The organism is Pseudoglutamicibacter albus, assembly GCF_022346425.1.
Taxonomy (GTDB): Bacteria; Actinomycetota; Actinomycetes; order Actinomycetales; family Micrococcaceae; genus Pseudoglutamicibacter; species Pseudoglutamicibacter albus.
Genome location: NZ_JAKRCW010000005.1, coordinates 1 through 56,715, shown reverse-complemented (window position 1 = coordinate 56,715; position 56,715 = coordinate 1). Strand labels below are relative to the sequence as shown.

Sequence of the window (56,715 nt, the reverse complement as noted above, 5' to 3'; positions counted from 1 at the left end):
CGACCTCGGCGCATAGAGGCAGGTATAGCGCAACACTATGAAAGCGAAAATCTTCACCGGCATCATCCTGGCCGTCTACATCATCTATCTCATCGCGTTCTTCGGGTCCGTGGTGAGGTTGTGGCAGACCGGCGAGCCGATCGGGATCGCGCTGGGCGCCGCGATCCTCGTGGTCCCGCTCATCGGCGTGTGGATCCTTGTACGCGAGGTCGCGTTCGGCGCCACGACTGAGGCCATGGCCAAAGAACTAGAAGAGCAAGGCCTACTGCCACGCGATGACTTGCCGCGCATGCCGTCGGGGCGCATCGTTAAAGAAGCCGCAGACGAAGACTTCAAGAAATACGCGGCAGAAGCCAAAGAACATCCTGAGAGGTGGCAGTCCTGGCATCGGCTCGCGCTCGCATACGATGCGGCGGGGGATCGCCGGCGTGCCCGCGAATCCATGCGCACCGCCATATCGCTTCGCAAACAAGCCCGAAACAGCACAGACAGGTAACCTGGGAACCATGGCACTTCACACTGATCGTCCACGCTTCGGAACACTGCTGACCGCAATGGTGACGCCCTTCAAGGCCACCGGTGAGCTCGACCTTGACGCCGCGCGCGCCCTGGCCCGAAAGCTTGTTGACGACGGCTGTGACGGGCTGGTCGTGACCGGAACCACGGGCGAAACCTCGACATTGACTGACGAAGAGAACGTCGAAATGTTCAAGGCAGTCGTCGAGGAAGTCGGGGACCGCGCCGCTGTCGTGGCGGGCACCGGAACCAACGACACCCGCCACTCGATCAACCTCTCCCGCATGGCGAAAGAGGTCGGCGTTGACGGGCTGCTGCTGGTGACCCCGTACTACAACAAGCCATCCCAGGCAGGCATCCAAGCCCACTTCGAAGCCATCGCCGATGCGGTAGACCTACCCGTGATGCTCTATGACATCCCAGGCCGCTCCGTGAAACCCATCGAGACCGAAACGATCGTAGCGCTGGCCAAGCACCCCAACATCGTGGCCCTCAAAGACGCCAAGGGCGACCTCATGGAGACCACCAAGGTCATCGCCCGCACCGACCTTGACATCTACTCGGGTGAAGACGGGCTGACACTGCCTCTGCTGGCGATCGGCGCGATCGGGCTTGTATCCGTGACCGCGCACATCGCGGCTGCGCAATACCGCACCATGATCGACGCGGTCGCCAACGGTGATCTTGCGACCGCACGCAAAGCTCACGCGGACATCGACCCGCTCCAGCGTGGCATCATGAGCCACCTCCAAGGAGCCGTGGCATCGAAAACAGTTCTTCAGCGGCAGGGTGTCCTGCCGAGCGCTCACGTCCGCCTCCCACTCGTGGAGCCTACGGATGCTGAGCTCGCCCCCGTACTCGCAGACCTCGCGGAGGGCGGTCTACATCTATAGAAAGGCTTATCAACAGGATGACTGACACACCGACCATCGCGTTCGACGTCGACCGGAAGGTCTCAGCACCACCTCAACTACCTAACGGAACACTTCGCGTCTACCCACTCGGTGGGGTTGGCGAAGTGGGTCGCAACATGACCGTCTATGAAATGGACGGCAAGCTACTCATCGTTGACTGTGGGGTGCTCTTCCCGGAAGAAGAACAGCCAGGTGTGGATCTGATCCTGCCTGACATGTCCCATATCGAGGACCGTCTCGACGACGTGGTCGCCGTGGTCATCACTCACGGCCACGAAGACCACATCGGTGCTGTCCCGTACCTGTTGCGCCTCAAGCAAGACATCCCGTTGGTGGCTTCGCAGCTCACGCTCGCACTCGTTGAAGCGAAGCTGCAGGAACACCGCATCAAACCGTTCACGTTGCAGATCCGTGAGGGCGATGTCGAGCAGTTCGGGCCTTTCGAGGTCGAGTTCGCGGCCGTGAACCACTCGATTCCGGATTCGATGGCGGTGCTGGTGCGTACCAAGGCCGGTAACGTGTTCCAGACCGGTGACTTCAAGATGGACCCGTTGCCGCTCGATGGGCGTGTGACTGACCTGCGGGCCTTCGGACGTTGGGGTGAAGAGGGTGTGGACCTCATGGTCCCTGATTCAACCAACGCGGAAGTCCCGGGCCACACGCCGACTGAACGCAACATCCAGCCCGTCCTGGACGACGCGATCGCCAAAGCCGATCAGCGCGTGATCGTCGCCTCTTTCGCATCGCACGTGCACCGCGTCCAGCAGGTTATCAACGCCGCCGCGAAGGCCGGCCGCAAGCTGTGCCTGGTGGGGCGTTCGATGGTGCGGAACATGACGATCGCATCCAAGCTGGGATACCTCGATATCCCCGAAGGGATGCTAGTCGATTTCAAGAACGTGGATAAGATCCCGGACCACCAGATCGTGCTGATGTGCACCGGTTCCCAGGGCGAACCGATGGCGGCGCTGTCCCGCATGGCCAGCGGGGATCACAAGATCTCACTGGACTCCGGGGACACCGTGATCCTCGCGTCCTCTTTGATCCCAGGTAACGAGACTTCGGTCTTCCGCCTCATGAACGCCTTGCAGTATCGCGGGATCAACGTGATCCACAAAGGCAACGCGAATGTGCACGTATCCGGCCACGCCTACGCCGGTGAACTCCTGACGGTCTACAACGTGGTTCAGCCGCGCCACGTGATGCCAGTCCACGGCGAGCCGAAGCATCAGCTCGCTAACGCGAAACTCGCTCACGCCACGGGTGTCCCGGTAGAGAACCTGTTGCTGGCGAACAACGGAACGGTCGTTGACATTACCGATGGCGTTCCAAGCATCACGGGTCAGCTTGATGTCAGCTACGTATATGTGGACGGGACGCACGTGGGCATGGTCACCGAAGACGACCTCAAGGACCGCATGGTCTTGTCCAAGGAAGGCTTCGTCTCCGTCATCAGCGTTGTGGACCGTAAGACCCAGAAGATCATCCAGGGCCCAGACATCGTGGTCCGCGGTGTTGCTGAGACCGCGAAAACGTTCGAGGTCATCAAACCGAAGATTGCATCCGCGCTGGAAGAAGCGATGCGGGATAAGCCGGATCACACCCAGCATCAGCTGCAGCAGGTCGTGCGGCGTGTGATCGGTTCCTGGGTTGGGCGTAAGCTACGCCGCCGTCCGATGATCGTGCCCGTGGTCGTCGAAGTATAGGCGCTGCTTAGGCCGGTAACGGTGTCGGTTGCCTCTCTTGTAGCGCCTGCGGCGTATCCTGGAATCTATGGCGACCCGTACTTCCCCCGGATCGCAGCGTTCTTCCTCGTCTTCAAAGAGCAGAAGCAAGCGCTCCGGTAGCAAAGAAACCACGGAATTGAACGCGGAATCCAGTGAGATCCCCGCGCCGCTCCGTGCCATCCAACGTGCCTGGTCCAGCCTCGGCGGGATCATCGGCGCTGGTGTCCGTCAGCTCGGTGAACCCGTGCAACTGGAGCCGGGGACGCGGCGCGACGGCAAAGCCCTCACGTGGCTGGTTCTCGCGCTGATTGTTGCGCTCGTTGAATGGTGGGGGCTGCGTTCCGTACCTGTTTTCGGTACCTACACCCACGCCGCTGTTGGTGGGCTGTTCGGCGTCATGGCTGTCGCCCTGCCGGTGGTTTTGTTCATCTCCGCGATCCGGTTGTTCCGCCGCCCAACTGACCACTCGGTTAACGGCCGCATCAGCATCGGCTTCTTGCTTGCGCTGATCACTGGCGCTGGTATCGCTCACGTTACGACGGGCCGCCCGGAGCTTGATGGCCCGTTCGAGATGTTGTGGGCTGGCGGGGGATGGGTCGGCTGGTTCGTTGGTGAACCGCTCGCGGCGCTACTCACCGAGGGCGGCGCGGTCGTCGTTTTGTGCCTCGTGGGCATCTTATCGCTGCTGATCATCACGGGAACCCCGGTGAAGAAGGTCCCTGAACGGATTGTGGGCCTCTACCGGCTGCTCATGATCGGTCATGAAGACCCTGAACATGATGTGAGTGGGGACCGCGACGGCCACGATCAGTCCTATCTCTACGATGCTGAACGCCGCGAAAAAGAGAAGAATAAGCAGGCTGGAAAGAGTAAGAAGTCCCGCAGGTCTTTGTTTGGGCGTAAGAAAGACGCCGAGGCCGATGCGGAGGCACTTGAGCCTGGAAACTCGAGCGAGGCCTACGAAAGCCCCGTGATCCACGACGGCGCTGAAACCGATGGCGCTGGAGCCGATGCGGCAAATGGCGGCTCGGCGGATGCGACCGAGGCGATCACCCCGCCTCCCGGCGTGCGTCGCCCTACCCGGGATGAAAAGCGCCGCGCCAAGCTCATGCGTGATGCCGGTGTCTATAACGTTGAGGAGCACGGTGGGGCAGGAACCCCTTCCGAGGAGAACAACACCGCGAACCACGATGCGGCGAACGCTGATCCTGACGCAACCACGGTGATCAACCGCGGCGATGCAGACGTGCGCACGCAAGCCATCGACATGACCGGTGCCCCAGCGGCAGGTGCGGGTGTTGCACCGACTGCGCAGCCTGAGAGGCCCATGCCTGAGCCGTTGCCGCAGCGCACCGAACAGCTCGAGCTCTCCGGGGACGTCGCGTACACGCTGCCACCGAGCGAATACCTGCCGGCTGGCCCGCCGGCCAAGGAACGGTCTGAGGCCAACGACAAGGTTGTGCATGCGCTGCAGGAAACCTTGCGCGAATTCAAGGTTGACGCTGAAGTCACGGGCTTCTCGCGTGGCCCGACTGTGACCCGCTACGAGATTGAACTCGCCCCGGGCACCAAGGTTGAGCGCGTCACGAACCTGTCGAAGAACATCTCCTATGCCGTGGCTTCCTCGGATGTGCGCATCCTCTCGCCGATCCCGGGTAAGTCCGCGATCGGTATTGAGATCCCGAACACGGATAAGGAAGTCGTATCCCTCGGCGATGTTTTGCGTTCCAACGCGGCCCGCCGCACTGATCACCCGATGGTCATGGGCGTGGGTAAGGATGTTGAGGGCGGGTTCGTTGTAGCGAACATGGCGAAGATGCCTCACATGCTCGTGGCAGGTGCCACCGGTGCTGGTAAGTCCTCGTTCATCAACTCGCTCATCGTGTCCTTGCTCATGCGGGCAACCCCGGATGATGTCCGGCTTGTGCTGGTTGACCCTAAGCGTGTTGAGCTCACCGCGTATGAGGGTGTTCCGCACCTGATCACCCCGATCATCACGAACCCTAAGAAGGCTGCTGAGGCGTTGCAGTGGGTTGTGAAGGAGATGGACACCCGTTACGACGATCTAGCGAACTTCGGTTTCAAACACGTCGATGACTTCAATAAGGCGGTGCGTGCAGGCAAGGTGACTCCGCCTGCCGGTTCTAAGCGGGTCATTAAGCCGTATCCGTACCTGTTGGTGATTGTCGATGAGCTCGCTGACCTCATGATGGTGGCCCCGCGCGATGTTGAAGATTCGATTGTGCGTATCACCCAGCTCGCTCGTGCCGCGGGTATCCACCTCGTGTTGGCGACTCAGCGTCCGTCGGTGGATGTTGTCACGGGCCTCATTAAGGCGAACGTGCCTTCGCGTATGGCGTTCGCTACCTCCTCGGTCACCGACTCCCGTGTGGTGCTGGATCAGCCGGGTGCAGAGAAGCTGCTGGGCCAGGGTGACGCTCTGTTCTTGCCGATGGGTAAGTCCAAGCCGATTCGTGTCCAGGGCGCGTGGGTTACAGAGTCCGAGATCCACAGGGTCGTTGAGCATGTCAAGGGCCAGCTGAGCGCGCACTACCGCGAGGATGTGGTCCCGGAGACCCAGAAGCGTGAGATCGACGCGGATATCGGTGATGACCTCGAAGACTTGCTGCGCGCTGTCGAGCTCGTGGTGACCTCGCAGTTCGGTTCGACCTCGATGCTGCAGCGTAAGTTGCGCATCGGGTTCGCGAAGGCCGGTAGGCTCATGGACCTCATGGAGTCCCGCGGCGTGGTCGGCCCATCCGAAGGCTCCAAGGCCCGCGATGTGCTGGTCAAACCTGAGGACCTTCCGCAGGTTGTTGCCGCGATCAACGGAACACCGGCGCCGGAGACCCCGGATGCCCAGCAACAGGCGCTAGCCGATGAAGCCGCCTATAACCATGCACCAACTCAAGCGGCGGAAGCGGGGGAGAACACCGCATCGAGCGTAGGGGCGGGCGCAGGTGCAGGCGGTGCTGGCGGCGGATACGCTGGGGACACGTGGCACGACGATGACGACGAGGAGTCCGAAGACGCATGGTCGCTGACAGGCCGGTAACCGGGGCAGGCCCACACGCGGGGCAGGCTTCGAGCTGGAACATCGCGAACATCCTGACCGGGATGCGGATTCTGCTGATCCCTGTATTCGTGGTGTTCATCATCCTGGATGCCGCGAACTATGGCGCGTGGCGTTGGTGGGCGGTCGCGGTGTTCGTGGTCGCGACCCTCACCGACTGGCTTGACGGTGCGCTTGCGCGCCGGCTGAACCTCGTGACGGATTTCGGTAAGATCGCCGACCCGATCGCGGACAAGCTGCTCATGGCGGTTTCGCTCATCAGCTTGAGTGTGCTGGGGGACCTCACATGGTGGATCACCGCGATCATCCTGGTGCGCGAGATCGGTGTGACCGTGATGCGGTTCTGGGTTATCAAATACGGTGTGATCGCGGCGAGCCCGGGCGGGAAGATCAAGACGGTCGCGCAAATGCTGGGCACGTTCATCCTGCTGTTGCCGACCGCCCATTTTGTGCACGGTGTGTGGTGGGCCGGTTTCCTGATCATGCTGATTGCCGCCGCATTGACGCTGTGGTCCGCGATCGACTACGTCCGCCAGGCCGCCGCGCTGTATAAGAACCGTGAACGGTAGTGGTCACAGCGTGCGCGTGGATCAGCGAGGAAGGTGACTACGATGCGGGACGCAACAACGCTGGTGCGCGGGCTTGAGCGCGCCGGGCTGAGCATCGCTACGGGGGAGTCGCTGACGGCTGGTTTGGTTGCCAGCCGCATCGCCGATGTCCCGGGTGCCTCCGCCGTGTTGCAGGGCGGGGTGGTCGCTTATCAGGTGAGTGTCAAACGCGACGTTTTGGGTGTGGATGCGGGCCTTTTGGAGCGTCATGGCCCGGTGCACCCGGAGGTCGCTGAGCAGATGGCGGTCGGTGCCGCACGAGCCTGCGGGGCGCGCATCGGGGTATCCACCACGGGTGTGGCAGGGCCTGAACCCCACGGAGGACATGCGGCCGGGACGGTGTATATCGGTTGGGCGGTTCTCAACGAGGCCGGGTCCGAGATTCAAGCTCAGGGGCATGAGCTGTTGCAGCTGGAGGGGGACCGCGCAGCGGTACGGAACGCGACCGTGGATGCCGTGCTGGCGCAAGGTGAACGTATCCTCGCTGCTTCCTGACAACTTCCTGATGATTAGGCCGTTTGGGAACAAACAGGGTCTGAACCTGGTTACGCTTAATGTCCGATCTTCTTTCGAGCAGTTCACACGAGTAGTTCACGCAAGCACACCACGCAAGCGGTTCAAGAACAGTTCAGATGGCTGAAGATATGCAAACCGCAAGGAGAAGCGAGATTTCAATGAACCGACAGCCCACCCACGTAAACGGAATTACCCGCTGGGCGGGCGTGGAAGACAACCCTTCCAAAAAGGCTGAGGCAGTTCGCCGCCCCGTTGTCCTGCGACAAGAGATTGGCGAGGTTCTTCGCCAGATCCGCCAGCAGCAGGGCCGTACCCTCCGCGAAGTATCCCACTTGGCTCGTGTATCGCTCGGTTACCTCTCCGAGGTAGAACGCGGCCAGAAGGAAGCCTCGAGTGAGCTTCTAGCATCGATCGCGGCCGCACTTGAAGTTCCGCTCGCCGTTGTATTGCGTGAAGTCACGCAGCGCATCGCGCTCATGGAGGGCCTGATCGACGGCAGCTCGGTGCCAGACACTATCCCTGCAGAGTTCTACGAACACGGCGGCGTGTCCGTTCCAGACGCCCTGCCAGAAGACTTCGGCACCGTTACTTCTGCCTAAAGGTTACTTCTGCCTAAAGGTGCCTCGGCCTAAGCACTACTTACATTCACGGGTGAGGGCAGATCCATTGCGGATCCGCCCTCACCTGTTTGTTGGTTGTTCGGAACTGACCACTCCAGTGTTAGCTTTTCTGGCTTGTTAGCCGTTCCGACTTTTAGCCGTCCCAGGGCGTGTCGCGTAAGGGGAGATCGCGCCCCAACCAGCGGGACTCGGGAACATCCTTGGCGCGGCACAGAGCAAGCCATACGGTCTTCGGTTCGAAGCCGGTCTCGAGGGCGTCAGCGGCGGTGAGACCGTCGCATTCGGTCAGGGCCATCGTGAGCATGAGGTGCTCACCGGCGGCCTCGCCGAACTCTTCTGTAACCATCCGGTGGAAATCGCTCAAACGCATACCAGGATCCTCTCACGCGAAAGCCATGAGTCAGTGACACGCTTCGATGTATTCGAATGTGTGTTCGAAATCCGTTATCCTTATTCACGGTATCCACAGCCGGAACATGGGCGGAAGTTGTGCACATTGCGGGCCTGTCAGGAACAAACTGTCAGACCCCCGTCCTAGGCTAAAAACAGTTACACAACGAATAACTAGCTTCCTAACCACAAGTATTGAGCTTCCCAAGCACACAGTTGCTACCCGGGCCGCCCCGGGCAGTGACACACAGATCCGAGAGGACTTCAGATGGCAGCACAGGACCGCGAGAAAGCACTGAATCAGGCTCTCGCCCAAATTGACCGGCAGTTCGGTAAGGGCGCGGTGATGCGCCTGGGTGATGAGACCAAGGCACCGATTGAGACGATCTCGACCAGCTCGATCGCCCTCGACGCCGCACTTGGCATTGGTGGTTTGCCGCGCGGCCGCGTCGTGGAGATCTACGGCCCGGAATCCTCCGGTAAAACCACTGTCGCGCTTCACGCGGTTGCTAACGCGCAGCGCAACGGCGGGATCGCCGCGTTCATTGACGCGGAGCACGCACTTGACCCGGTGTACGCCGCCAAGATCGGTGTGGACACGGACGCTCTCCTGGTTGCACAACCGGACACGGGTGAGCAGGCCCTGGAGATCATGGACATGCTCGTCTCCTCAGGCACGATCGACATCGTGGTGATCGACTCGGTTGCGGCACTTGTTCCGCGTGCGGAAATCGAAGGCGAGATGGGTGACTCCCACGTTGGTTTGCAGGCACGCTTGATGTCCCAGGCGCTGCGTAAGATCACCGGCCGCCTCGCTCAGACCAAGACGACCGCGATCTTCATTAACCAGCTGCGTGAAAAGATCGGTGTCTTCTTCGGTTCCCCAGAAACCACCACGGGTGGTAAAGCGCTGAAGTTCTATGCTTCGGTCCGTGTTGATGTCCGCCGCATCGAAACCCTCAAGGACGGCGCTAACCCGGTGGGTAACCGCACACGTGCCAAGATCGTGAAGAACAAGATGGCTCCGCCGTTCAAGCAGGCGGAGTTTGACATCCTCTATGGTGAAGGTATTTCCCGTGAGGGTGGCCTGCTGGACATGGGTGTCGAGAACAGCCTGGTCAAGAAGTCCGGTGCCTGGTACACCTATGACGGCGATCAGCTGGGTCAGGGTAAAGAGAACGCTCGCCGCTTCTTGAAGGACAACCCGGATCTAGCTGATGAGCTGGAACGTCAGATCCGCATCAAGCTGGGCATTGATGAGGATCCGGAAGCTGAGAACGAAGCCAACCTGAAGGCCGTTCCTAAGGCATGAGCCGTACCCCGGATACGTCCGGGAGCTCAGGAGAGAATCCTGCCGGACTGAGTGACGAAAAGCTTGCCGAGCGCCAGCGCCTCCAAAACCTTTTGGGCCTGGTGCCGGCAAGCTCACTCAGCCAACCCGCAGAGAATGGAGCGGAGGCCAAGCCCACTCGCTCGGACAACCGCTCGACGTTGGGGAAATCCGCCCGCTCAAAGAAGTGCAAAGCTAAGCCGGCGTCGATCCAGCAGCTGCAACGGCAACTCAAAGCGTTGCGTGAACAGCGCCGCGAACGCGAACACCAGCCACTGACCGGCGGCTCGGCACCCGCATTCGGCCGAACACAGACCGACGAAGACGAGCCAAGCGCCAAATACGCCAACGGGGCAGCTGCGAACATCAACGCGGGAGCGGCCGAGGCTCCGGTGCCGGAATGGCTCAACACGGACGCCGAGGTTCCAGAGTGGATGCTCGGTGACCTGCCGGATGACGTGCTCGAGCTCATCGAAGCAGGGGAGACTCTCAACGCACCCGGTGGCGAGGCCCCTAGCAACGAGGAAACCTCTGAACCAGCCGAAGAATTGACCAGCGAGCAGGCTGAACGCCTGTGCCGGGAGACGGCGTTGCGCTTGCTTTCAACACGGGCTCGTTCACGGTATGAAATCGAAGAGAACCTCCGGCGCAAGGAGCTTCCAGATGACGCCATCGCACACGTCATGGACCGTTTCGAGGAAGTCGGCCTGATCGATGATGAAGCGTTCGCGCACGCGTGGGTTGAATCCCGCAACAGGTCGAAAGGTTACGCATCAGCACGCCTATCCCAAGAGCTGCGGCGCAAGGGGATCGGCGAAGAACACATCGCCGCGGCCCTTGAACAGCTCGACGGTGACGACCTTCGAGCCCAAGCAGAACAGCTTGCACTCAAACGCCTGGGACACAGCGACCTCCCGCCAGACCGCTACGGGCCAGACCGTAAGGAACGCGAGAAAGTCATGCGCCGCATCGTGAGCCACCTCCAGCGGAAAGGCTACGCGCCCGGCATGTGCATGGCTGCGACCCGTGCCGCGATGCAACGCCACGACAGCGGCGAACGCGGCTAGAAGGGCCCATTCGCAGCAACCACCGAACCAGCCGCAGCGCGCCAATCTGCACCAGGGTGTTAGCCGATGATTCGGCGCATGAAACCAATGCACCGTTGCTGTAGGGCCTCAACTCGCTGGGGCCTGAACAGTTCAGGGTCGAGTGCGCCCACCATCGGGGTCGGTAGCCGCCGCGCGTACTCGTTACAATGGAAGTCCTCGTGGATCAGGGTCGCAACCGAGTTACCGGAACGGCCAGCATCCCCGGCGCGTCGCATTCACAAAACAACCAGCCAACGCTTCCGCACTCACAGCCTGCACAGACGTTCCTCCTTTTCAACAGCCACAGGTACCGAAACAGCCCACGGTTACCGACTCACCATGTTACGTGCCCCGCTCGTTAGACTAGACGGGTGACTTCAACCCCAATGACTGCTTCAAACTCAGCAACCGAACACCACACTGACGGTGCGCAACACACGGCGCGGACCTACCAGGTCAACACGTTCGGGTGCCAGATGAACGTCCACGATTCCGAACGGATCGCGGGCCTGCTTGAAACCGCAGGCATGGTTCCGGTTGAGCCCGGCACAGATGAGGGTGATGCCGACGTCGTTGTGTTTAACACGTGCGCGGTACGTGAAAACGCGGATAATAAGCTCTATGGCCACCTCGGTATGCTCAAGGCCGCGAAAGATGAGAACCCTGATCTGCAGATCGCGGTGGGCGGGTGTCTTGCACAGAAGGACCGTGACACCATCGTCAAGCGTGCCCCGTGGGTCGATGTGGTGTTCGGAACCCACAACGTCGGCTCCTTGCCGGTGCTGCTCGAGCGGGCACGCCATAACAAAGAAGCCCAGGTTGAGATCCTTGAAGCGCTCGAGGTTTTCCCATCCACTCTGCCGGCTAAGCGGGAGTCTCATTCCGCGGGCTGGGTTTCGATCTCGGTGGGATGTAACAACACGTGCACGTTCTGCATCGTGCCGTCCTTGCGCGGTAAAGAGAAGGACCGCCGCCCGGGGGAGATCCTCGCTGAAGTCCAGGCGCTGGTTGATGACGGCGCGATCGAGGTGACCCTGCTGGGTCAGAACGTGAACTCTTACGGCGTTGAATTCGGTGACCGCCAGGCGTTCTCCAAACTGTTGCGGGCATGCGGTGAGATCGAAGGCCTCGAACGGGTCCGTTTCACCTCGCCACACCCTGCGATGTTCACTGACGATGTGATTGAGGCGATGGCTGAAACCCCGAACGTCATGCCGCAGCTTCACATGCCGTTGCAGTCCGGTTCGGACAAGGTCCTGAAGGATATGCGGCGCTCGTATCGTTCCAAGAAGTTCCTCGGGATCCTGGAGAAGGTGCGTGAGCGTATGCCGCACGCGGCGATCACCACCGACATCATCGTAGGCTTCCCGGGTGAAACCGACGATGACTTCGAAGAGACCATGCGGGTTGTCGAGCAGTCCCGTTTCCATCAGGCGTTCACGTTCCAGTATTCGCCGCGGCCGGGAACCCCGGCGGCCGAATACGAAAACCAGGTCCCTAAAGACGTGGTGCAGGAACGCTTCGAGCGCCTCGTTGCACTCCAGGACCGTATTTCTGCCGAAGAAAATCAGAAGCTGCTCGGCACCACGGTTGAGCTGATTGTCGCTGACGAAAAGGGCCGCAAAGCCGAAGAGACGGGCAGGCTCGCGGGCCGCGCCCAAGACCAGCGGCTCGTGCACTTCTCTGTTCCGGAAGGCGGTCAAACCCCTCGCCCAGGCGATGCCGTGACCGTGCCGATCACTCACGCTGGATCCTTCCACTTGCTCGCTGACCCAACCCTGGAGCAGTACAGTGTCCGCCGCACCCGCTCCGGGGACGCGTGGGAGCGCGCACAAGCAGATTCGTGCTCGCCAGGCGGTAGCGCGAGAGGCAAGGGTGTTTCGCTCGGCATGCCGAGCCTGCGCCCGCAAGCGTAGACAACCGCACTACAGTGAACCCGAACCCTGTGATCGCGGTGGTCGGACCGACCGGCACCGGTAAATCCGAGCTCGCCCTCGAGCTGTGCCACATGCTCGATGGAGAAGTGGTCAACACGGATGCGCTGCAGTTCTATCGCGGCATGGACATCGGTACAGCCAAGCTTCCTGTTGCGCAGCGGCAGGGGATCGAACACCATCTGCTCGACATCATGGACGTGACTGAGGAAGCCTCGGTTGCGGTGTTCCAACAGCAAGCCCGCGATGCGATCGCTGAGATCCAGGCGCGCGGGAGGACCGCTGTGCTGGTAGGTGGTTCTGGGCTGTATGTGCGCGCGGTTTTAGATGAGATCGAGTTCCCGCCCACCGATCCGGAGGTCCGCGCCGAAATCGAGGAGTGGGCTGATGCGCGTAGCGCCGAGGAGGTCCGCGAGGCTCTGCGTGCAGTCGATCCGGCGAGCGCTGAGAAAATCACTGACGTGCGCCGCATGATCCGCGCGCTTGAGGTCCACCGCATCAGCGGCCGCACATTCACCTCGTTCATGCCGCAACGCATCTATCACCAGCCCGCCGTCCAGGTGGGGCTTGACCTTGACCCGGCTGTCCTCAACGAGGCCCTCTTGCAGCGGGTCCACCGGATGTATCAAGCAGGCTTGCTGGATGAGGTCCGCGAGCTCATCACGCACGGCCTGCGGGAAGGCCGGACCGCATCGGCGGCTATTGGGTATAAACAAGCGCTCGCCGTGCTCGATGGTCAGATGAGCCAGGACGAAGCGATCGAGAGCACCCACATCGCCACGCGGCAGTTCGCCAAGCGGCAGAGAACATGGTTCCGTGCTGATCCGCGTGTCAAGCATTACGATGCCGGCGCCGGCGCGCGCGAGATCGCCCGGGCATTCGTTGCCGAAGCCATCCCGGAGGCTCTCTAGGTTCCCGCGGACGCGGGACGACTCTCGGTAGGCTGGGGTCATGGTCGATCCGCTCTCGAATGACGTCCCGGTGAGCCTTGCCGGTGCGAGTTTTGCCCGCGTCACCGCGGGCGCTGTCCCGTTTCTGATCAGCACGGCAGCGACCGTGAGCGAAGCCGAAGCCCAGTGGCTGTGCGACGGCTCCGCTGGGCTCGGTGCGGCAGGCGTGATCACGGTGTCTCAACAAGGGGACAGCGTAGGAGCTAATACTGGCGCATGGCACTGCGTTCTGACGGGGGCATCAGGGGCCCCGGTTCCTGAGCTAGAGCCCGATGCGGCACTAGCGGTGGCCGCCTACCTCGATGAGGCTGGTCAGTTGGGCGCGGGCACGCGGCTCGAATTCGGTTCGGGTGAGGCATACGTGGTCTCGCGTTCGCGGGGTAACTATAAGGTCGCTGGGGTGCGGTGGTCGTTCGCGTTCCCGCAGCAGGCCCAAGCAAAAGCCAGTGACGGCACGGTCCAGGCTGAGGGTGTACCGGTGGCCCGTCCGTGCCTCACGATGACCGTTGGCGCGCCGGTTTCTGTGGTTGCGCTCGCGGATGTGTCCGAGCTTGACCGGCTACGTTTGGATGAGCGCGGCCCGCAGCTGGATTCCGAGGTGCTTGAGCGTTCGTCGACGAGCTTTGTGGTTCCGCATGATCCGCTGGTCGATCGCGGTATCGCGGCCGTATCGATGCGTTTCTATCATGCGCACGATGCGTTGGCAGGCAACAGCGGCGACACTGACAACATCAGTACGGCAGGGCGGCGGCTTTCGCGCGAATTCGGTTCGAGTGTGGCTGCTGCGGTCGCGGGATCGGTTGCGTTCCAGTACTGGGCAGGCTCCGGTAGGGACATCGCGGAAGGCTGGGCGGTGAACCAGCCATCAGCGCTCGTGGGGGTCCGGCTTGAGCCGGGGTCCGCATCGAACGCTTCTGGAACAGCGCAGGCAACGGGGCCTGCGCGCGTCATCGCGACGATTCAGCTGCGCTAGCCCCATTCAGCTGCGTTAGCCTCATTCATCTGAGCTGGAACTATACAGCTGAGCTCGCGGTTCAAGCCGGGCGGGCCACGCGCAGAATCCGGAACTCTTTCTTTCTCGCGTAGCGTTCAACGCTCCACTCTTCAGGCAGGTTTTCGGCAAGCCACTTCTGTAGGGAATCTGAGCCTAGGTTTTTCTGGACCACAAGATACGCCTCGCCGCCCGGGTTGAGGCGCGGAAGCCACGTCATGAGGATCTCGTGGAGGACCTGCTTACCCACGCGGATCGGTGGGTTGGACCAGATGAGGTCGAAACTTACATCGGCCGGCACAGCCTCCGGTGTGCACACCGTGACGTTACGAGCGCCGGCATCGGCCGCGTTGAGGCGAGCCAGATCCATCGCGCGTTCGTTGACATCGACACCCCACACCTCCGCCTGTGGAGAAGTCAGCGCGAGCGTGAGCAAGATGGGTCCCCAACCGCACCCGATGTCGAGCATCGTTCCGTGGGCCCGCGGGCTAGGAGCTTCATCCAATAAAATCTGGGTTCCCTTATCCACACCGGCGGGGCTGAAAATGCCCGAAGCGGTATGAACGTCAAGCTCGCGGTCAGCCAGAGAAACCGTGATGGGCTTGCGTGTCTCGGGAGTCACCGGTTCCGCTGTGAAGTAATGCTCGGCCATGGAACACAAGCCTAACCGAGGCACAGGGCCGCAGCTGGGTCGCTGCGGCACGGTCGCTATGGTACTGGCGCTACGGCAGGGTCGCGACGATACCGGCGCTACGGTCTAGCTGAGCCCGCTACAGCTTAGAATGGTGGGGAGCCCGCAGGCCGCGGGACCACGCAATGTCAGGAGACCATGACCGAGCACCGCAACACCGACCCCCACCCGCCTTCACAGCAGCGGCCTTCAAAGGCTCAACTTTCACAGGATCAACCTTCACGCGAGGGAACTCCGCACAAGAGCACACTGGAGCACGAACGCGAGATCCAAGCGACGATCCAGCGGATCCTCGCCGCTGACCGTGAACGTGAGATTCTTGCGGGGCGTCGCGATGCCGAGAAAAGCAACGCTGCACCAGCAGGGACTGAAGCGCTCCACACTGAGGAAGGCGCAGGGAACCACGCGGCGGATGAACACGCGGAGGATGAAGCAGGGGAGCCGGGTGGACCTCGGCAACGTGGCTCTTTCTTGCAGTTCGGTCAGGCTCAAGCACTCGATACAGGCCAGGCTGAACATTCGCGTTTCGATGGTCTGCAGCAAGACCTTGAGGAACGCCGCGCTACTCGCCGCGTCCAGGGCCTCTCGACAGAACTTGAAGACATTTCCGAGGTCGAATACCGTCAGCTTCGCCTCGAGCGCGTCGTGTTGGCCGGTCTGTGGTCAGACGGCACCGCGGAACAAGCTGAAAACTCGCTCCGTGAGCTCGCGGCGCTCGCCGAAACCGCTGGCTCGGAGGTCCTAGACGGCGTGATCCAGCGCCGCGTGAAGCCAGACCCGGGAACGTATTTCGGTTCGGGTAAGGCAACCGAGTTGCGTGACATTGTGACGGAGGTCGGCGCGGACACCGTGATCGTGGACAGCGAGCTCGCGCCCTCTCAACGCCGTGGCCTCGAAGACGTCATCAAGGTCAAGGTCATCGACCGTACCGCTCTGATCCTGGATATTTTCGCCCAGCACGCTAAGTCCCGCGAAGGTAAAGCCCAAGTCGAGTTGGCTCAGCTCGAATACCTCTTGCCGCGGCTTCGCGGCTGGGGTGAATCGATGTCGCGGCAGGCCGGCGGCCAGGTCGCCGGTGGTGCCGGGATTGGTTCGCGTGGCCCGGGTGAAACGAAGATCGAGCTGGATCGCCGCCGCATTCGCAACCGCATGGCCAAGCTGCGCCGCGAGATCAAAGCGATGAAGCCGGCACGCGAAGCCAAGCGCGCCAACCGTAAGCGTCACTCGGTGCCGTCTGTGGCCATCGTCGGGTACACCAACGCCGGCAAGTCCTCGCTACTCAACCGGCTCACCGACGCCGGGGTCCTGGTGGAGAACGCTCTGTTCGCTACCCTGGACCCGACTGTGCGTTCAGCGCAGACCCCTGACGGCATCGGCTACACCCTCACAGACACGGTCGGTTTCGTGCGCAACCTGCCAACCCACCTTGTGGAGGCGTTCCGTTCAACCTTGGAAGAAGCCGCGGATGCCGACGTGCTGCTTCACGTGGTCGATGCCTCCCACCCGGACCCGATATCGCAGATCCAAGCGGTGCACGAGGTGCTCGCGGACATTGAGGCGGACTGCCCTGAGCTCATCGTGCTGAACAAGGCGGACCTCGCTGACGCGCATACGCTGGCTCAGTTGCGCCGCAACCATCCTGACCACGTTGTGGTCTCTGCCCGCACGGGCCAGGGCATCGACGAGCTCAAAGAAAAGATCTCGCGCACTATCCCGCGCCCGCACACCGAAGTGCGCGCCTTGATCCCATACACCGAAGGCGACCTGGTGGCGCGCCTGCACGGTCAGGACGCCGAGCTGCTCGAGCTTGAACACGTCGAAGACGGGACACGGATCCACGCGCTAGTCCGCCCCGATCTCGCTGATGCGCTTGCACCGTACGCGCGGACTAACGATGCGCAAGCCCACACGGCCGATGAAGCCCAGGCCGAGGCAACCGAAGAGGCGAACGAATGAGCCAGGACGTTTCGGCTGGGTCCGAGCGAGAAAGCACCGCTGCATCTGAAACGGATGTCGCATCGGAGGCTTCAACTGAGTCGGGTGAGCCCGCCGTTGAAGAGGTTGAGCGTCTGCTGACCACGGCGGTGGACAAGATGGGTGGGCAGCGCCGCGATGGTCAGCATGAGATGGCGCATGCGGTTGCGCACGCTCTGTCCACGGGTACGCACCTGCTGGTGCAGGCCGGGACCGGCACGGGTAAGTCGATGGCGTACTTGATTCCTGCGATCCGGCACGCGATCGAGGCGGATAAACCTGTGGTGGTGGCTACGGCGACGTTGGCGTTGCAGTCCCAGGTTGTGGGGCGCGATGTTCCGCGGCTTCTGAAGGCTCTGGAAGATGAACTTCCGCGGCCGGTGGACGTCACCCTGCTCAAGGGGCGGAACAACTATGCCTGCAAATATAAGCTCTCTGGCGGGTATCCGGAGGATGAGGACGCGGGCTCGCTTTTCGATGCGTCCCTGGCAGACCCGAATGCGGCCGAGGACGGCCCGACTTCGCCTTTGGGCCAGGAAATCATGCGCATCCGGAAGTGGGCTGAAGAGAGCGAGACAGGGGACCGGGATGAGCTGATCCCTTCGGTTTCGGATAGGGCGTGGCGGCAGGCTTCGGTGTCCTCGCTTGAATGTCTGGGTACCCAGCATTGTCCTATGGCGGAGGAATGTTTCACGGAGCGTGCCCGTGCGCTGGCCGCTGAGTCCGATGTGGTGGTCACTAACCACGCGATGCTCGCTTTTTCTGCGTTTGAGCAGCTACCGGTTTTACCGGATTTTGACGTTGTGATTGTGGATGAGGCCCACGAGCTGCAGGACCGGGTCACGAACACGTACACGCGCCCGCTCACCCACACCGCGATCACGCACGCGGCGCAGGGAGCTAAGAAGCACCTCAAGGTTGCGTCGAAGGCGTTATCTGATGCCGCTAAGGCTTTTGAGAAGTCTGTCACGAACATCCCGACAGGTCTTCAGCCGCGCGGATTGACCGAGGCTCAACGTGCCGCTGTGATGCAGGTTTTCGAATCAGCGAAGGTCGTGATGGCGGATTCCAAACGCGAGGCTGGCGATGCGGCTCCGGATGGCGCCTGGCAGTCCGCGCGTTCCGCGGTGGCTCAGGTTGTTGAGCTGGCTGAACGTTTGTTGAACGCTGGTCAGGGCGACGAGGTTGTGTGGGCGGCCCGGCCCGGCAGCTTCGAGCCGGGGCGCGGCTATGTGGTTCCGGATGATTCTGAACCGGCGTCTTTGATGGTTGCCCCGTTGTCTGTTGCGATGCAGATGCGGGATGGCTTGTTCGCGGACCGGACCGTGGTTTTGACCTCGGCCACGCTTGCTGTGGGTGAAGCCTTCGAGCCGGTTGCTGGCGGTTTAGGGTTGATGGGGCCGGAGGCTCCTAAGTGGGATTCGGTTGATGTTGGTTCGCCGTTCGAATACGAGAAGCAGGGCGTGCTGTATGTGGCTCAGCATCTCCCGCCGCCAGGCCGCGGAGTCTCTGAAGCAGCTATCGATGAGCTTGGGGACTTGATCAAGGCCTCTGGCGGTGCGGCGTTGGCGCTGTTTTCTTCACGCCGAGCCGCTGAGGACGCCGCCGCTGCGTGCCGTGAACGTCTGGATGTGCCGATTTTGGTGCAGGGCGAGGCGTCAATGACGGAGCTGGTGCGGGAGTTCTCAGCTGATGAGCAGACCTGTCTGTTTGGGACGATGACGCTGTGGCAGGGCGTGGATGTACCGGGGCGGCATTGCCGTTTGGTGGTGATTGATCGGATTCCGTTCCCGCGCCCGGATGATCCTTTGATGACCGCGAGGACCCGTGACGTGAATGAGCACGGCGGGAATGGGTTCATGTCTGTTTCGGCGCATCACGCGGCGATCCGTTTGGCGCAGGGTGTGGGCCGTCTGATCCGTTCCACAGAGGACAGGGGAGTGGCCGCGATTCTGGATTCTCGGATGGCTACCCGCCGCTATGGTGCATATCTTCGCAGCGCGCTACCACCGTTGTGGACCACAACTGACCGGAATACAGTTCTCGGCGCTTTGGGACGCCTGCGCGAAGCCAATAAGTAACGCGGCAGTAACGAAGATGGCGCGGCGATACGGGCCCTGCGTTTAGAGGGGTTGCCTGAGCGGCTCTGCGCTTAGAGGGAGCGCAACACGGATACGACGCGTCCCATGATCTGTGCGTGGTCGCCCAGGATGGGTTCGTATTGGGAGTTCTGAGGCAGTAACCACGTGTGTCCGTCGCGTTGCCGGAAGGTCTTCACGGTGGCTTCGTCATCCAGCAGTGCTGCGACGATCTCGCCGTTCTGTGCGGTGTTTTGGCGACGGACCACAACCCAGTCACCATCGCAGATCGCGGCGTCGATCATCGAGTCTCCAGAGACTTTGAGCATGAACAGTTCGCCGTGCCCTACAAGCTGACGTGGCAGGGTCACGACGTCTTCAACGTGTTGTTCAGCAAGGATCGGTCCACCTGCCGCGATACGGCCGACGAGTGGGATCTCAGCCGAGTCCTCACCGCCGCGAGCCTTGAACTGCGTGATGTTAGCCGAGTCTGTGATGTTGGAGGATTGTGCGGTGCTGGCGGAGTCTGTGGTGTTTGGGAGTTTGGCTGCACCGGGCATTGGCGTGACCTCCGCTAGGCCGGCGCCTGTCGCTGCTCCGAGTGCGGCCGCACTAGCTGTGGTGGAGTCCTTCTGGGTCACGTCCAGGGTGGACGGATAGAGAACCTCGAGCGCGCGGGGGAGTTTGGGGTCGCGGCGAATCCAACCGAGCTTGTTGAGCTGCTGCAGTTGGTGTGTCACCGAAGACAGCGATTTCAACCCGACTGCGTCACCGATCTCACGCATCGTGGGCGGATACCCCTGATTCTCTAAGAAAGACTCGATGCACTTCAGCACAGAGCGTTGCCGCGAAGTCAGCGGTTTCGAAGGGCGTGCGGGCTGGGTGTCCATCGACGGTGTATCGGTGCTCATTCGTTTCCCATCCTTCGTTTCCCATCCCTGGTTCGCTACCCATGCCCATCAAAGTGTCAGGGGGTTGTTCTTGACTGTAATGACAGTCCACATCGGTAGTTACAGCCTATATGGATTCGCCGCATATTCAAAGATATGTACGAAGACCGTTGAGTCGATTCGAAGATGTGTGCTAGAAATGTATCGAAGAGATGTTCGAATGTATGTTCTGTTCGATGTCGGAAGGAATGGTCATGGTGGACACCGTTGTCATGTCGAATACTGCTGAACGCACCGTCAATTCAGATGAGCGCACTCTCAACACTGCTCATGGCGAGCACGCATCACGTCAACGTATCCGTTTGACTTCACGGGGGCGGTTTGTGTTCTTCGGCCTGCCGACTATGGCTTTGGTCGTTGGCGTGTTTTTGATGCTCTCGGCCTTGCTTCAGCCTGCTCAGGCAACCACGGGTGAGCCGGTGACCGCGCAGGGGGATCGCTTGGTTGAGGTCACCGTTGCGCATGGAGATACCTTGTGGGAGCTAGCTGAGCACTATGCACCTGAACGCGATGTCCGCGACACGGTGGCTCTGATCCAAAAGCACAACTCTTTTGATGGAGCGCTCGTTCCGGGGCAGAAGCTCGTTGTCCCGGTCAGCTACTAACCCGGCCACAGCGTGAGTGGGTGCGCAATAGGGCGACCCTAATTCGAGACGCCACTTAGCCGATCCCTAGACTTGAACCATGTCTCAGGATGCTATGCAACGGCTCAACCAACTTCCACTTAGGGATAACCTTCGTGGGCTCTCCCCGTACGGCGCCCCACAGATCGACGTTCCGGTACAGCTGAACGTCAACGAAAACACTCACCCGCTGCCGCAAGACGTGATCGATGAGATCGCCGCATCCGTACGCGAGGCCGCACACAGCCTCAACCGCTACCCAGATCGGGAATTCACGGCGCTACGCACCGCACTCGCCGAGTACCTCGGCCGCGGGCTCACCCCAGAAAACGTGTGGGCTGCTAACGGCTCCAACGAAGTACTGCAACAGATCCTGCAAGCCTTCGGCGGTCCAGGCCGAACCCTGTTGAGCTTCCCGCCCACCTATTCGATGTACCCGCTGTTGGCGTCTGGAACAGACACCACATACATTCCCGGCCACCGCGCAGAGGACTACAGTCTCAGCGCGGAATCCGCGGCAGAACAAGTCCGCACACACAAACCGAACATCGTGTTCCTGTGCTCGCCCAATAACCCGACCGGGACCGGGCTCGAACTCGACGTCGTGCGCGCCGTCTATGAGGCCGGCGAAGAGTTCCAGACCATCGTCGTCGTTGACGAGGCCTACGCCGAATTCGCGCACGACCCAGACTCGACCGCCCTCACTCTGCTTGACGGCAGGCAACGGTTGATCGTCTCCCGAACCATGTCCAAAGCGTTCGGGCTCGCCGGCGCACGGCTCGGTTACCTAGCGGCCGCACCGGAAATATCAGACGCCCTACGTCTCGTGCGCCTTCCGTATCACCTCTCCGCCGTAACCCAAGCCACCGCGCTCGCAGCCCTCAAACACACCGACGCGTTGCTAGCCAACGTCGAGGCGATCAAAGAGCAACGCGACCGGATCGTGACCGAGCTCAGAAGTATGGGGCTCACACCAACAGTTTCTGACTCAAACTTCGTCACCTTCGGCGACTTCGAAGACCCCAACGCAGTCTTCGAATACCTGCTGGAAGGCGGAGTCATCATCCGCAACAACGGGCTACCAGGCAAGCTACGTGTCACCGCAGGAACCGAAGAGGAAACCACAACGTTCCTGAGCCTGATGCGCCAATACATGGAACGCGCCTAACACGCGGCAAGCGGCCGGCTCATCAGGACGCCGCAACAGCACCCTCCCTATAGAACCATCTAAAGAGGGCCCTCCTTAGAGAACCCTCATAGAATGAGGGCAGAACAATCCCACGCAGATGCGTAGACGCGCATCTGCGCATCACATGAAGAAAGCGAGCACCATGAGCGCCCAGCTGATCGGTACCCGTGAAGCCACCATGGAACGGATCACCTCCGAATCCACCGTCAAGGTCACCATCAAACTCGATGGGACCGGTCAAGCGGACATCTCCACAACAGTTCCGTTCTACGATCACATGTTGACCTCGCTGGCGCGCCACTCGCTCATGGACATCACCATCGCAGCGCATGGGGACACAGACATCGATGTCCATCACACTGTCGAAGACACCGCGATCACACTCGGCGAGGTATTCAAAACAGCGCTTGGTGACAAGCGCGGCATCACCCGCTTTGGGCAGGCAACCATCCCACTGGATGAGGCCCTTGCGCGCTGCATCGTGGATCTCTCCGGCCGCCCTTACGTGGTCCATGAAGGCGAACCCGAAGGCCAGCAGTACCACCTCATCGGCGGGCACTTCACCGGTTCGATGACCCGCCACGTCTTCGAATCCTTCGCCTACCACGCAGGCATCTGCCTGCACATCGACGTTCTGCGTGGCCGCGACCCTCACCACATCGTGGAATGCCAGTTCAAGGCTCTAGCGCGAGCACTGCGTGAAGCCATCGAACCAGACGAGCGGATGGGGAACACGATCCCGTCCACTAAGGGAGCGCTATGACCCAGGGCCGCCGGCCGCGTATCGCGGTTGTCGATCACGGCGCGGGTAACGTTCACTCGGTTCTGCGCGCCTTCAAACACGTGGGCGCTGATGTCTCGTTGACCGCGGACAGCGATCAGTTACGTACCGCCGATGGCGTGGTGCTGCCCGGTGTCGGTGCGTTCGCCAGCGTCATGGCGGCACTCAAGAAGGGCTCGCTGCTGCGTCATCTCGGCTACCGGATCGCGGGTGGGAAACCCGTTCTGGGGATCTGTGTGGGCCACCAAGTGCTGTTCACTGAAAGCACGGAGGGCGGCGGCAGGACAGCGGGCCTGGACGAATGGCCTGGCGTGGTTGAGCGGCTCACAGCCGATGTGGTTCCGCACATGGGTTGGAACAGCGTGACTCCGCCGCAAGACACGCAGCTGTTCCGCGGCATCGAAGACGAACGTTTCTACTTTGTCCACTCCTACGCTGTACAGAGCTGGGATTTCGACGTCGTCCAGCCGCTCATGAAACCGCCGATGGTCACGTGGTCGGATCACGGTGGCCCGTTCATCGCGGCAGTTGAGAACGGACCGTTGAGTTCGGTTCAGTTCCACCCGGAGAAATCTGGCGAGCCCGGCGCCCAGTTGATTAAGAATTGGATGGAGACGCTCTGATGCCCTCACCGATTGTGTTGATGATCCTGGGCGGGTTGCTGGTTGGCGGCACGTATTCGCTCGCTCAACAGGGTGTTAAGCGGGTGTGGGTCATCGTGTGTGGCGCGCTGGCTCTCATGTTTTTGATTGCGGCGTGGGCCGTTGCGCAGAAAGGCCCGGACACGGACGATAAAGGCAACGAGGACGCCGTGAGGGAGGGGCAAGCGATCCATGTGGTCGCTGAGTTCCCGCCACCTGCCACCACGGTTTGAACCTTTCTTCCGAGATCATCGCTTCGCTTCTTCCTAGTTTTCACTTCTTGAGCTGTTGAGAGAGACCAGAGAAAACCCCATGACTGATCACAAAGCAACTGCGCACACGCCAACCGAGCACCCATTAACCGAGCGCCGGGAACTTGTTTTGTTCCCTGCGGTGGACATCGTCAACGGGCAGGCGGTGCGCCTGACCCAAGGGGAAGCCGGCACCGAAACAGATCACGGCGACCCGTTCGATGCGGCTTTGCGCTGGCAAGAGGCCGGCGCGGACTGGATCCACGTGGTTGACTTGGATGCCGCTTTCTCGCGCGGGGATAACCGTCCAGTGCTCAAACGCATCGCGACCGAGCTGGATCTCAAGGTTGAGCTTTCCGGCGGTATTCGAGACGATGCGTCACTGGATCGCGCACTCGAATGGGGTGCAGCACGGGTCAACATCGGCACCGCGGCACTAGAGAATCCGGAATGGACCGCCAAAGCCATCGAACGGGTAGGTGAGGCGATCGCGGTAGGCCTCGACGTGCGTGGCACCACGCTCTCTGGCCACGGCTGGACCAAAGACGGCGGGGACCTGTGGGATGTGCTCGCTCGCCTCGATGATGCCGGCTGCGCCCGCTACGTCGTCACTGATGTGACCCGTGATGGAACCATGACCGGCCCCAATACCGAACTGCTCGCCGACATCGCGAAACACACTGACAAGCCGCTGATCGCATCCGGCGGCATGTCCACCCTCGATGACCTACGCGCCCTACGCGCGATGGTCGGTAAAGGCGTAGAAGGCGCGATCATTGGCCGCGCACTCTATAACGGCGCGTTCACCCTCGAAGACGCGCTCGCCGTCGCACGCGGCGAGAAGTGAACAGAAACGAGAAGTACGTAGAGGCGAGAAATAAACCGAGCTGAGAGGCAAACATGGCCAATAACTCCGCCGAACATAACCCAGCCCAGAACAACCCTGCCCACAACAAGCCCGCCACGGCTGAAAACCCCACCGAGCCCAACCCGGCCGCCGCTAACCCAGCGCCGGGTTCGAAGGCGTTGCCGGCGCACATCCAGCAGGCTTTGCTTGCGGGCGCTGGTGGCGCATCGGACACCGCGGGCCAGTCCTGGGAGGGCCGGGACCTATCGGGTGAGGGCAATCCTCTGCACCAGTTTGACGGCGATGACGGCTTGCCGAATGAGGCGTTGCAGGAAGCCCTTGATGCTTTGAAAGCCGGTTATGGACCGGAGGACGATGTGGTTGAGGCTTTGGCTGATGCACGCGTCTTTGTCCCGATTGTGGCTCAGACTGGCCACACGGAGATCGGGGAGCATGGTCACTTGGTGGAGAAGGAAGCGGATATGGCGTTGGTCATGATCGCTGCTCCTGATGGCCGGACGGCTTTACCCGTGTTTTCTTCGGTGGATCGCTTGACTGATTGGCATCCGGAGGCCCGTCCGGTTGCGGTGTATGCTCCGCGTGCCGCGTTGTCTGCGGTGGACGAGGGCGCGCAGCTCTTGGTTTTGGATCCTGGCGCGAATGTCACGTTCGTGGTGCGGCGCCCGGCGGTGTGGGCTTTGGCTCAGCAGCGGGTGTGGTTGCCGAGCTATCGTGATGATTCGCTTGCTGAACCGTTGCAGGAGGCGGTTTCTCATGTCGATGGTGTGGGTGCGCTGATTTTGGGTCCGGCGGATGGGATCGCGTCGCGGGCCGGGGATGGGACTGTGATGCGTGGTGGCGGTCATGGCCCTGAGTTGGCGGTGACTGTAGTGGTGAATAACACGGTTACAGATCAGGATGTCTCGCGTATAGTTTCTGAGGTTCGCACTGCTGTTGAGGGTACTCAAGAGGTGCAGGAGAAAGCTGATTCGTTGACCATTAGGGTCGCGCAAGGGGGATAACGCATGACCCAGGCGGGTGTTGGGGAGCCGAGTGGTATTTTCCAGCGTTATGCACGGGTTCTGAGGCGCCCGCATGTGCCAACTCTTTTGTTGGTTGGTGTTTTTGGTCGTTTGCCGCATTCGGCGGCCGCGATTTTGTTGACGTTGCATGTCCGTAACGGCCTGCAGATGGATTTCGCTTCGGCTGGTCTGGTCACGGCGATGCTCACGATTGGTGTAGCGATCGGTTCGCCGTGGCGTGGCCGGATCGTGGATATCAAGGGTGTTCGTCGCGCGGTTTTGCCGTCGATCGTGGTTGAGGCGGGCGCGTTCGGTGCCGCGCCTTTTGTGGGTTTCCAGGTGTTGCTGGTGCTCATGTTTGTTGCGGGCCTGTTTTCGTTGCCGGTTTTCACGGTGGTGCGGCAGTCGATGGGGGTTGTGGTTCGCGGGCCTGATCGAACTACGGCGTTCGCTCTGGATTCGATGACCACTGAGCTGGTGTTTGTGATTGCACCGGGCGGTATCAGTGTTCTTGCTACGGCGATTTCAACGACGGCTTCGCTGCTTTTGGTGGGCGCGCTGGTGGTGTTCGCTGGCGTGATTTTGATGGTCACGAACCCGCCGACGCGTTCTTCGCAGTTGCCGTCTGCCCCGCGGGAGGCGGTCGATGATTTGGCGGCTCCTTCGCACCCTAAGGATGCTTCGTCGGTTCCTGCGATCACGGGTGCGATCCCGGTGGTTCCGTTGCCGCAGCCTCAGCCTCGGCGTCGTTTTATGCCGTGGCTGAGTATTTCGGCGGCTGCGATGATGGTCATGGCGTTGGGTGCGGGCATGGCGCTTGCAGGTACTGAGGTCGCGTTGGTGGGCTTCAACGAGACCCTGGGTGGCGGCGGTGACACGCTGTGGGTCATGTATGGCGTGTGGTGCTTCGGTTCACTCGTTGGCGGGTTTGTGTATGGGGCGTTGTCTCGAAAGTTCGACCCGTTCGCGATCATCATCGTTTTGGGTCTCACGCTGGTTCCGGTCGCGTTTTCGTTGACGTTGGCGTTGATTTCGATCGCGCTTTTCGCGTCTGGTTTCTTTATTGCACCGTTGATGACGGCGGCCTCGGAGCGGTTGACGGAGGCTGTGCCGGAGCGTAACCGCGGCCAGGCGATGGGCTTATATGGTTCGGCGATGACTGCCGGCACGGCGGCTGGCACGCCGTTGGTGGGCGTCATGTTGGATGTGGGCGGCCCCACTGTTGCGATCTGTGCGTTGGCTGGCGTCGCGGTTGCTACCGGTGTTGTTGCGATGGTGCTGCGCCAGATTCGTCGTCGCCGTCGCCGGATGGCTTCATCCTGAACCAGCAACATCTAGCCAGCAACGCTGAACCAGCAACGCCTCGCCGACTCGGAACCTTCTTAAACGCTGATGTGGGGTGAACTTCCGTTGGGAAGCTCACCCCACATCGTTGGTTACGTACGCCGTTGCGCTGTGTGTTAGCTGACGGGGCCGGTCCATTTCTCGCCGGGGCCTTGGCCTGGCTTGTCTGGGATCATGGAGGCTTCGCGGAATGCGAGCTGGAGGGAGCGCAGGCCGTCACGGATCGGGGCGGCATGCTGCGAGCCGATCTCTGGGGCGCCCGCTGTCACAAGGCCTGCGAGTGCCGTGATGAGTTTGCGGGCTTCGTCGAGGTCTTTGAGATCTTCGGCGTCAGGGCCGTCGGCGAGCCCGACCTTGACGGCGGCGGCAGACATGAGGTGGACCGCGGTGGTTGTGATGACCTCGACTGCGGGAACTTCTGCGATGTCACGCAGTTGCTGCTGGGCGTCTGCATACTCGGAGTCCGAGAAGCTGTGTACGTGCTGATTCGAATTCTGATCGCTCATAATGCTAAGCTTTTCACAGACCGTCCTGCTTGTTGATGGTTTATGCCGTAAATGTGGCGTTCATCGCTGAAGCCTAGTTGCTATAAAAGCCAGGTGCTACAGAAGCCAACTGCTGCAACGATAGCGAGAATCATTGATGGCTTGAATCATTGACAGTGCGGATGCGCGCGCCAAGTAAGAATCTGCTCGGTGTGCGTGTTTGGCTTGAGAGCAGGAATTCAAAGCGGAGGTTTCCCACCCGCGATCGCCTCAGGGCGGCCGGGTCAGGTCTAGCAAGTAGCACGCTGGATGCTACGCAGTTTCGATTGCGTGGTGGGTGTTGCTTGCTGGTATCTGAGCCCCCGTGTTGAACCCGGGGGCTTTTTCGTATGCCTCCCGTGAACGTCGACCACACCATCGCATGAAGGAGCACTAACATCAGCGACCCACGCATCAACGATCGAATCCGCGTCCCAGAGGTGCGGTTGGTCGGGCCTAACGGTGAACAGGTGGGGATCGTCCGTATTGAGGACGCCCTGCGCCTGGCGGTTGAAGCAGATCTCGACTTGGTTGAGGTTGCGCCGAACGCTCGTCCACCTGTGTGCAAGCTGATGGACTTCGGCAAGTACAAGTATGAAGCCGCGGTCAAGGCTCGTGAAGCTCGCAAGAAGCAGACGAACGCGTCCCTCAAGGAGGTTCGCTTCCGTCTGAAGATTGACACTCACGACTATGAGACGAAGGTGCGTAACGCGCATCGTTTCTTGTCTTCGGGTGACAAGGTCAAGGCGATGATTCAGTTCCGCGGCCGTGAACAGCATCGTCCTGAGTTCGGTGTGAAGTTGCTTCAGCAGTTCGCTGAGGATGTGGCCGATGTGGGTGTGATTGAGTCGCAGCCGCGCCAGGATGGTCGAAACATGGTTATGGTCGTTGGCCCGCTCAAGAGCAAGGCTGAAAGCCGTAAGGCTCAGCAGGAGAAAGCTCCTCGCCGCCAGCGCCGTCAGCAGCGTTTGGATACGTCCGCTCCACAGGACGCTTCCGGCCAGACGGTTGCGGCATCGGCTCCTGAAGCGATGCGCCGCATGGCGCAGGCCTCCAAAGACCAAGCCAAAGAGGGCTGATACCGGCACACACGCCAGGTAAGTCCATCCATATAGATAGTTTTCCTCCTCCGTTCCACTTGAGGATGAGCATCATCCGGGGATCCCTTCCGTTGGAGAATCAACGGCGAGTGGGGAGGAGCCCAGCGGGCGCCCGCGGCACAGTGTGTGCGGGTAGCTGCACCCGATGACCCAGGGGTCATGCGGGAAGACGTACAAGGAGAAGGCTCTCATGCCGAAGTTCAAGACCCACTCTGGGGCTAAGAAGCGTTTCAAGCTCACCGGTTCTGGCAAGATCCGCCGTCAGCGCGCAAACCGCCGCCACTACCTCGAGCACAAGTCCTCGCGTTTGACTCGTCGCCTGAAGGGCGATGTGGTTGTGGCTAAGGCTGATCAGCGCACCATCCGCCGCATGCTGGGCCTCTAAACCCACGCTGGCGTGTATGTGCGCTAGAGCGCACACCTATTTGAGACCTTCGAAACTTTTCTAGCCGCATCGTGAAGGTGTGGCTGGACCCCACATGTTAGGAGACACACGTGGCACGTGTGAAGCGGGCAGTTAACGCCCAGAAGAAGCGTCGCGTCGTTCTGGAACGCGCATCTGGTTACCGCGGTCAGCGTTCGCGGCTCTACCGTAAGGCTAAGGAGCAGCTGCTCCACTCGTTCGTATACAACTACAACGACCGTCGTAAGCGTAAGGGTGACTTCCGTCGCCTCTGGATCCAGCGCATCAACGCTGCGGCTCGCGCTAACGGCATGACCTACAACCGTTTCATGCAGGGCCTCAAGCTCGCTGGCATCGAGGTTGACCGCCGTATGCTCGCCGAGCTGGCTGTGTCTGACGCTCACGCGTTCTCGGTTCTGGTGGAGACCGCTAAGAAGGCTTTGCCAGCCGACGTGAACGCACCACGCGCATAACTGAAGCTGTGACGCCGCTATAGCCATCGTTGTGACACCGCGAATGTGACACTGCGGCGTGATGCTGGGGGTTCCGACTCGTACGGGTCGGAACCCCAGTGCTTTAATGCGTGCGGTGCGGCCGGGTTGTCACAAGATGGGAGGATGAGTGTATGGAGATCATGGATAATCCGCGTGCAGACCGAGTCCGGGCGGCGGCGCACCTAGGGAAGGCCGCGGGCCGGAAGAAGTCGGGGGAGTTCCTGGTTGAGGGGCCGCAGGCTGTACGGGAAGCGATTGCCCAACATCGAACCCAGCGGGGCCTTGTGCGCGAGGTATTCGTTACTGAGCAGCGGATGGAACGTGAACCTGAGCTCGCCCAGGTCGCCGATGCACGGGTCAACGTTGTGACTGAGCGCGTCCTGGCCGCGATCGCGGACACGCAGTCCCCGCAGGGCGTGGTTGCCCGTTGCCGCATCACGCACGTGAGCTTGAAACAAGCGCTGACGCCGAAGACGAGCCTGGTCGCGGTGCTGGGGCGGGTCCAGGACCCCGGTAATGCTGGCACCATCATCCGTGCGGCTGACGCCGCGGGTGCGGACGCGGTGGTTGCGCTGAAGGGCAGCGTGGATGTTTTCTCGCCTAAAGTGGTCCGGTCCACGGTAGGTTCGTTGTTCCATGTTCCGGTTGTCACGGGTATTGAGCTTGATGAGCTGACCGAGCACCTGACCCGCTGCGGGATCGTTTTGCTGGCGGCTGACGGCGGCGGGGATCACGATTTGACGGTGCTTGAAGACGATGCGGCCGCCCGCCGGCACGGCGTGACCGTCAAGGGCTCGATGAAGCGGCCGTCCCTGACGACGGCGACCGCGTGGCTGTTCGGTAATGAAGGCCAGGGGATCTCGGAAGCGGAACGGGCGGCGTCCTTCGCTACCGTCTCAATTCCTCTGTATGGGCAGGCGGAATCCTTGAATGTTTCGACGGCGGCGGCCTTGTGCCTCTACGCATCGGCACGTGCTCAACGCAGCTGAAAGCTCGATGACAGGGTGCCGAGAATGATCGCGGTGAACATGACAAGCCGAAAAGAGGGAGTGCAGTGAGCGCACAGAACGGTGCCGTAGGTAGCGCTGGCCAGGTGGTGGGGCTCGCGATTGTGGATGACCTCGTGGACGCTCGGTGGGTGCTGGCAGCGCAACGGGCATATCCGGAATCATTGCGGGGACTGTGGGAGTTCCCGGGCGGGAAGGTTCAGGAGGGGGAGGGACCGCTGGAGGCGCTTGAGCGTGAGATTTCCGAAGAGCTCGGCTACACGTTCAGGGCTGGCCAGGAGGTCGTACCACCCGCGGGACATGCGGGCTGGCCGTTGGATAACGGGATGACGATGCGCGTCTGGACCGGGGTCCTGTTAGACGCCGATGGGGGAGTGCTGAAGCCGGCCGAGGTCACAACGGGCACGCAACCTGAAGGGGCGGATCATCTTGAGTTGCGGTGGCTGATCCTGGATCAGAACACGGAAGAAGCGGTCGAGTGGATCCCGGCCGATAAGCCGATTGTGAGAGCGCTCGTTGAAACCACGGGCTGCATGCCGACCTTCTGCTGAGCCAGTCCTGGTGAGCCGTGTCCTCTTGAGTATGAGCCGAGCCTATTGAGCATCTGTGCGTTGTGTGCAGGCATACGCCAGTAGGGGGATTTCCACTCGATTCGACGTCATCCTGCCGGGGGATCTGCTGCAATGTTCCTTCTGCAAACATGAAGGCATCAACGAGGCTATAAGCCTTCCCCCCCCTAGGGCCGTTTCAGGTTGCAGACGTTGAGATATGCAGCTCTGCAACCTCCGGCCTTGGCTATCGAGTGAAGCAGGAGATCATGAAGTTCACTAAGTCTTTGAGTGCAGTGACCGCGGTACTTTTCGCTGGTTCTTTAGCTTTGACCGGCTGCTCTACAGGGGGTGCTGAGAAAACGCAGGAGAAGCCGACGGCTAATAAGTTCATATACCACGTTGACGTGGAAGCTCCAGACGGTGCGAAGAAACCCCTTGTCGCGAACGTTAGAACCAAGCTTGAGGCCACGGACGAGACCCTCGAGAGAATGGGTAAGGAGCATGGGATAGAGAATGTGGACGCTAAACGCACAATTGAAGGTGATGACGAAGAGATGATTAAGGTCCTCGATTTAAGTGAGGACCAGGTCCGGTCCACTTCAGAGTCTCGCAATGTGGTCGTCACTGAAGTGGACCGACTCTCGATGGACAAACTCTACAAAATGTTGCGGATCAAGGCTTCCCATACCGATAAGGGAACATACCTGCTGGAGATTCTTCCAGCGACTCTGGCGCCCATTGAGGAAGATAACCTCACGTATGAGGTTAACGTGACCCTGCCGGAGCCGATCGAGAAAGCGAACGTTAGCGGGAAGGTTGACGGGAACACGGTGACGTGGACCAGTGATAACTATGCCGAGGCAATGGAGGGCGTCGAGATTAAACCGATGATGTACGAAGCCGCGGGGAAAACCCTCACCGCTGAAACCCGTCCAACAAACACGGATAAGTAGACACAAACATCAAGGCATCTACGAGGCTATAAGCCTTCCCTCTAGGGCCGTTTCAGGTTGCAGACGCTGAGGTATGCAGCTCTGCAACCTCCGGCCTTGGCCAACGAGTGAAGCAGGAGATCATGAAGTTCACTAAGTCTTTGAGTGCAGTGACCGCGGTACTTTTCGCTGGTTCTTTAGCGTTGACCGGCTGCTCTACGGAGGGGGCTGAGAAAACGCAGGAGAAGCCGACGGCTAATAAGTTCGTATACAACGTTGAGGTGGAAGCTCCAGACGGTGCGAAGAAGCCCCTTGTGGCGAATGTCAGGTCCAAGGTCGAGCTCACAGATGAGACCCTCGAGAAAATGGGCAAACAGCATGGGGTAGAGAATGTGGACGCCAAACGCACACTTGAGGACGAAGTGGAGTTCTGGCCTGAGGACCTCGGCGTGAGAGAAGATCAGGTCCGTCTCATCGGCGAGTCTCATAATGTGGCCCTCATTGAGGTAGACGGGCTCTCGATGGAGAAGCTTGACGATGCCATGTTGCGAATCAATGTTTCCTATACCGACAAGGGAACATACCTCGTACAGATGCGCCCAATGGTTCTGAGGGCAAATGAGGAGCTTAACTTGACGAAAGAGGTGAGTGTGACCGTTCCGGAGCCGATCGCGGAAGCGAACGTCAGCGGGAGGGTCAACGGCAACACGGTGACGTGGACGAGCGATAACTTCGCCGAAGCCATGGAGGGCATCGAGATTAAACCGCAGATGAACGAAGCCGACGGGAAAACCCTCACCGCTGAAACCCGTCCAACAAACACGGATAAGTAGACACCGGCCTGACTTTCGCTGGGTGTGGGGTGAGTGCGTTGTGCGCACTCACCCCTTGGCGTTGCAGCGGCGGTGCATCCGCGGCAACCGCAACGCCGGAGCTTCCCATGCTCACACCATCATTAGAACATATATTCGAATCAGTGTCACGCCGAGAAACACTGTCACTGCAAAGAAAGGCACAAGCACCTTCACAGTCCGGGTCATCCTTACGGTGGACCTACTGCTCTGTGTTTTCTGCAAACATGAAGGGGCTTTCTGCAAACATGAAGGCATCAACGAGGCTATAAGCCTTCCCCCCCCTAGGGCCGTTTCAGGTTGTTGGCGCAGAGTTATCTATCTCTGCAACGTTCCGCCGTGGCCACCGATTGAGGTAGGAGATCATGAGGTTCACCAAGTCTTTCCGTGCAGTGACCGCGGTACTTTTCGCTGGTTCTTTAGCGTTGACCGGCTGCTCTACAGGGGGTGCTGAGAAAACGCAGGAGAAGCCGACCGCTAATAAGTACACGGAGAACATCCAAATCGAAGCTCCAGACGGTGTGGATGGACCCCTTATCGCGAATGTTAGGTCGAAGACCGAGTTCACGGATGAGCTCCTCGAGGAACTGGGTAAGGAGCATGGCGTAGACAATCCGGACACTAAACGCACGCTTGAAGATGACGTGAAAACCTGGCCTGAGGACCTCGGTGTGAGAGAAGATCAGGTCCGTCTCATCGGCGAGTCTCATAATGTGGCCCTCATTGAGGTAGACGGGCTCTCGATGGATGGGCTCTACGACATGTTCAGGGCCAAGGTTACCTATACCGATAAGGGAACATACCTCGTGGAGATTCGTCCAATGCTTGTGGCTCCGGAAGAGGAACTTAACCTTACGACAGAGGTGAGCGTTACCGTGCCGGAGCCGATCGCGGAAGCGAACGTTAGCGGGAGAGTCAACGGGAACACGGTGACGTGGTCGAGCGATAACTTCGCCGAGGCAATGGAGGGCGTCGAGATTCAACCGATGATGAACGAAGCCGACGGGAAAACGCTCACCGCTGAAACCCGTCCCGCAACCACGGTTGATCAGACACCGATCTGGCTCTCAGCTGTGATCTTCGTGCTCGGTGTCATCGCGGCCGCTCTGATGGTTGCTCTGGCCGTCACTCCAAGAAAGAAAGCATCGAAGCCGGACACCGGAGCGGACACCGGGGCCGATGCCGCTGAGGGCAACGCATAAGCGAGGACGTGACCCGTTTGCGCCCGTTTCCATCCGTCCTACTCCCGTTCGCGGCACCTTCTCTTGAAGCAGTGGCGGGGGACTTGCCGCAATGTGCTTTCTATAAACATGGCGGCACCAATTAAGCTATATATGGCCGTCCCCTATGGAGCTGCCTGGCTGTGGCCTTGAAGCGCCTAGCCACGCAGTGTCCAGCCTCAGCCGTCGAACAAAGTAGGAGATTATGAAGTTCACCAAATCTTTCCGTGCAATGACCGCGGCACTTTTCGCCGGCGCTATGGTACTGACTGGTTGCTCTGCCGGAGGTGATGGCGCATCGAATGCAAAGCCTGAGGTGAATAAATTCACGTACGATGTCGAGCTCGAGGCCGACGGCCGGACTCCGGACAAGCTCGAGGGGAGTGTAAATGTGCAGCTTGAGCTGACCGAAAAGATGCTGCAGGAACAGCGCAAGACGGGCGGGGACGATAAGTTCTCGGCTAAAGCCCAGCTTGAGGGGGTCAAGCAGGTGCTGGCTTCACGGGTCGGCATTGATGAGAAGAAACTGAAGGTCGTCGAGAAATCGGAGCAGGACGCGCACCTGATCGCAGAAGACCTCACAATGCAAGAGGTCACCGATCTCGTCGCGGTTCAGGCCGAGTACACCAGTGATGGAACATATGTCGCGCAGGTGTATCCGATGGTTATTGCCGGCAACCAGCAGCAGGGCACCGTTGCAGAGCTCAACGTGACTCTGCCAGCGGCGATCACTGAGGCGAATACCGGTGGCCAGATTAGCGGCAACACTGCCACATGGACTACCGAGAACCTTGAAGAAGCTGTCAAGGCGAATGAGGCTCCGGAGTTTCTCACCGCTGAAACCCGTCCCGCAACCACGGTTGATCAGACACCGATCTGGCTCTCAGTTGTGATCTTCGTGCTCGGTGTCATCGCGGCCGCTCTGATGGTTGCTCTGGCCGTCATTCCAAGCAAGAAGACGTCTAAGTCGTCAAATACCGCGAAGCCAAACACCGCGGGCACCGATGCTGCTGAGGGGAACGCGTAAGCGCCACCGTTGCTTTCATATAGATAGGACTGAGTGACATCCATGGAGAAAGAAACTGCTGTGCCAGAGCCTCCAGCGCAAGAAAACACGGTGCTAGAAAACACGGCGCAAGAAAAACCAGCGCAGGCAACGGCAGAGGTTCCTCCGGTTCCGCACCCGACTGATGAAGCGGCAGTTGAGGCCGTGGTTGCAGCCGCGTTGACGGCGTTCGAGAAGGCAGGCGATCTTGACGAGCTGAAAGCCGCACGCCTGGCTCACCTGGGTGACAAAGCGCCGATCACGCTTGCTAACCGCGGCATCGGCAAGCTTGAAAATAAGGACAAGGCAACCGCCGGCAAGCTGCTCGGTGGCGCCAAGGGCCGCATCAACAAGGCGTTGGCGGCACGCACCGAGGTTCTCGAGGCGGAGCGTGCGGCCCGTCGCTTGCGTGAAGAGACCGTGGATGTCACGGCTCAGCCGCGCCGCACCGTCTTAGGCGCACGCCACCCGCTCTCGCTTCTGCAGGAGCGCGTTTCGGACGTGTTCGTCGGCATGGGATGGGAGATCGCCGAGGGTCCCGAGGTTGAATCCGAGTGGTACAACTTCGATGCGCTGAACTTTGACCAGGACCACCCGGCACGCGAAATGCAGGACACGTTCTTCGTGGATCCGCCGTCCCAGCACCTGGTTTTGCGCACCCACACCTCGCCGGTTCAGGTGCGTTCGATGCTGGACCGCGAGGTCCCGATCTATGTTCTGTGCCCGGGCCGCACGTTCCGCACCGATGAGCTGGATGCGACCCACACCCCGGTTTTCCATCAGTTCGAGGGCCTCGCGGTGGACAAGGGGCTCACGATGGCGGACCTCAAAGGCACGCTCGAGCACTTCGCTCGCCAGATGTTCGGCGTGGAAGCGAAGATCCGCTTGCGTCCGTCCTACTTCCCGTTCACGGAGCCATCCGCTGAGCTGGACATTTGGCATCCGAACGCTAAGGGCGGCCCGCAGTGGATCGAATGGGGCGGCTGCGGCATGGTGCACCCGAACGTTCTGCGTTCCGGCGGCATCGACCCGGACGTGTACTCGGGGTTCGCGTTCGGTATGGGTGTTGAACGCACCCTGATGTTCCGCAACATGGTCCCTGACATGCACGACATGATCGAGGGCGATATCCGCTTCAGCCAGCACTTCGGGATGGAGATCTAAGCAATGCGTATTCCACTTTCTTGGTTGCGTGAGTTCACCGAACTGCCTGAGGGTGCTCGCGCGGAAGATCTGATGAACGATGTGGTCCGTGTTGGCCTTGAGGAAGAGGCCGTTCACCGTCCCCTCGATGAGCTGACCGGCCCGATCGTGGTTGGCCAGGTACTCAGCCGTGAACCGGAGGAACAGAAGAACGGTAAGACGATTAACTGGTGCTCGGTGCGTGTTGTGCCGGAAGGTCAGGAGCAGACGTTGACGGGCGAAGGCATCGATCCGTCCGGTGTTCAGGGGATCGTGTGTGGCGCCCACAATTTCGATGTGGGGGACAAGGTCGTCGTGACCTTGCCTGGCGCTGTGTTGCCGGGAGACTTCCGCATCAGCCCGCGCAAGACCTACGGCCACGTTTCGGCCGGCATGATGGCTTCGGCGCGCGAGCTCGGCTTGGGCGATGACCACGATGGCATCCTCGTGTTCTCCGACCTCGGCCTGGACCCGGAGATCGGCCAGGACGCGCTCCCGTTGCTCGGCTTCACGGATGAAGCCGCTGAAATCAACGTGACCCCGGACCGCGGCTACTGCTTCTCGATCCGCGGCGTAGCCCGCGAATACGCGTTGGCCACCGGCACATCGTTCACCGACCCGGCATCCAAGGTCACCGTGGCCGCGCCGACCGAGGCCGAAGTTGAGACCCGCATCGAGGATCAAGCGCCGATCCGCGGCGTCCAGGGCTGCACGCGCTTCGTGACCCGCGTCGTCACCGACATCGACCCGGAAGCGACCACCCCAAGCTGGATGGCTGAGCGTTTGCGCCTTGCGGGCATGCGTCCGGTCTCGCTTCCGGTGGACATATCCAACTACGTCATGTGGGAGCTCGGGCAGCCGACCCACTGCTACGACCGCGATAAGCTCACCGGCGGCATCACAGTGCGCCGCGCCGAGGCAGGCGAGAAGCTCGTGACGCTGGATGAGAAGGAACGCGAACTCAACCCTGAGGACCTCGTGATCGCGGACGAATCCGGGGCGATCGGCATCGCCGGCGTCATGGGTGGCGCCTCCACCGAGGTCTCGGATGAGACCCGCACGATCGTGATTGAGGCAGCGAACTTCGACCCCGTCAGCACGGGTCGCAGCCGTCGCCGCCACAAGCTGCCGTCCGAGGCCGCTAAGCGCAACGAGCGCGGCGTGGACTGGGACATGGCCTCCGTGGCCGCCCAGCGCGTCGTGGACCTGCTGGTTGAGCTCGCGGGTGGCCGCGACACCGGCACAGGCTCCGATGTGGGCGAACGCCCAGAGCCAACGCTCATCCACGTTCCGGCTCACTACCCGGCTGAGCGCGTCGGCATCGAATACACCGAGGAACAGGTCGCATCCGCGCTCGAAGGCGTGGGCTGCGAACTCAACCGCACCGATGACGGCTGGGACGTCACCGTCCCGCTGTGGCGCCCGGACATGACCATCGCCGACGACGTCGTCGAAGAGATCGCTCGCGTGGTCGGCTACGAGAACATCCCTTCCGCGATCCCGGTTCCACCGCCAGGCCGCGGGCTGACCGTGGCTCAACGCAGCCGCCGCCGCATCAGCGATGCGCTCGCCGGCGCCGGGATGACCGAGGTGCTTGCGTACCCGTTCGTGTCGCATGCACAGAACGCTGCGTTCGGTTCGGCTGAGGCCGATGCCGAGGTTGAGGCAGTGCGCCTCGCTAACCCGGTGTCTTCCGAATACGGGTGGATGCGTTTATCGCTTCTGCCGGGGCTCATTGAGATCGCGCGCCGCAACAACGGCCGCGGGTTCCGTGACCTCGCACTGTTCGAGGGCGGGCTTGTGTTCTTGCCAGCCGAGAAGCAGGGCCCGGTCGAGTTGCCTGCGGGCGGGGAGCGCCCATCGGCGGATGTGCTCGCGGAGCTGAACGCGACCGTCCCGCTTCAGCCGTGGCGCATCGCCTCTGTCATGGTCGGTAAGGCCTCCCGCGCGGTTCTCGGCGAGACCGAACGCGCGTGGGACTGGGCCGATGCGATCGATGCCGCGCGCCTCGTCGCTGACACGTTGGGTGTTGAGCTCGTGGTCCGCCAGGGCAGCCACCACTCGTTCCACCCTGGCCGTGCCGCGCGTCTTGAGACGAAGGAAGGACAGCTCGTGGGCTGGGCCGGGGAACTTCACCCTGACTGGCTGGCCTCCCAGGACCTGCCGGAGCGCATGGTCGCGATGGAGCTGGATGCTGAGGCGTTGATCAACCGGATGCCGGAAGCCGTGATCGCTGAGCCGCTCACGACGTTCCCTGCCGCTACGCAGGATGTTGCGTTGACGTTGGCGGCGGATATCCCTGCCGCCGATGTCCTCGAGACGTTGCGTGAGGGTGCCGGCGAGCTGCTGGAGCACATCGAACTGTTCGATGACTACCGCGGCAAGGGTATCGAAGAAGGCCAGAAGTCGCTCGCGTTCGGTATGCGTTTCCGCTCCGCTGACAGGACGCTGACAGCCGACGAGGCCTCCGAAGCCCGCCAAGCGGCAGTGCAGCTGGCGGCCGAGAAATACGGGGCCCAACTGCGCGGTTAGCGTGGCGAACGGCTAGTGAAGTAAGCAGCTAATGCAGCGAACAGAGCTGAGGGGCGGTGCCGTGTGGCATCGCCCCTCACATGTCTGTATTGGATCAGTACGTTTGCGTTGGATTAGATGGTGAGCACGAGTTTGCCGGTTGTCTTGCCGCTTTCGAGGTCGGCGTGGGCTTGGGCGGCGTCGGCGAGGTCGTAGGTGCCTCCGATGCTGACCTCGAGTTCACCGTCGGCGAGCATCCCGAATACATCGTTGGCCCGCCACTGGAGCTCTTCGACGGTGAGGCAGTAGTGAGCCAGTGACGGGCGGCAAACGCTGATCGAGCCTTGGGCGTTCAGACGTTGTAAGTCGAAGGGAGGAACCTGTCCGGATGCGCCTCCGAAGAGCACGAGCATCCCGCGGGTCCGCAGGCTTGCCAGTGAGTTGTCAAACGTGTCTTTCCCGACGCCGTCGTAGGCGACATCCACGCCGCGGCCATCGGTAACCTCCAGGACCTTCTGAGGCACTTCATCGTATTTGAGTACGTAGTCCGCGCCCTTGGATTTCGCGATCGCGGCTTTCTCGTCACTAGAGGTTGTGGTGATCACGGTCGCGCCCTTGGCTTTGAGCATCTGCGTCATGAGCCCACCCACACCGCCGGCGCCAGCGGTCGTGAGAACCATATCGCCCTCTTGGACGTTATAGGTCGAGTTGATGAGGTAGTGGCTCGTGAAGCCCTGCAACGGTAACGCTGCCGCGGTCGTGAGGTCGAGCCCGTCCGGGATGCGCGCGAGCTTGCTCTCCTCAACGAGCATGTATTCGGAATAAGACCCGCGCCCACCTGCGGTCGCGACAGCATCCCCAACCGAGAAGTTAGTCACACCCGGCCCTATCGCGGCCACGGTACCAGCACCCTCGCTGCCGGGAATGAACGGCAGATCCACGGAATAGACGCCGCTACGCTGATACGTCTCGATGAAGTTCACGCCTGCGGCAGCGACCTTGATCAGAACCTGGTTTTCGCCTGGCTCGGGAACCTCGATGTCGGTGAGGGCGAGGACCTCGGGGCCTCCGGTGTGTGTCATCTGGATCGCGCGGGCCATGCTGGCCTCCTTTGCATATTCTTCGGTTCGTGTTCGTCGCGCTCGGATCGCGCTGAGCTCAACGTTTATAGCGGGGTGGAGGTAGGGATCATTCCCGGCCCGTCATCATTGCATAACTATTCGTTGGAGTGAATATGGCGGCGTATCATGTGCTTATGACGTATTCGGTAGCGGTTTCTGGAGCCACAGGTTACGCCGGCGGCGAGGTTTTGCGCCTGCTCACCCAACATCCACATGTCAGCATTGGCGCAGTCACGGCGCATTCGAGCGCAGGGGAGCGGTTGGGTGTTTCGCAGCCGCACTTGCGTTCGTTGGTAGAGAGGGTGGTTGAACCCACGAACGCTGAAACCCTCGCAGGTCACGATGTGGTGTTCCTAGCGTTGCCGCACGGAGCTTCCGCCGAGATCGCTGAGCAGCTTGGCGAGGACGTGTTGGTGATCGATGCGGCAGCGGATCACCGCCTCGAAGACCCAGTTGCCTGGGAGAAGTTCTATGGAAGTGAACATGCTGGCTCGTGGCCGTATGGCCTGCCTGAGCTACCGGGTCACCGCGAGAGGCTTCGCGGCACCAAGCGCATCGCGGTACCTGGCTGCTATCCGACCTCAGCGCAGCTGGCACTCGCCCCGGGGATGGCGGCGGGGCTCCTAGAACCGCAGGATGTTGTCATTGTTGCGGCCTCCGGCACCTCAGGAGCCGGCAAGTCCCTCAAACCGCATCTGCTGGGTGCGGAGACGATGGGCGGGATGAGCCCGTACGGCGTCGGTGGGATGCATCGGCACACCCCGGAGATCGAACAAGGCCTGAGCGCGTTAGCCGGTGAACCTGTCCAGATTTCTTTCACACCAACGCTGGCCCCAATGCCGCGTGGAATCCTCACCACGGCCACCGCCCGCGTCAAGCCCGGCGTGAGCGCAGAGCAACTGCGTGAGGCCTGGGTGAACATGTATCAAAACGAGCGGTTTGTGCATGTTCTGCCTGAAGGTCAGTGGCCGCACACCAAAAACGTTGCAGGCTCGAACCATGTTGAGATGCAGCTGGCCTTCGATGCGCACGCCGGCCGCGTCATCGTGACCGCGGTGGTGGACAACCTGACCAAGGGGACCGCAGGGGGTGCGGTTCAGTCGATGAACCTTGCGCTCGGCTTGGAAGAACATGCTGGTTTGCAGCAGGAAGGTATGGCTCCGTAATGAGCAAACATGTCAGCGTTGAACCGCTTCCGGAATACACCTCAGCAGATGCCGCCCGCGAGCTCGCGGGCGTGACGGCCGCGAAGGGTTTCCGGGCCTCGGGCGTCACCGCAGGTTTGAAGCCTTCAGGTAAGCCAGATGTTGCGTTGGTTGTCAATGACGGCCCGGACTATGTAGCCGCGGGCGTGTTCACGACTAACCGCGTGTGCGCGGCCCCGGTGCGTGTTTCGCGTGCCGCGCTGGAACGCAACCGTTCTGCGCACGCGATGGTTTTGAACTCGGGTGGCGCGAACGCGTGCACTGGTCAGCAGGGGCTCGCGGATGCGTTGGCTACCCGTCAGCACGTCTCGGACCTGTTGGGTTGTGAGCCTGACCAGGTTCAGGTCGCCTCCACCGGCATGATCGGTGTCCTGCTCCCGATGGATACCTTGTTAGCCGGCACGGATGACGCGTTCAAGCAGCTATCGGTTGATGGTGGGGCGGATGCGGCCCACGCGATCATGACCACCGACACCGTCGCCAAGCAGGCTCAGGTGAGTGCCGAGGCCGGCTACACGATCGGCGGGATGGCCAAGGGCGCCGGGATGTTGGCGCCGGGACTCGCGACGATGCTCGTGTGCATCACAACCGATGCGGTGATCGAGCAGCACAGGCTTGAAGCCGCACTGCAGCAAGCTGTCGAAGTGTCCTTCAACCGGGCTGACTCGGATGGTTGCATGTCCACGAATGACACCGTGCTGATCATGAGCTCAGGCGCATCCGGTGTCAAGGCGGATGAGGAATTCGAGCAGTTGCTCGCCTCCCTCTGCGTAGACCTTGCACGCCAGCTGCTCAGCGACGCGGAAGGTGCAAGCCACGACATCGCCGTCACAACCATCAACGCAGCCTCCGAGGCCGATGCACTCGAAGTCTCCCGCGCGGTGGCGCGCTCCAACCTCTTCAAGACCGCGATCTTCGGCAACGACCCGAACTGGGGCCGCGTGGTCTCCGAGGTCGGCACCACACAAGCCGCCTTCGAACCCGAGAACCTCAGCGTGGCCATGAACGGCGTCTGGGTTGCCCGCAACGGCGGGGTAGGGGACTCCCGCGAGCTCGTGGACCTATCAGCCCAACGCGACGTGCACGTCGAAATCGACCTGCACGCAGGTGAGGCAACAGCGACGATCTGGACCAACGACCTCACCCACGACTACGTCGAAGAAAACTCCGCCTACTCAACCTAAGCTCACCGCACCCGTCGCTACCGCCACCTCAACCGATAAGGAAACCTCGTGAGCACCCCAGACCCCGGCCCACAAGACCCAGCCCAACAGAACCCGGCACCGCAGACGTCGTCGATCAAGACACCGATCAATCAGCGTTCCCAAGCGGAACGGCTCGCGCTCGCCGCCCGCAAAGCGGAGGCGCTGGTTGAGGCTCTGCCGTGGATTCAGCGTTTCGCTGGAACGCGCATGGTCATCAAGTATGGCGGCAACGCGATGATCAATGACCAGTTGCGGGAAGCGTTCGCTCAAGACATCGTGTTTCTGCATCACATGGGTGTTCATCCGGTCGTGGTTCATGGGGGTGGGCCGCAGATCAACGCGATGCTGGACCGTCTGGGTGTCGAGTCTGAATTCCGTGGCGGCCTGCGGGTCACGACCTCGGAGACCATGGATATTGTGCGGATGGTCTTGACGGGGCAGGTGGGCCGCGAGCTGGTGGGTTTGATCAACTCGCATGGACGGTATGCCGTGGGGCTTTCGGGCGAGGACGGTCAGTTGCTGCGTGCCAGCCGTCGCGGCACGGTGGTTGATGGTCACGAGGTCGATTTGGGGCTTGTGGGGGAGGTGACCGGTGTTGATCCGAGCGCTGTCGAGGACCTGATCGATGCTGGCCGTATCCCTGTGATCTCAACGGTCGCCCCGGAGATCGATGTGTGGGGCCAGCCAACGGGCGAGGTCCTCAATGTGAATGCCGATACGGCCGCCGCGGCTCTTGCTGGCGCGTTGGGTGCCTCCAAGCTCGTGATCCTCACGGATGTTGAGGGGCTATACGCGAATTGGCCGGATAAGGATTCGCTGATTTCTTCGCTGACCGTCAGCGAGTTGGTTGAACTGTTGCCTTCGCTGGAGTCGGGGATGATCCCTAAGATGACAGCGTGTTTGGCGGCGATCGAGGCTGGGGTGTCTCGCGCGCACATCGTGGATGGGCGGAAACCGCACAGCATGATGTTGGAGATTTTCACGTCCGCTGGCGTTGGTACGCAGGTGGTTCCGAACGGTGAGGAGGGCTGAAACGTGAGTGTTGAAGATTACGATGCGGTAGCGCAGTCAGCGTTGGCGCTGGCTCAGGAGGCGAGCGGCTCCCATAGCGCGGCTTCGGAGACGGGCGAGACCAATGAGAGCCTTTTGGGACGCTACAAGGAAAGCCTCATGGGTGTGTTCGGCAGGCCGCAGCGCCCTCTGGTGCGTGGGCGGGGCTCGTATGTGTGGGATGCCGACGGTAAACAGTACTTGGATTTGTTGGCCGGTATCGCAGTCAACGCTTTGGGGCATGGGCACCCTGATGTGGTGCGTGCCGTGTCTGAGCAGATCTCCGCGTTGGGGCATGTCTCCAACTTCTTCACATCTCCTGCGCAGGTGGCGCTGGCCGAGAAGATTTTGAAATTGGCCCAAGCGCCTTCCGGATCTGCCGTGTTTTTCACTAATTCGGGTACTGAATCCAATGAGGCGGCGTTCAAGCTGGCCCGCCGCAATGCCGGCACTGATGAGAAGCCGCGGACCCGCATCGTGGCTTTGAAGCAGGGTTTCCACGGCCGCACGATGGGTGCGTTGTCTATGACGTGGAAGCCGGCCTACCGTGCTCCGTTTGAGCCGCTGGTACCGGGCGTTGAGTGGATTGAGCCGGGTGATGTTGATGCGCTCACAGAGGCGGTGGATGAGACGGTTCAGGCCGTGATTGTTGAACCGATTCAGGGTGAGGCCGGGGTGCGTGAGCTTCCCGAGGGCTATCTTGAGGAGGTCCGTAGACTGACCCGTGAGCACGGGGCGTTGATGATCGTCGATGAGGTGCAGACCGGTATTGCTCGCACAGGCGAGTGGTTTGCTTCGCTATCGCGCGTCACTCCGGATGCGATGACGTTGGCTAAGGGCCTCGGTGGCGGTATGCCGTTGGGTGCTTTGGTCACGTTCGGTGAAGAGAATTCGAAGCGTTTGAGCGCAGGCCAGCACGGGACGACCTTTGGCGGTAACCCGGTCGCTACCGCGGCGGGGCTCGCGGTCCTGGAGGCTCTGGAGTCTGAAGGGATCCTGGCCCATGTCAAAGAAACGGGTGCATGGCTTGCCGAACAACTTGGGCAGCTACCTGAGGTGGAGTCTGTTCACGGTAAGGGTTTGCTGCTCGGTGTCGAGGTGGGCGAGGGGATCGCACCCCACATGGTCCGCGTCGGGCTTGATGCCGGTTTCATCATCAACGCAACCGGACCATCGACGGTCCGCTTGGCTCCGCCGCTGAACATCTCCCGCGATGAGCTACAGACATTCCTTGAGGCGTTCCCGCAGATTCACGCTGAAGCACAGTTTCACGCTGAAGCCGCGAAAGCGCGCGAACAAGAAGGCACAGGTGAGGACGATACCCAGAAAGAAGGCCAGCAAGCATGAGTTCGGTACGTCACTTCTTGAAAGACACAGACCTGAGCCCTCAGGAACAGAACCGGGTTCTGGATATGGCTGAGCGCCTGAAAGCTCAGCGGTGGTCTCGTTCTCCGTTGGCGGGCCCGCAGACTGTCGCCGTGATTTTCGATAAGACCTCAACCCGTACGCGGCTCTCGTTCGCGACCGGGGTCGCTGACTTGGGCGGGCACGCGCTTATCATCAACCCGGGTGAGGCACAGATGGGGCATAAGGAAACCATTGAGGATTCGGCGAAGGTTTTCTCCCGCATGGTTGCTGCCGTTGTGTGGCGTACGTTCGCCCACGCGGACATCGAGGAGTTCGCGGCGCACGCGAGCATCCCGGTCGTGAACTCCCTGACCGATGACTACCATCCATGCCAGATCCTCGCTGACCTGCTGACCATCCGAGAACACAAAGGGAAAACCGCCGGCTTGAGCATCGCCTACCTTGGCGATGCCGCTAACAACATGGCGAACTCGTATCTTTTGGGGTGCGTGACCGCGGGTATGCACGTGCGGATCGCAGGTCCTGAAGGCTATCTTCCGGCCGCGGACGTTGTGGCGGAGGCGCAGAAACGCACGGAAGAAACCGGCGGCAGCGTAATGGTGACAACTGATCCGGTCGAAGCGTTGAAAGACGCCGACGTGGTGGCCACAGACACCTGGATCTCGATGGGGCAGGAAGATGAGAAAGAGCAGCGGCTCAAGCTGTTCACAGACTACGCGGTCGATGATGCCGCGATGAGCCACGCTGCCGCGGACGCGATCGTGTTGCACTGCTTGCCGGCCTACCGCGGTTTCGAGATCTCCGAGTCGGTGATCGACGGGCCGCAGTCGGTGGTGTTCGATGAGGCAGAGAACCGTCTTCACGCCCAGAAGGCTCTCTTGACGTTCTTGCTGGATGAATCCGGCCTGGCGGCGGACACGCCGAAAGACCAGGAGGGAACCGCATGAGCGAGACGGCACATTCCTCCGCGGGCTCCGTACACAGTTCCTCGGGCTCCGCACACAGCTCAGCGGCGGGGCTGAAGACCCCAACCCAGTTGACCACCAAGACAGCCCGGCAGGCGCGTATCCGCGAGATCCTCAGTACCGCGTCGGTGGGTTCGCAGGCCGAGCTGGTCAACATTCTTGCTGACGAGGGTTTCCACGTCTCACAAGGAACGCTCTCACGCGACCTTTTGGATGTTGGCGCTGTGCGCGTGCGTGGGGCCAACGGTACGGGATACGTGTACCGTTTGTTGGCTGATGGTGAGGACCCCGCCGCGTTGAGCCGCCCACACGCGAGTGCTGCGGGGGAACCGGAAGCGTGGGGTGGCAAGCTCGCTCAGCTGTGCACCCAACTACTGGTCGCAGCTGATTCGAGCGCGAACATGGCGGTTCTCCACACCCCGCCAGGGGCCGCGAATTTCTTGGCGCAAGCGATCGACCGCGCCGCTATCCCTCTGATTCTGGGGACGGTGGCAGGCGACGATACGGTGTTAGTGATCACGCGTGACCCGCACGGCGGGGATGATGTGGCCCGCCGATTCCTCGAGATCGCAGGCGCGATATAGACGCGGCGGGAGCCTGATAGCTAGCCCGCTTGCGCTCGCCGACTACTCGGGTGAGCCCTCCAACAGCGGTAGTAGCGCTGTTTGGTCGAAGGTTTTCGCGGCATCGATAGCGTTGGGTGTTCCCGCATCGGGCCGTGCGCCGCGTTCCAGAAGCGCGCGCACGAGTGGCTCGTCACCGCGGAACACGGCGCACGTGAGGGCTGACTGATTCGACTGATTGAGGTAGTTGACCTCGGCGCCGGCCTCGTCGATGAGCGCGAGCGCGAGCTCGCTCTGGCCTGAATAGGCGGCAAGGATCAAAAACGTGTCGCCGCGGCTGTTCTGGATTTCAGCCGGAATACCCTGCTTGACGTATTCGACCAGCAACATGTCGCCCTCACGGGCCATGTCGAAGAGCTTGTTGAGGAACTCGACCTGTTCATCACTCAACGCCGGCCCGGTGCCACCAACGTGTGGTGGCGCGGCGATTGCTGCTTCGAAGTCCGTTCCGGAGCGGCGGCGCGGATCAGCCGGGTGCAGGGGCTGTGCATCGCCTGGCTGCGCGTCGTTTTGGTGTGCATCGTGGGTTCCACTCATAGGCAACATCTTAACGAAGCCTGGATGGCTCCGTGTCTTTGAACAGTCATAGACGGGGTGGCCATAGATAGAATGGACGGCGGTGCTTTGCGCCCGCAACCCGGCCTTTCAAGGAGTAATACATGACGGCAGAACAGAACGCAGCGCCTCACGGCACGAATGAGGGGTCGTTGTGGGGTGGTCGTTTCGCTGATGGCCCGTCGGATGCGATGGCCGCGTTGAGTAAGTCAACGCATTTCGATTGGCGTTTGGCTCGCTATGACATTGCCGGTTCGAAGGCGCATGCGCACGTTCTGCACCGCGCAGGCCTGTTGAGTGATGATGAGCTCGATGGCATGCTCACTGGCCTTGAGAAGCTGGATGCGGACGTGGTTTCGGGCGCGTATCAGCCGGCTTTAAGCGATGAGGATGTTCACGGTTCCCTCGAGCGTGGCCTGATTGAGCGTACCGGCGCGGAACTGGGTGGGAAGTTGCGTGCGGGGCGTTCGCGTAACGATCAGATCGCAACGCAAGGCCGCATGTTTTTGCGTGACCACGCCCGTTTGATTGCTCGCGGGGTTGTGGATGTTATCGATGCGTTGATTCAGCAGGCGCAAGCGCATCCGTATGCGCCGATGCCGGGGCGTACGCATCTGCAGCATGCTCAGCCAATCTTGTTGAGCCATCATCTGTTGGCGCACGCGTGGGCTCTGTTGCGTGATGTAGAGCGTCTGCGTGACTGGGATGAGCGCGCTAATGTTTCGGCGTATGGTTCTGGGGCACTGGCGGGGAACACGTTGGGGCTGGACCCTAACCGGGTAGCCGCGGATCTAGGGTTCGCCTCCGCTACGTGGAACTCGTTGGATGGTACGGCTTCGCGTGATGTGTATGCAGAGTTCGCGTGGGTGTGCGCGATGATCGGGGTGGATCTATCGCGGATCTCTGAGGAGATCATTTTCTGGGCGACCAAGGAAGCGAACTTCGCGTTCTTGGATGACCGTTATTCGACGGGTTCCTCGATTATGCCGCAGAAGAAGAACCCGGATATCGCTGAGCTAGCTCGCGGTAAGACAGGCCGCCTGATCGGTGATCTGACGGGGTTGTTGGCCACACTGAAGGCTCTTCCGCTCGCGTATAACCGTGATCTGCAGGAAGATAAGGAACCGGTTTTCGATGCCGCGGACACCCTAGAGATTCTGTTGCCTGCGGTTTCCGGGATGATCGCTACGTTGCGTTTCAATACGGAGCGGATGGCTGAGCTGGCTCCGCAGGGTTTCGCCCTGGCTACTGACATTGCCGAGTGGCTGGTCAAGCAGGGTGTCCCGTTCCGTGTGGCTCACGAGCTGTCCGGGCAAGCGGTGTCTCTGGCCGAGTCGAAGGATTGCGAGCTGTGGGATCTCACCGATGAAGACTATGCCGGTATATCGGAAGCGATGACCCCGCAGATGCGTGAGGTCTTGTCCACGCGCGGCTCGCTCGAGGCTCGTTCTGGTCAGGGTGGCACGGCTCCGGATGCGGTGGCACGCCAGTTGGAGGCCCTCATCAAGTCGGTGCATCAGGTGCGTCAGTATGCTGACGGGCCGTTGCATTCCGATTCGTTTGGTCCGCGTGCGTAGAGTTTTTCAAGGAGTACACCTGTTGATGTCGAAGGATGCTGTCATGAGTCAGCCAGCGCAGATGCGTGAGAGAACGCAAGCGGGGGATGCGGCTAGTCAGCCGCGCAAGCCGGTGGAAGAACCGGTAGGGGAATCTATTGAGCAGCTGCTGGATCGTTTGTGTGCGATCATCCCGGACCACCCCGAGCCTGGCATCACGTTCCGTGATTTGACCCCGGTTTTCGCTGATGCTGAAGGGCTGCATCGGGTAGTGGATGCGTTAGCTGAGCCGTTCGCTGGTCAGTTCGATGCGGTGGCTGGTTTGGAAGCGCGTGGGTTCTTGTTGGCGTCCGCGGTCGCGTATGCCGCGGGTGTGGGCCTGATGACGGTGCGTAAGGGCGGCAAGCTCCCGCGTGAGGTGTATTCGCGGGAATATCAGCTGGAGTACGGCACTGCCTCCCTTGAGGTTCACCGTGACGCTTTGCCTAAGGGCGGCCGGGTCTTGTTAGTGGACGATGTGCTAGCCACCGGCGGCACCGCAGCTGCGGCGGCCTCATTGGTTGAGCAGGTCGGCGGCACCGTTGCTGGTGTTGCTGTGGTCTTAGAGTTGGATGGTTTGGGTGGCCGAGAGAAACTCGATCCGTGGAAGGTGCACGCTCTGCAGCGCGTCTGAACCGTAACCCACGGGTGCCGAACTCTCTGAAGCGGGTTCGGTGACACACGAAAGAAGGTGGCCCGGTCGTCGTCGTACGACGACCGGGCCACCTTCTATCTTCCTATGGATTAGGAATCCGAGCCGCTACCCGAGGCGCCCGGTCCTCCCGCTCCGCCAGGCATGATTTCGCTCATGTCGACGGTCTCATCCTTGGATGGAGCCTCGATCTTGAACTCCTGGTTGAAGTCGCTGATGCGAGCGCGGCCCTTCAGATCCTTTGGCATCGGGGCTCCGGAACCCGTGTTGCCGGTGTTGAGCTGATTTTCCGACATGATGTCTTCGCCGCTACCTTCAACAGCGAGGAGGGTTTTACCGTCAGCGGCGTCGATAAAGAACAAGGTTTCACCGTCTTCTCCAGTGCCCTTGTATTTGAATGCGCTCTTGCCGTTGATCTCTGCAGGCTCACCTTGGTCCTCGACCTTGGAAATATCAAGCGACTCAGCGAACTTGGTGAAGTCTGAAGCGTTTGGAGCTGACTGGCCTGTTTCAGAGAACGGCATCGTCATGTATTTACCGCGCATCTTGTCGAAGGTCTCGCGTATTTGCGGTGGCACCTCACCACCTGCGCTGGCAAAAATGTTGTCTAGAAGGTCGTCGCCGAACTTCATGTACATGTTTTCGCCTACGAGCTTCATGTCGAAGCCACCCTTGATTTGCTGGCCACCCTGCGACATATCCATCTTGATCTTCATGTCTGCAGCGACCTGCGGATCAACGGTTTGGACCGAGCTAATCTGCACCTTTCCGTCGGAAGCAGTGAACTCGCCCTGTAGCTTGTAGGACTTCAGGTTCTGCAACTGCTGCTTCACATCAGCGCTGATTTCGGAGAACGGCTTTGCCTGCCCCTGAGCGTTGTTGTTCTGCTGCTGGCCAGCCTCACCGTTGTTCGAAGCAGGCGCGTTGCCGTCGTTGCCGCATGCTGTCAGAGCGAGAGCGGAGAGGGAGAGAACGGCAAGCCCTGCGCGGAGCTTATTCTTCATCATTGTTGATCTCACGGTTCCTTTCGTTCCGTGGGATGAACCGCCAAATGAGCGATGCATCGAGGGTGCTCGTCTAAACAAGAGTATCAAGTACGAGTTTTCGTCAGTTTCGTAGACTAACGTTACGGGGTTGCTGAATAGAAATGAAAAATAAACGAACCCCGCCGCAAAATTCTCAGCCTAGGCACATCTTCTGCGAGTCAGCCACACAGGCGCGCCGCACTCAGTGAGGACCGCTCACCACCGGACGCTGGCTAGTCATTGGACGCTGGCTAGTCATTGGACCAGGGAACTGTTTCGTCTTCCTTTGGCTGTGGAATCAGGGCGGTTTGGTTGAAGCGGCTGAACTGGATGATGTGCCCGTCGATGCGGGTGTCCACGGCAACTAACGCGTGGGAGTCCACATCGATGTAGAGCACTACGTCGTCGGCGCCGACGTATTTGAACACGTCCTGGCCGTTGAGCTGGATCTTCTCTGCTTCCTCGGTGAACGAGTCCCAGTCGATGGTTGAGAGCATTTGGTCGCTCAGTTTCACGGGGTCGAGGTTCTTGAGCTCGGCTTCCTGTGGCGTCATCGTCACGTAGTGGTCGAGGATGTCGTCGACGTTTTCGTCTTGACCGTTTTCACCTCCGGCACCGAGGCTGCTCCAGAAAACTCGGTCGCCTTTGAGGTAGATGGTCTCATCGTCGAGGATGAGGTTCATTTGGCCGTCCGCGCGGGTGCCACTCACATGGCCTTCTAGCGCCATAGCGTGGGCGGGTTGGCGGTGGAAGACACCCACGAAGTCGATCGTGAGCCCTTTGAACATCGTGGTTCCGTCAGCTTTATACGTTGACATCGTGGCAAGCGTTTTCAGGATGTCGAAGCGAATGTCAGCGATCTGCGGAGCCTGCACACCGTCTTCGCCATCTTCTGCATCCGTTGTGGAGCTTGCCGAAGATGCAGCTGGTTTCTTCGACTCCGAGGGGGCCGTCGATGTTGAGGCTTTGGCTTGGGCCGATTCCGGCGTAGCTGAACCTTCAGTCGGGTTATCAGAGCCTTCCGTGTGTGCGGGCTTCTCGTCAGGCACGTCTTCGTGTGCCGCGGCGCAGCCGTTCAGCACACCCAGCATCGGCACACTCATAACAAGCAGTGCAGCCACACATCGTGCGGTGAACTGTCGTGGCGTGCGAAACTCTGTCACTTCAGACCTTTCCGCCACATCAGAACTTTCTGTCACGTTGGAACTCTCCGCCACATCGGAAATCTCTGTCACGTTGGAACTGCTTATCAAGTGTATGTGAGGGCATGCGGACAAGCGCCTCGAGGCGGGCATGATGTGTGCGTGCGCGTAGAATGGACAGTCGCGCATTTTATTCGCTCATCCACAGCGGGGCGCGGACTTTGCGGGTAGGCGCAGGCTCTATAGGTAGGGGGATATCGCGTGCAACAGCCACGGTCTGACAGCACGGAGCAACAGTATGTTTCACAACTGTATGCCCGGGTTGATCAGTTGCGCACCCAGAAGGTTGAACAGCTGAAGAAGGTTCAAGCCACGGGCGCGATTGGTAGCGTTCAGAACGCTTCAGAACGTGACTCTTTTGCCGCCCTGTACGAGGACCGGATCGCTCAGCTGGAAGCCGTTGAGCATCGTCTGGTTTTCGGGCGCATCGACCGTAGCGAGGACATTGAGTGGCGCGTGGGCGAACCGGTCATTGAACAGGCGCGCGCCCGTTATATCGGCCGTATCGGTTTGACTGATGAGCAGCAGCAACGGTTGCTCATTGACTGGCGTGCCCCTGAGGCTGCGACGTTCTATCAGGCGACCCCGTTTGAACCGTTGGGGGTTGCTCGCCGCCGCCACTTGAGCCTCAAGGGGCGCACGGTGGCCGCGTTTGAGGACGATGTGCTGGACCCTGATCTCGCGACCGCCGAGGGTGCCTCACATTCCGATGGGGCACTCATCGCGGCCTTGAACGCTCCTCGAACGGGCAAGATGGGCGATATCGTCGCCACGATTCAAGCGGAACAGGACCGGATCATACGCGCCCCGATGCGTGGCGTCACGGTCGTGCAAGGCGGGCCTGGCACCGGCAAGACTGCCGTCGCGCTGCATCGCGCCGCATACCTCTTATATGAGCAGCGTGAACGCCTGGGCCGCGCGGGCGTATTGATCGTGGGTCCATCGCAGACGTTCATGTCTTATATCGAACGCGTGCTGCCCTCGTTAGGCGAGACCGGCGTTGTTATGTCCACTGTCTCGACCCTCTACCCAGGCGTTGACGGTGTGCCGGAAACCAACCGGCAGGCGGCCCGTCTCAAGGGTTCCCTGCACATGGTCGAGGTTATGAAACGCGCGGTGGCGCAACGTCAACGCACCATCCCAGGTAAACGCAAGCTCACCATCGAAGGCCTCACTGTCACGCTAAAACCTAAGACCATCAAGCGGGCGCTCGCCGCGGCCCGTGCGAGCCGCCAGCCGCACAATAAGGCCCGTGAGGTGTTCGTGGACCACGCGGTCGCGGAGATCCTGGAGCTGTACCAAGCCGCTGTTGACAGCGATGGTGTGCAGGGCTCCGAGCAGGAAACCGCGGCGTTGGAGCGCGATGTTCGTGCCAGCCGCGATGTGCGTGTTGCCTTGAATCTGTGCTGGATGCCGCTGACCCCTGAACAGTTGGTGAGGGACTTGTTCAGCAAACCAGAGATCCTGGATGCGGTTCTACCGCGGCTCTCGTCTGTCTCGCGTGAGGCATTGTTGCGGGAGCCGGGCGCTGCGTTCACGGAGGCGGATGTTCCTTTGCTGGATGAGGCTGCGGAGCTGTTGGGTCCGTTGCCGGTAGCCTCGAGTGCGCAGCGCGCTGAGAAACTGCAACGCGAACGCGATGTTGAGAACGCGAAGAAAGCGCTTGAGAACGTCAACGCGGAGCTTGAAGAGATCGGCGTCGACGGTGTGGTCGATGAAAAAATGCTGCTTGAGTTCAACGAGCACCGCGCTACGGGTTTGAGCGCGGTCGAGCGGGCCGAGCGCGACCGGGAATGGACCTACGGGCACGTGATTGTGGACGAGGCCCAAGAGCTCACGGCGATGCAGTGGCGGGTTCTGATGCGGCGCGGACCGCTGAAGTCCTTCACGATTGTGGGCGATATTGCGCAGGCCACGACCGTGGGTTCGGCTTCCTCGTGGGCGGATGCGCTGCAGCCGCATGTGGGGAAGCGGTACCGCTTGGAGGAACTCAGCGTGAACTATCGCACGCCTCGGCAAGTGGTTGAGCTCGCAGAGAGGCTCGCACGAGCTGAGGGCCTACCGATTTCTGCGGCTCAGGCTGTGCGCGATGCCGACACTGACCCGATGGTGCGTGAAGTCGCAGACTCCGAGCAGGTGCTCACGCATGCCGGCGATGCCGTGGCTCGCTTCATGGACAAGACAAGCCAGGGCCTCATCGCAGTTATTTGTCCGCAGGCTGAACAGACTGCCGCGATGGAGGCTTTATCGCAGCGGTTTGATGCCCAGGTGGGAACTGGTGCCGGCGATGCGGCGGCCGGCCAGCGCATCGTGGTGTTGACTACGGATCAAGCCAAGGGCCTCGAGTTCGATGCGGTGGTTGTGCTGGAACCCAACGCGATCGTGGCCGAAGATCACACCGCGGCAGGGCTGTATGTGGCGATGACCCGCACAACGCAGGACCTTGTGGTGATCGCCCCTGAGGGCGATCTGCCTGCGGCGTTACAAACTGAAGATCAGGCGTTACAAACTGAAGATCAATAGTCCGGTTGGTAGCATGACCAATGTGACCGAAAAGGAGAAAGCCGACGTAATGGGACAAACGAACGACCCCTCATTTGACAACATTTTCCAGGAGCTGAAGTGGCGCGGCCTCATGTACGTGTCCACCGATGAGGAGGCTCTGGAGAAGGTGCTGGCAGGGGAGCCTATTACGTATTATTGTGGCTTCGATCCGACCGCCCCGTCGTTGCACTTGGGTAACTTGGTGCAGATCCTGGTTCTACGCCGTCTGCAGTTGGCGGGGCATAAGCCGTTGGGTCTTGTGGGCGGTTCGACCGGTTTGATCGGCGACCCTCGTCAGACGGCCGAGCGTGTTTTGAACACCCCGGAGACGGTTCAGGAATGGGTTAAGCGTTTGCGTTCCCAGATTGAGCGTTTCCTTTCCTTCGAGGGCGATAACGCCGCACGTATGGTCAACAACCTCGACTGGACCAAGGACCTCACGGCACTAAGCTTCTTGCGCGATGTGGGTAAGTATTTCCGCGTGGGAACCATGATCCGTAAAGAGACCGTTGCTAAGCGGCTGGCTTCGGATGAAGGTATTTCTTACACCGAGTTCTCCTACCAAGTCCTTCAGGGCATGGACTACCTGAACCTCTACCGCGAATACGACTGTGTTCTGCAGACGGGTGGCTCGGATCAGTGGGGCAACCTGACCTCCGGCGCGGATCTGATCCGCCGTGTTGAGGGTGTGTCTGTCCACGCGTTCGGCACCCCGCTCATCACGAACTCTGATGGCTCTAAGTTCGGTAAGTCCGAAGGCAACGCGATCTGGCTGGATGCCGAGATGTGCTCGCCGTACACGTTCTATCAGTTCTGGCTCAACACTTCGGATGCGGATGTGATCGACCGTTTGAAGGTCTTCACGTTCATGCATCGGGCGGAGATTGAAGAGTACGCGAAGAAGGTTGAAGACGAGCCGTTCCGCCGTGAAGCGCAGAAGCGCCTCGCATGGGAAGTGACTTCGTTGGTTCACGGCCCGGAGGCAACCCAAGCAGCGATCGATGCTTCCGAGGCCCTGTTCGGTTCCGGTGAGCTTGCGGCGTTGGATGCTGGCACGGTCGATGCTGTGTTTGCTGAGCTGGGTGGCGCTGAGGCTGCAAGTGGCTCGAATATCGTTGATGTTCTGGTTGCCGCTGGCATCTCTAAGTCGAAGTCTGAAGCGCGCCGTTCGCTGGGTGAAGGCGCGATCAACGTGAACAACGTCAAAGTGACTGACCCTGAGGCGACGTTCGAAACCGGTGAGGGCTTGGGTTCTGGTAGCGGCGCGGAGGACGTCCTGATTCTGCGTCGCGGACGCCGAACGCTCGCCGCGGTTCGTTTGGTCTAAGTGGATTTGGGCTAAGTGGATTTGGGCTAGAGCGGCTTTGGTCTATGTGGCTGATGCCGCTTCCGGTTTCACCTGTAGCGATGAACCCTTCCAACCGGGAGGGGAAGAGCGTAGAGTAGAGACCATGACACTGACACCTGATTTTGAAGCCAAGGTTAACGAACAGATCACCCTCGAATTCGAAGCGAACATGGTGTATCGCCAGCTCGCTATCGAGGCTGATAAGCAGGACCTCACGGGTTTCGCGAAGTGGTTGCGCGCGCAGGCCGATGAAGAGATCGAGCACGCCAATAAGTTCATCAACCATCTCTTGACCCGTGACGGGGCCCCGAAGATCGGGGCTATCGCGGCACCGGATGTGGCGGAGAACGCATCCCCGCTGGAGCTTTTCACAGCCGCACTCGAGCACGAAAAGAAGGTTTCGCAGGCTATCCGCGATCTGTACCGGGCCGCCGATGCCGCTGGCGATATCGATTCGCGTCCTCTTCTGGACTGGTTCATCAACGAGCAGCTTGAGGAAGAGGACACTGTGAGCGAGATCATCGGCCAGCTCAAGCTGGTGGGCAACGACGGATCGGGCCTGTTGCGCCTCGACACTTCGTTGGGAGCTCGTACGAGCGACGGAACTGAAGACGAGTAGTTTCGACATCGAAACGATCTAGCTGAATTAGGGCTTAGAACTAGGGCCTAGCTTTCCTCGCCTGGGTGGTCACCGGCAGTGAGCCGGTGACCACCCAGGGCGTTTAAGCCCGGAAACTCAAGGATTTTTCGAGATCGAAGCGAGCGGTGTGTGGGTGGTTTTGCGTTTTGGTGTGGGTGTGTGTAGAGTATTTTCCTGTTGCCCACACGGATGGAGTGCCGGTTGCCGGCGTGTCTGGTGGACAATGACTCGGGATTCATCTACCGGCTAGGTTTGTTTCTGGTTTTGGTTTGGTGGGGTTTCGGGTTTCATATCTGCCATATGGTTGCTTTCTTGCAGAGGGTTTCCGGGTTGTTTACCTGGTTTTGTTTTCTTGGAAAGCTTGTGGTAGAGTGAGTATCCGCTCTTGAGCGAAGCGTCCTGGTTTCTTTCTTACTTCGCATGGTTTGTGTGTGGGGTTTGTGGGGCGTGGAGTCTTGGGTGTTTGTTGTTTGAGAACTCAATAGTGTGCCAAGTTTGTTTGTTGATACCAAATATTTTTTGTTTGGTGGTTGCCTGCATGCCTTTGATCCCTGTCAGGGTGTGTGGGTTTCTGCTTGGATTAGATGTGATCGCGCCCTTTTTTGTGGGGTGTGGTTGTCCGCTTTGTAGCATCTGTTTTTATGTTTTTTGCGGAGAGTTTGATCCTGGCTCAGGATGAACGCTGGCGGCGTGCTTAACACATGCAAGTCGAACGCTGAAGCCTGGTGCTTGCACTGGGTGGATGAGTG

54 protein-coding genes and 1 rRNA gene (1 of these 55 only partly in view) are annotated in these 56,715 nt (G+C 60.6%); 46 read left to right on the top strand and 9 right to left on the bottom strand.

Annotated features, from left to right (window positions below; translation table 11 throughout):
• From dapB to MHJ63_RS04500, 8 genes are all read left to right on the top strand, one after another.
• Nucleotides 1-16: the final stretch of a 4-hydroxy-tetrahydrodipicolinate reductase gene (gene dapB, locus MHJ63_RS04535; protein WP_256276263.1), read on the top strand. It extends 758 nt beyond the left edge of the window; 16 of the gene's 774 nt are visible here — the last part of the coding sequence; its start codon lies beyond the left edge, outside the window; the stop codon is at nt 14-16.
• 21 nt (nt 17-37) lie between these two features.
• Nucleotides 38-496 (top strand): hypothetical protein, encoded by a 459-nt coding sequence (locus MHJ63_RS04530; protein ID WP_035756957.1) that lies wholly within the window; start codon nt 38-40, stop codon nt 494-496.
• A gap of 10 nt (nt 497-506) precedes the next feature.
• Complete coding sequence (dapA, locus tag MHJ63_RS04525; RefSeq protein ID WP_070490721.1) at nt 507-1,409, top strand: 4-hydroxy-tetrahydrodipicolinate synthase; 903 nt, start codon at nt 507-509, stop codon at nt 1,407-1,409.
• A 17-nt stretch (nt 1,410-1,426) separates the two neighbouring features.
• Nucleotides 1,427-3,136: a ribonuclease J gene (locus MHJ63_RS04520; protein WP_239446280.1), complete on the top strand. Its 1,710-nt coding sequence runs from the start codon at nt 1,427-1,429 to the stop codon at nt 3,134-3,136.
• A gap of 67 nt (nt 3,137-3,203) precedes the next feature.
• Entirely contained in the window at nt 3,204-6,212 is a 3,009-nt protein-coding gene (locus MHJ63_RS04515; RefSeq protein WP_239446279.1) for an FtsK/SpoIIIE family DNA translocase, read from the top strand.
• Nucleotides 6,191-6,799 (top strand): CDP-diacylglycerol--glycerol-3-phosphate 3-phosphatidyltransferase, encoded by a 609-nt coding sequence (gene pgsA / locus MHJ63_RS04510; protein WP_239446278.1) that lies wholly within the window; start codon nt 6,191-6,193, stop codon nt 6,797-6,799. Before MHJ63_RS04515 ends, pgsA begins: the two co-directional genes overlap by 22 nt.
• 42 nt (nt 6,800-6,841) lie before the next feature.
• Complete coding sequence (locus tag MHJ63_RS04505; protein WP_239446277.1) at nt 6,842-7,333, top strand: CinA family protein; 492 nt, start codon at nt 6,842-6,844, stop codon at nt 7,331-7,333.
• A gap of 179 nt (nt 7,334-7,512) precedes the next feature.
• Complete coding sequence (locus MHJ63_RS04500; protein ID WP_070507820.1) at nt 7,513-7,953, top strand: helix-turn-helix domain-containing protein; 441 nt, start codon at nt 7,513-7,515, stop codon at nt 7,951-7,953.
• A 154-nt stretch (nt 7,954-8,107) separates the two neighbouring features.
• On the opposite strand, the gene MHJ63_RS04495 is transcribed toward MHJ63_RS04500, so the two are convergent.
• Nucleotides 8,108-8,344, bottom strand: a complete 237-nt coding sequence (locus MHJ63_RS04495) for a DUF3046 domain-containing protein (RefSeq protein ID WP_239446276.1) — start codon at nt 8,342-8,344, stop codon at nt 8,108-8,110.
• 288 nt (nt 8,345-8,632) lie between these two features.
• On the opposite strand from MHJ63_RS04495, the gene recA reads away from it, so the two are divergent.
• A complete protein-coding gene (gene recA / locus MHJ63_RS04490; RefSeq protein ID WP_035756975.1) occupies nt 8,633-9,676 on the top strand; it encodes a recombinase RecA in 1,044 nt (347 codons plus the stop codon).
• Nucleotides 9,673-10,761: a regulatory protein RecX gene (locus MHJ63_RS04485; protein ID WP_239446275.1), complete on the top strand. Its 1,089-nt coding sequence runs from the start codon at nt 9,673-9,675 to the stop codon at nt 10,759-10,761. The genes recA and MHJ63_RS04485 overlap by 4 nt, the downstream gene beginning before the upstream one ends.
• A 59-nt stretch (nt 10,762-10,820) precedes the next feature.
• On the opposite strand, the gene MHJ63_RS04480 is transcribed toward MHJ63_RS04485, so the two are convergent.
• Nucleotides 10,821-11,018 (bottom strand): FBP domain-containing protein, encoded by a 198-nt coding sequence (locus tag MHJ63_RS04480; RefSeq protein WP_070490726.1) that lies wholly within the window; start codon nt 11,016-11,018, stop codon nt 10,821-10,823.
• Between the two features lie 150 nt (nt 11,019-11,168).
• On the opposite strand from MHJ63_RS04480, the gene miaB reads away from it, so the two are divergent.
• Genes miaB through MHJ63_RS04465 form a run of 3 tightly spaced genes read left to right on the top strand, consistent with a single transcriptional unit; the run spans nt 11,169 to nt 14,639 of the window.
• Nucleotides 11,169-12,698: a tRNA (N6-isopentenyl adenosine(37)-C2)-methylthiotransferase MiaB gene (gene miaB / locus MHJ63_RS04475; RefSeq protein WP_239446274.1), complete on the top strand. Its 1,530-nt coding sequence runs from the start codon at nt 11,169-11,171 to the stop codon at nt 12,696-12,698.
• A 14-nt stretch (nt 12,699-12,712) separates the two neighbouring features.
• On the top strand, nt 12,713-13,627 hold the full coding sequence (gene miaA / locus MHJ63_RS04470; protein WP_239446273.1) for a tRNA (adenosine(37)-N6)-dimethylallyltransferase MiaA: 915 nt from the start codon (nt 12,713-12,715) through the stop codon (nt 13,625-13,627).
• A gap of 40 nt (nt 13,628-13,667) precedes the next feature.
• On the top strand, nt 13,668-14,639 hold the full coding sequence (locus tag MHJ63_RS04465; protein WP_239446272.1) for a hypothetical protein: 972 nt from the start codon (nt 13,668-13,670) through the stop codon (nt 14,637-14,639).
• 61 nt (nt 14,640-14,700) lie between these two features.
• Here the strand turns inward: MHJ63_RS04465 and MHJ63_RS04460 are convergent, their stop codons facing one another.
• Nucleotides 14,701-15,309, bottom strand: coding sequence for a class I SAM-dependent methyltransferase (locus MHJ63_RS04460; protein ID WP_239446270.1), 609 nt, complete (start codon nt 15,307-15,309; stop codon nt 14,701-14,703).
• A 177-nt stretch (nt 15,310-15,486) separates the two neighbouring features.
• On the opposite strand from MHJ63_RS04460, the gene hflX reads away from it, so the two are divergent.
• Both hflX and MHJ63_RS04450 read left to right on the top strand, forming a co-directional pair.
• A complete protein-coding gene (hflX, locus tag MHJ63_RS04455) occupies nt 15,487-17,304 on the top strand; it encodes a GTPase HflX (protein WP_239446269.1) in 1,818 nt (605 codons plus the stop codon).
• Nucleotides 17,301-19,403 (top strand): ATP-dependent DNA helicase, encoded by a 2,103-nt coding sequence (locus MHJ63_RS04450; RefSeq protein WP_070507831.1) that lies wholly within the window; start codon nt 17,301-17,303, stop codon nt 19,401-19,403. Before hflX ends, MHJ63_RS04450 begins: the two co-directional genes overlap by 4 nt.
• A gap of 71 nt (nt 19,404-19,474) precedes the next feature.
• On the opposite strand, the gene lexA is transcribed toward MHJ63_RS04450, so the two are convergent.
• Nucleotides 19,475-20,311 carry a transcriptional repressor LexA gene (lexA, locus tag MHJ63_RS04445; RefSeq protein WP_070490731.1) on the bottom strand — a complete coding sequence of 279 codons (837 nt, stop codon included), beginning with the start codon at nt 20,309-20,311 and terminating at the stop codon, nt 19,475-19,477.
• Between the two features lie 233 nt (nt 20,312-20,544).
• Between lexA and MHJ63_RS04440 the strand changes: the two genes are divergently transcribed.
• From MHJ63_RS04440 to MHJ63_RS04405, 8 genes are all read left to right on the top strand, one after another.
• On the top strand, nt 20,545-20,955 hold the full coding sequence (locus MHJ63_RS04440; protein WP_083285544.1) for a LysM peptidoglycan-binding domain-containing protein: 411 nt from the start codon (nt 20,545-20,547) through the stop codon (nt 20,953-20,955).
• A gap of 79 nt (nt 20,956-21,034) precedes the next feature.
• Nucleotides 21,035-22,141, top strand: coding sequence for a histidinol-phosphate transaminase (locus MHJ63_RS04435; RefSeq protein ID WP_239446268.1), 1,107 nt, complete (start codon nt 21,035-21,037; stop codon nt 22,139-22,141).
• Between the two features lie 163 nt (nt 22,142-22,304).
• Nucleotides 22,305-22,925, top strand: a complete 621-nt coding sequence (hisB, locus tag MHJ63_RS04430) for an imidazoleglycerol-phosphate dehydratase HisB (RefSeq protein WP_239446267.1) — start codon at nt 22,305-22,307, stop codon at nt 22,923-22,925.
• Nucleotides 22,922-23,566 carry an imidazole glycerol phosphate synthase subunit HisH gene (gene hisH / locus MHJ63_RS04425; RefSeq protein WP_239446266.1) on the top strand — a complete coding sequence of 215 codons (645 nt, stop codon included), beginning with the start codon at nt 22,922-22,924 and terminating at the stop codon, nt 23,564-23,566. The genes hisB and hisH overlap by 4 nt, the downstream gene beginning before the upstream one ends.
• Nucleotides 23,566-23,817 carry a hypothetical protein gene (locus MHJ63_RS04420; protein ID WP_035756994.1) on the top strand — a complete coding sequence of 84 codons (252 nt, stop codon included), beginning with the start codon at nt 23,566-23,568 and terminating at the stop codon, nt 23,815-23,817. Before hisH ends, MHJ63_RS04420 begins: the two co-directional genes overlap by 1 nt.
• Before the next feature lie 79 nt (nt 23,818-23,896).
• A complete protein-coding gene (gene priA / locus MHJ63_RS04415) occupies nt 23,897-24,682 on the top strand; it encodes a bifunctional 1-(5-phosphoribosyl)-5-((5-phosphoribosylamino)methylideneamino)imidazole-4-carboxamide isomerase/phosphoribosylanthranilate isomerase PriA (RefSeq protein WP_070507839.1) in 786 nt (261 codons plus the stop codon).
• A 53-nt stretch (nt 24,683-24,735) separates the two neighbouring features.
• Nucleotides 24,736-25,704, top strand: coding sequence for an SseB family protein (locus MHJ63_RS04410; protein WP_084590475.1), 969 nt, complete (start codon nt 24,736-24,738; stop codon nt 25,702-25,704).
• 3 nt (nt 25,705-25,707) lie between these two features.
• Nucleotides 25,708-27,027 (top strand): MFS transporter, encoded by a 1,320-nt coding sequence (locus MHJ63_RS04405; protein WP_239446265.1) that lies wholly within the window; start codon nt 25,708-25,710, stop codon nt 27,025-27,027.
• Nucleotides 27,028-27,164: 137 nt separating this feature from the next.
• On the opposite strand, the gene MHJ63_RS04400 is transcribed toward MHJ63_RS04405, so the two are convergent.
• Nucleotides 27,165-27,554, bottom strand: coding sequence for a DUF1844 domain-containing protein (locus tag MHJ63_RS04400; RefSeq protein ID WP_035756996.1), 390 nt, complete (start codon nt 27,552-27,554; stop codon nt 27,165-27,167).
• 458 nt (nt 27,555-28,012) lie between these two features.
• Between MHJ63_RS04400 and infC the strand changes: the two genes are divergently transcribed.
• From infC to pheT, 11 genes are all read left to right on the top strand, one after another.
• Nucleotides 28,013-28,651, top strand: coding sequence for a translation initiation factor IF-3 (infC, locus tag MHJ63_RS04395; RefSeq protein ID WP_420876132.1), 639 nt, complete (start codon nt 28,013-28,015; stop codon nt 28,649-28,651).
• A gap of 211 nt (nt 28,652-28,862) precedes the next feature.
• A complete protein-coding gene (gene rpmI / locus MHJ63_RS04390; protein ID WP_035757002.1) occupies nt 28,863-29,057 on the top strand; it encodes a 50S ribosomal protein L35 in 195 nt (64 codons plus the stop codon).
• 110 nt (nt 29,058-29,167) lie between these two features.
• The gene (rplT, locus tag MHJ63_RS04385) at nt 29,168-29,548 is read left to right on the top strand and encodes a 50S ribosomal protein L20 (RefSeq protein WP_035757005.1); all 381 of its coding nucleotides are present in this window, start codon (nt 29,168-29,170) and stop codon (nt 29,546-29,548) included.
• A gap of 152 nt (nt 29,549-29,700) precedes the next feature.
• On the top strand, nt 29,701-30,558 hold the full coding sequence (locus tag MHJ63_RS04380) for a TrmH family RNA methyltransferase (protein ID WP_070490734.1): 858 nt from the start codon (nt 29,701-29,703) through the stop codon (nt 30,556-30,558).
• Nucleotides 30,559-30,623: 65 nt separating this feature from the next.
• A complete protein-coding gene (locus MHJ63_RS04375; protein WP_239446263.1) occupies nt 30,624-31,127 on the top strand; it encodes an NUDIX domain-containing protein in 504 nt (167 codons plus the stop codon).
• A gap of 266 nt (nt 31,128-31,393) precedes the next feature.
• Nucleotides 31,394-32,080, top strand: coding sequence for a hypothetical protein (locus tag MHJ63_RS04370; protein ID WP_239446262.1), 687 nt, complete (start codon nt 31,394-31,396; stop codon nt 32,078-32,080).
• Between the two features lie 122 nt (nt 32,081-32,202).
• Complete coding sequence (locus tag MHJ63_RS04365) at nt 32,203-32,892, top strand: hypothetical protein (RefSeq protein ID WP_239446261.1); 690 nt, start codon at nt 32,203-32,205, stop codon at nt 32,890-32,892.
• A gap of 383 nt (nt 32,893-33,275) precedes the next feature.
• On the top strand, nt 33,276-34,112 hold the full coding sequence (locus tag MHJ63_RS04360; RefSeq protein ID WP_239446260.1) for a hypothetical protein: 837 nt from the start codon (nt 33,276-33,278) through the stop codon (nt 34,110-34,112).
• 223 nt (nt 34,113-34,335) lie between these two features.
• Nucleotides 34,336-35,157 carry a hypothetical protein gene (locus MHJ63_RS04355; protein WP_239446259.1) on the top strand — a complete coding sequence of 274 codons (822 nt, stop codon included), beginning with the start codon at nt 34,336-34,338 and terminating at the stop codon, nt 35,155-35,157.
• 42 nt (nt 35,158-35,199) lie between these two features.
• A complete protein-coding gene (gene pheS / locus MHJ63_RS04350; protein ID WP_239446258.1) occupies nt 35,200-36,339 on the top strand; it encodes a phenylalanine--tRNA ligase subunit alpha in 1,140 nt (379 codons plus the stop codon).
• Between the two features lie 3 nt (nt 36,340-36,342).
• On the top strand, nt 36,343-38,889 hold the full coding sequence (gene pheT, locus MHJ63_RS04345; protein ID WP_239446257.1) for a phenylalanine--tRNA ligase subunit beta: 2,547 nt from the start codon (nt 36,343-36,345) through the stop codon (nt 38,887-38,889).
• Between the two features lie 113 nt (nt 38,890-39,002).
• Here pheT and MHJ63_RS04340 read toward each other — a convergent pair whose 3' ends face one another.
• Nucleotides 39,003-39,968, bottom strand: coding sequence for a quinone oxidoreductase family protein (locus tag MHJ63_RS04340; protein ID WP_070490740.1), 966 nt, complete (start codon nt 39,966-39,968; stop codon nt 39,003-39,005).
• Nucleotides 39,969-40,123: 155 nt separating this feature from the next.
• Here MHJ63_RS04340 and argC point away from each other — a divergent pair, with 155 nt between their 5' ends.
• The 6 genes from argC to argR all read left to right on the top strand — a co-directional run bounded on the left by argC (nt 40,124) and on the right by argR (nt 46,366).
• Nucleotides 40,124-41,155, top strand: a complete 1,032-nt coding sequence (argC, locus tag MHJ63_RS04335; RefSeq protein ID WP_070490765.1) for an N-acetyl-gamma-glutamyl-phosphate reductase — start codon at nt 40,124-40,126, stop codon at nt 41,153-41,155.
• Nucleotides 41,155-42,378, top strand: coding sequence for a bifunctional glutamate N-acetyltransferase/amino-acid acetyltransferase ArgJ (gene argJ / locus MHJ63_RS04330; RefSeq protein ID WP_083289384.1), 1,224 nt, complete (start codon nt 41,155-41,157; stop codon nt 42,376-42,378). The genes argC and argJ overlap by 1 nt, the downstream gene beginning before the upstream one ends.
• Nucleotides 42,379-42,504: 126 nt before the next feature.
• Nucleotides 42,505-43,431, top strand: coding sequence for an acetylglutamate kinase (gene argB / locus MHJ63_RS04325; protein WP_070490767.1), 927 nt, complete (start codon nt 42,505-42,507; stop codon nt 43,429-43,431).
• A 48-nt stretch (nt 43,432-43,479) separates the two neighbouring features.
• On the top strand, nt 43,480-44,796 hold the full coding sequence (locus MHJ63_RS04320; RefSeq protein WP_275435945.1) for an acetylornithine transaminase: 1,317 nt from the start codon (nt 43,480-43,482) through the stop codon (nt 44,794-44,796).
• Complete coding sequence (gene argF, locus MHJ63_RS04315) at nt 44,793-45,764, top strand: ornithine carbamoyltransferase (RefSeq protein WP_070490742.1); 972 nt, start codon at nt 44,793-44,795, stop codon at nt 45,762-45,764. The genes MHJ63_RS04320 and argF overlap by 4 nt, the downstream gene beginning before the upstream one ends.
• Entirely contained in the window at nt 45,761-46,366 is a 606-nt protein-coding gene (gene argR / locus MHJ63_RS04310; protein ID WP_083289385.1) for an arginine repressor, read from the top strand. Before argF ends, argR begins: the two co-directional genes overlap by 4 nt.
• 42 nt (nt 46,367-46,408) lie before the next feature.
• Here the strand turns inward: argR and MHJ63_RS04305 are convergent, their stop codons facing one another.
• A complete protein-coding gene (locus MHJ63_RS04305) occupies nt 46,409-46,942 on the bottom strand; it encodes an ankyrin repeat domain-containing protein (RefSeq protein WP_218078873.1) in 534 nt (177 codons plus the stop codon).
• 122 nt (nt 46,943-47,064) lie between these two features.
• Between MHJ63_RS04305 and argH the strand changes: the two genes are divergently transcribed.
• Nucleotides 47,065-48,537 carry an argininosuccinate lyase gene (gene argH / locus MHJ63_RS04300; RefSeq protein WP_070490743.1) on the top strand — a complete coding sequence of 491 codons (1,473 nt, stop codon included), beginning with the start codon at nt 47,065-47,067 and terminating at the stop codon, nt 48,535-48,537.
• 43 nt (nt 48,538-48,580) lie between these two features.
• Nucleotides 48,581-49,189 (top strand): adenine phosphoribosyltransferase, encoded by a 609-nt coding sequence (locus MHJ63_RS04295; RefSeq protein WP_239446256.1) that lies wholly within the window; start codon nt 48,581-48,583, stop codon nt 49,187-49,189.
• A gap of 110 nt (nt 49,190-49,299) precedes the next feature.
• On the opposite strand, the gene MHJ63_RS04290 is transcribed toward MHJ63_RS04295, so the two are convergent.
• A complete protein-coding gene (locus MHJ63_RS04290; protein ID WP_239446255.1) occupies nt 49,300-50,214 on the bottom strand; it encodes a hypothetical protein in 915 nt (304 codons plus the stop codon).
• A 269-nt stretch (nt 50,215-50,483) separates the two neighbouring features.
• Nucleotides 50,484-51,395: a hypothetical protein gene (locus MHJ63_RS04285; protein ID WP_239446254.1), complete on the bottom strand. Its 912-nt coding sequence runs from the start codon at nt 51,393-51,395 to the stop codon at nt 50,484-50,486.
• Between the two features lie 240 nt (nt 51,396-51,635).
• Between MHJ63_RS04285 and MHJ63_RS04280 the strand changes: the two genes are divergently transcribed.
• The 4 genes from MHJ63_RS04280 to MHJ63_RS04265 all read left to right on the top strand — a co-directional run.
• Nucleotides 51,636-53,957, top strand: coding sequence for a HelD family protein (locus tag MHJ63_RS04280; protein WP_239446253.1), 2,322 nt, complete (start codon nt 51,636-51,638; stop codon nt 53,955-53,957).
• A 13-nt stretch (nt 53,958-53,970) separates the two neighbouring features.
• Nucleotides 53,971-55,305, top strand: a complete 1,335-nt coding sequence (gene tyrS, locus MHJ63_RS04275; protein WP_239446252.1) for a tyrosine--tRNA ligase — start codon at nt 53,971-53,973, stop codon at nt 55,303-55,305.
• A 124-nt stretch (nt 55,306-55,429) separates the two neighbouring features.
• Entirely contained in the window at nt 55,430-55,945 is a 516-nt protein-coding gene (locus tag MHJ63_RS04270) for a ferritin (protein WP_035757376.1), read from the top strand.
• A 668-nt stretch (nt 55,946-56,613) separates the two neighbouring features.
• Nucleotides 56,614-56,715: ribosomal RNA gene (locus tag MHJ63_RS04265) — 16S ribosomal RNA — on the top strand; the annotation flags it as partial.

Bases quoted from the DNA above. Each gene is read 5' to 3' on its own strand.
- MHJ63_RS04530 (WP_035756957.1), top strand. From the start codon at position 38: ATGAAAGCGAAAATCTTCACCGGCATCATCCTGGCCGTCTACATCATC.
- dapA (WP_070490721.1), top strand. From the start codon at position 507: ATGGCACTTCACACTGATCGTCCACGCTTCGGAACACTGCTGACCGCA.
- MHJ63_RS04520 (WP_239446280.1), top strand. From the start codon at position 1,427: ATGACTGACACACCGACCATCGCGTTCGACGTCGACCGGAAGGTCTCA.
- MHJ63_RS04515 (WP_239446279.1), top strand. From the start codon at position 3,204: ATGGCGACCCGTACTTCCCCCGGATCGCAGCGTTCTTCCTCGTCTTCA.
- pgsA (WP_239446278.1), top strand. From the start codon at position 6,191: ATGGTCGCTGACAGGCCGGTAACCGGGGCAGGCCCACACGCGGGGCAG.
- MHJ63_RS04505 (WP_239446277.1), top strand. From the start codon at position 6,842: ATGCGGGACGCAACAACGCTGGTGCGCGGGCTTGAGCGCGCCGGGCTG.
- MHJ63_RS04500 (WP_070507820.1), top strand. From the start codon at position 7,513: ATGAACCGACAGCCCACCCACGTAAACGGAATTACCCGCTGGGCGGGC.
- MHJ63_RS04495 (WP_239446276.1), bottom strand. From the start codon at position 8,344: ATGCGTTTGAGCGATTTCCACCGGATGGTTACAGAAGAGTTCGGCGAG.
- recA (WP_035756975.1), top strand. From the start codon at position 8,633: ATGGCAGCACAGGACCGCGAGAAAGCACTGAATCAGGCTCTCGCCCAA.
- MHJ63_RS04485 (WP_239446275.1), top strand. From the start codon at position 9,673: ATGAGCCGTACCCCGGATACGTCCGGGAGCTCAGGAGAGAATCCTGCC.
- MHJ63_RS04480 (WP_070490726.1), bottom strand. From the start codon at position 11,018: ATGCGACGCGCCGGGGATGCTGGCCGTTCCGGTAACTCGGTTGCGACC.
- miaB (WP_239446274.1), top strand. From the start codon at position 11,169: ATGACTGCTTCAAACTCAGCAACCGAACACCACACTGACGGTGCGCAA.
- MHJ63_RS04465 (WP_239446272.1), top strand. From the start codon at position 13,668: ATGGTCGATCCGCTCTCGAATGACGTCCCGGTGAGCCTTGCCGGTGCG.
- MHJ63_RS04460 (WP_239446270.1), bottom strand. From the start codon at position 15,309: ATGGCCGAGCATTACTTCACAGCGGAACCGGTGACTCCCGAGACACGC.
- hflX (WP_239446269.1), top strand. From the start codon at position 15,487: ATGACCGAGCACCGCAACACCGACCCCCACCCGCCTTCACAGCAGCGG.
- MHJ63_RS04450 (WP_070507831.1), top strand. From the start codon at position 17,301: ATGAGCCAGGACGTTTCGGCTGGGTCCGAGCGAGAAAGCACCGCTGCA.
- lexA (WP_070490731.1), bottom strand. From the start codon at position 20,311: ATGAGCACCGATACACCGTCGATGGACACCCAGCCCGCACGCCCTTCG.
- MHJ63_RS04440 (WP_083285544.1), top strand. From the start codon at position 20,545: ATGGTGGACACCGTTGTCATGTCGAATACTGCTGAACGCACCGTCAAT.
- MHJ63_RS04435 (WP_239446268.1), top strand. From the start codon at position 21,035: ATGTCTCAGGATGCTATGCAACGGCTCAACCAACTTCCACTTAGGGAT.
- hisB (WP_239446267.1), top strand. From the start codon at position 22,305: ATGAGCGCCCAGCTGATCGGTACCCGTGAAGCCACCATGGAACGGATC.
- hisH (WP_239446266.1), top strand. From the start codon at position 22,922: ATGACCCAGGGCCGCCGGCCGCGTATCGCGGTTGTCGATCACGGCGCG.
- MHJ63_RS04420 (WP_035756994.1), top strand. From the start codon at position 23,566: ATGCCCTCACCGATTGTGTTGATGATCCTGGGCGGGTTGCTGGTTGGC.
- priA (WP_070507839.1), top strand. From the start codon at position 23,897: ATGACTGATCACAAAGCAACTGCGCACACGCCAACCGAGCACCCATTA.
- MHJ63_RS04410 (WP_084590475.1), top strand. From the start codon at position 24,736: ATGGCCAATAACTCCGCCGAACATAACCCAGCCCAGAACAACCCTGCC.
- MHJ63_RS04405 (WP_239446265.1), top strand. From the start codon at position 25,708: ATGACCCAGGCGGGTGTTGGGGAGCCGAGTGGTATTTTCCAGCGTTAT.
- MHJ63_RS04400 (WP_035756996.1), bottom strand. From the start codon at position 27,554: ATGAGCGATCAGAATTCGAATCAGCACGTACACAGCTTCTCGGACTCC.
- rpmI (WP_035757002.1), top strand. From the start codon at position 28,863: ATGCCGAAGTTCAAGACCCACTCTGGGGCTAAGAAGCGTTTCAAGCTC.
- MHJ63_RS04380 (WP_070490734.1), top strand. From the start codon at position 29,701: ATGGAGATCATGGATAATCCGCGTGCAGACCGAGTCCGGGCGGCGGCG.
- MHJ63_RS04370 (WP_239446262.1), top strand. From the start codon at position 31,394: ATGAAGTTCACTAAGTCTTTGAGTGCAGTGACCGCGGTACTTTTCGCT.
- MHJ63_RS04365 (WP_239446261.1), top strand. From the start codon at position 32,203: ATGAAGTTCACTAAGTCTTTGAGTGCAGTGACCGCGGTACTTTTCGCT.
- MHJ63_RS04360 (WP_239446260.1), top strand. From the start codon at position 33,276: ATGAGGTTCACCAAGTCTTTCCGTGCAGTGACCGCGGTACTTTTCGCT.
- MHJ63_RS04355 (WP_239446259.1), top strand. From the start codon at position 34,336: ATGAAGTTCACCAAATCTTTCCGTGCAATGACCGCGGCACTTTTCGCC.
- pheS (WP_239446258.1), top strand. From the start codon at position 35,200: ATGGAGAAAGAAACTGCTGTGCCAGAGCCTCCAGCGCAAGAAAACACG.
- pheT (WP_239446257.1), top strand. From the start codon at position 36,343: ATGCGTATTCCACTTTCTTGGTTGCGTGAGTTCACCGAACTGCCTGAG.
- MHJ63_RS04340 (WP_070490740.1), bottom strand. From the start codon at position 39,968: ATGGCCCGCGCGATCCAGATGACACACACCGGAGGCCCCGAGGTCCTC.
- argC (WP_070490765.1), top strand. From the start codon at position 40,124: ATGACGTATTCGGTAGCGGTTTCTGGAGCCACAGGTTACGCCGGCGGC.
- argJ (WP_083289384.1), top strand. From the start codon at position 41,155: ATGAGCAAACATGTCAGCGTTGAACCGCTTCCGGAATACACCTCAGCA.
- argF (WP_070490742.1), top strand. From the start codon at position 44,793: ATGAGTTCGGTACGTCACTTCTTGAAAGACACAGACCTGAGCCCTCAG.
- argR (WP_083289385.1), top strand. From the start codon at position 45,761: ATGAGCGAGACGGCACATTCCTCCGCGGGCTCCGTACACAGTTCCTCG.
- MHJ63_RS04305 (WP_218078873.1), bottom strand. From the start codon at position 46,942: ATGAGTGGAACCCACGATGCACACCAAAACGACGCGCAGCCAGGCGAT.
- argH (WP_070490743.1), top strand. From the start codon at position 47,065: ATGACGGCAGAACAGAACGCAGCGCCTCACGGCACGAATGAGGGGTCG.
- MHJ63_RS04295 (WP_239446256.1), top strand. From the start codon at position 48,581: ATGAGTCAGCCAGCGCAGATGCGTGAGAGAACGCAAGCGGGGGATGCG.
- MHJ63_RS04290 (WP_239446255.1), bottom strand. From the start codon at position 50,214: ATGATGAAGAATAAGCTCCGCGCAGGGCTTGCCGTTCTCTCCCTCTCC.
- tyrS (WP_239446252.1), top strand. From the start codon at position 53,971: ATGACCAATGTGACCGAAAAGGAGAAAGCCGACGTAATGGGACAAACG.
- MHJ63_RS04270 (WP_035757376.1), top strand. From the start codon at position 55,430: ATGACACTGACACCTGATTTTGAAGCCAAGGTTAACGAACAGATCACC.